We start from the raw sequence: 55,650 nt of genomic DNA, 5'->3' as shown, positions 1-55,650 counted from the left end.
CGGTCAACTGGGCATCCATGTCAGCAATCAAGCCACGACGATGGCTGAGCAGCAGCTTGAACGCCTCCAGCATCAATGCGTCCTTGCTTTCGAAGTGCGCGTAGAAGCCGCCGACCGTTAGGCCTGCCGCGCCCATCACTTCACCCACGCTCGGCTCGGCCGGGCCGCGCTGGATCAGCGCGGCACTGGCAGCCTTGAGGATGCGTTTGCGGGTTTGAGCTTTTTTATCGTTCATCGTTGCCTCCGAATATTACGACTAGAATATTATTCTCATAATAATTTTCCGCAAGTCGTGAATGTGACCGCTGGTCTGAAGAACAGTTTTGAGGAAAAAGGAGAGTTGGCCAAACGCCAGACAAACAAAAGGGCCATTCAATAATTGAATGACCCTTAAAAATCCCGCAGAGCGGGTAATCGTGGCGTCCCCTAGGGGACTCGAACCCCTGTTACCGCCGTGAAAGGGCGGTGTCCTAGGCCACTAGACGAAGGGGACACAAACCCTTCTATACAACTGATCAGTGCTGAGAGCTGATCGATTCAAGGCCGGTGTGGCCAGACCTTGAACTGTAAAATTGGTGGAGCTAGACGGGATCGAACCGTCGACCTCTTGCATGCCATGCAAGCGCTCTCCCAGCTGAGCTATAGCCCCGGATTTTTCGCCTCGCGGCGGAGCGACATCTTGCAACATCGCTTCTGTAAAACTGGCGTCCCCTAGGGGACTCGAACCCCTGTTACCGCCGTGAAAGGGCGGTGTCCTAGGCCACTAGACGAAGGGGACGCAAACCCTTCTATACAACTGATCAACGCTGAGTGTTGATCGCTTCAAGGCCGGTGTGGCCAGACCTTGAAGTGTAAATTGGTGGAGCTAGACGGGATCGAACCGTCGACCTCTTGCATGCCATGCAAGCGCTCTCCCAGCTGAGCTATAGCCCCTCATCGCTGAGGACGGGGCGAATCTTAATGGCGCATCGGAAGGCTGTCAAACTTATTTTTAACAATTTCCAAAATTTTTTGCCCACATAACAATCACTTACCGCCCTCCCCCCGAAAAACGGGGGTGGCGCCGAAGAGCAAGATCAAAAGATCGCAGCCTTCGGCAGCTCCTACACAAGGTTAAACAGCCTTAAGCGATAGCGCCCAGGAGTTTTTCCCACTCCTTGTTTTCCTTCTTCGACACGCCGCCCAGCAGGTCGATAGCCTGGCGCAGACGGAAACGGGTCAGGTCCGGACCGAGGATTTCCATCGCGTCGAGCACCGACACCGAGCTGGCCTGCCCCGTGATCGCGGCGAACATCAGCGGCATGGCATCACGCAGCTTCAACTCCAGGGATTCGACCACCGCCTGAATCGTTGCGGTGATGCTGTCCTTCTCCCACTGACGCAGGCTTTCCAGCTTCCACAGGATCAACTGCATCAACTGACGAACCTGATCGCCCGAGAGTTTCTTGGATTCGAACAGCTTGGCGTCCGGGTTCACGCCACCGGCGAAGAAGAAGCCGGCCAGCGGTGCGACCTGGCTAAAGGTTTCAACCCGACCCTGCACGTGCGGCGCGATCTTCATCATGTATTCAGGGTTCAGTGCCCACTTTTGCAGACGAGCGGCGAACTCTTCCACCGGCAGGTCACGCAACCATTGGCCGTTGAGCCACGACAGCTTCTCGATGTCGAAAATCGGCCCGCCGAGGGAGACGCGGCTCAGGTCGAAGTTATCGACCATTTCCTGCAGGGAGAACTTCTCGCGCTCGTCCGGCATCGACCAGCCCATGCGGCCCAGGTAGTTGAGCATTGCTTCCGGCATGAAGCCCATGCGCTCGTAGAAGGTCACCGAGGTCGGGTTCTTGCGCTTGGACAGCTTGCTCTTGTCCGGGTTACGCAGCAGCGGCATGTAGCACAGCTGCGGTTGTTCCCAGCCGAAGTATTCGTACAAGAGGATCAGTTTCGGCGCCGATGGCAGCCATTCTTCACCGCGCAGAACATGGGTGATACCCATCAGGTGGTCATCGACCACGTTGGCCAGGAAGTACGTCGGCAGGCCGTCGGTCTTCATCAGCACTTGCATGTCCATGCGATCCCACGGGATCTCGACGTCGCCACGCAGCATGTCAGGCACCACGCACACGCCTTCGGTCGGCACTTTCATGCGGATGACGTGTGGCTCGCCGGCAGCCAGGCGGCGCGCGACTTCTTCCTCGGACAGCAACAGCGCACGGCCGTCGTAACGCGGGGTTTCGCCGCGGGCCATTTGCTCGGCGCGCATCTGGTCCAGTTCTTCGGCGGTGCAGAAGCACGGGAAGGCATGACCCAAGTCGACCAATTGCTGGCAATACTTCTGATAGATATCGCCGCGCTCGCTTTGACGGTAAGGACCGTGCGGGCCGCCGACATCCGGGCCTTCGCTCCAGTCGATACCCAACCAGCGCAGGGCGTCGAAAATCTGCTGTTCGGACTCGCGGGTCGAACGCAGTTGGTCGGTGTCTTCGATCCGCAGGATGAACTCACCGCCATGCTGCTTGGCAAAGCAGTAGTTGAACAAAGCGATGTAAGCGGTACCTACGTGGGGGTCCCCGGTAGGCGATGGCGCGATGCGAGTGCGGACGGTGGTCATGGCATGTCTCGAAAAGAATAAAAGCGAAGATCAAACAAGAGGCGAATGGTAACAGGCGATAGCCGCCCGGCTCCAGTCAGCAGGGCATATAAGCAATATTGCATTGGGGGATCAGCTTAGTGGCTGTGTTACCTACCAGGGGTTGCAGGCAGGGCTGAAGGCCAGGGAAGCGCGCAATTGATATTTGTAGTGTTCCGACGGGCCTCATCGCGGGCAAGCCCGCTCCCACAGGGTCTGTAGGTGGCCACATATTGTGTGAATACCCTCAATCCTTGTGGGAGCGGGCTTGCCCGCGATGAGGCCCGCCCATTCACTGCACATCTCAAACCGCGATCAACCGCTCCCGCAACTTGCCGATTTCGTCGCGCAGCTGCGCCGCGGCTTCGAATTCCAGGTCGCGGGCGAGCTGGTACATCTTCTCTTCCAGCTGACGAATGCGTTTGCTGATCTCGCTCGGCGAGCGCAGTTCGGCCTCGTACTTGGCACTTTCCTCGGCAGCCTTGGCCATGCCTTTGCGCTTCTTGCTGCGCGAACCCGGCACGACCGCGCCTTCCATGATGTCGGCAACGTCCTTGAACACACCCTTCGGCGTGATGCCATTGGCCAGGTTGAAGGCGATCTGCTTGTCGCGACGACGCTCGGTTTCGCCGATCGCCCGCTCCATGGAGCCGGTGATGCGATCCGCATACAAAATCGCCCGCCCATTGAGGTTACGCGCCGCCCGGCCGATGGTCTGAATCAGCGAGCGCTCAGAACGCAGGAAGCCTTCCTTGTCGGCATCGAGAATCGCCACCAGCGAAACTTCCGGCATGTCCAGGCCTTCACGCAGCAGGTTGATCCCCACCAGCACATCGAAGACGCCGAGACGCAAGTCACGGATAATTTCGACCCGCTCCACGGTGTCGATGTCCGAGTGCAGATAACGCACGCGCACGCCATGGTCGGCCAGGTAATCAGTCAAGTCTTCGGACATGCGCTTGGTCAGCGTGGTGACCAGCACCCGCTCTTCCAGGGCTACGCGTTTGGTGATTTCCGAGAGCAAATCGTCGACCTGAGTCAACGCCGGACGGATTTCGATTTGCGGGTCCACCAGGCCAGTCGGTCGCACCAATTGCTCGACCACGCGGCCAGCATGTTCCGCCTCGTAATTGCCCGGCGTGGCCGAGACAAAAATCGTCTGCGGGCTGATGCTTTCGAACTCGTCGAAACGCATCGGCCGGTTGTCCAGCGCCGACGGCAGACGGAAGCCGTATTCGACCAGCGTCTCTTTACGCGAACGGTCACCTTTATACATGGCGCCGACTTGCGGCACGCTGACGTGGGATTCGTCGATCACCAGCAAGGCGTCAGCCGGTAGGTAGTCGAACAAAGTGGGCGGCGCCTGGCCGGATTCACGGCCCGAGAGGTAGCGCGAATAGTTTTCGATGCCGTTGCAATAGCCCAGCTCGAGGATCATCTCCAGGTCGAAACGGGTGCGTTGCTCCAGTCGCTGGGCTTCCACCAGTTTGTTATTGGAACGCAGGTATTCCAGGCGCTCCTGCAATTCGACCTTGATCCCTTCGGTGGCCTCCAGCAGGGTTTCCCGCGGCGTCACGTAGTGGCTCTTCGGATAGAAGGTGAAACGTGGCAGTTTGCGGATGACCTCACCGGTCAGCGGGTCGAAGGCGGACAGGCTCTCCACTTCGTCATCGAACAGCTCGATGCGGATCGCTTCGAAATCGGATTCCGCCGGGTGGATATCGATCACATCGCCACGCACCCGAAAGGTCGCCCGGGCGAAGTCCATATCGTTGCGGGTGTATTGCAGGTCGGCCAGGCGACGCAGCAGCGCGCGCTGGTCGAGCTTGTCGCCGCGATCGACGTGCAACACCATCTTCAAATAGGTTTCCGGACTGCCCAGACCGTAGATGCACGACACCGTGGTGACAATGATCGCGTCCTTGCGCTCCAGCAGCGCTTTGGTGGCGGACAGGCGCATCTGCTCGATGTGGTCGTTGATCGAGGCATCCTTCTCGATGAAGGTGTCGGACGACGGCACATAGGCTTCGGGCTGGTAGTAGTCGTAATAGGACACGAAGTATTCAACGGCGTTGTTGGGGAAGAACGCCTTGAATTCACCATACAACTGCGCGGCCAGGGTCTTGTTGGGCGCCAGCACCAGCGTCGGGCGCTGTATCTGGGCGATCACGTTGGCGATGCTGAAGGTCTTGCCCGAGCCGGTCACACCGAGCAATGTCTGGTGCGCCAGCCCGGCCTCAATGCCCTCGACCATCAGGCGGATGGCTTCCGGCTGATCGCCGGCGGGCTCGAAGCGGGTGACTAGCTGGAATTCAGACATAACTACCTCTGGGTTCGCATCTGCACGGCTGACCGGGCACGAACGAAAAAGACCACAAACGACCGATGTCGCCCGAGGAAAAAACTGGATTGTGCTCAATGTGGAGCCGATTGCCATCGCTTTCAAGGCAAACGTCCTACATCGGGTAAAACCTTTGGCGACACCACTCGACCCACGATCGAAAAATAATTCGAAAAACTTACCGTAAAAGCCGAATCGCCTGTCGCCATCAATCGCTGATGGCCTCTATACTAGCTCCCCGTTTGTGCACCGCTCTAGTGCATTCGGCTGGAGCGCGACACGTCCCTCCACACTCCATTCAGAGCCGCCGCAATAATGAGCCTGTTCTCCGCTGTCGAAATGGCACCACGCGATCCAATCCTGGGCCTCAACGAAGCATTCAATGCCGATACCCGTACCAACAAGGTCAACCTGGGGGTCGGTGTTTACTGCGACGAGGAGGGGCGAATTCCACTCCTGCGCGCCGTTGTCGAAGCCGAGACGATTCGCGCCGCTCAACACGTTTCCCGTGGCTACTTGCCGATCGACGGCATCGCCGCCTACGACCAGGCCGTGCAGAAACTGCTGTTCGGCAATGACTCGCCGCTGATCGCCGCTGGCCGGGTCATCACCACCCAAGCTGTCGGCGGTACTGGCGCGCTGAAGATCGGTGCTGACTTCCTCAAGCAACTGCTGCCGAACGCCGTCGTGGCGATCAGCGACCCGAGCTGGGAAAACCACCGCGCACTGTTCGAAACCGCCGGCTTCCCGGTGCAGAACTATCGCTACTACGACGCCGCCACCCACGACGTTAACCGTGCAGGCCTGCTCGAAGACCTGAACGCCCTGCCGTCCGGCTCCATCGTTGTGCTGCACGCTTGCTGCCACAACCCGACCGGCGTGGACTTGAGCCCGGCGGACTGGAAAAATGTGCTGGAAGTGGTCAAGGCCAAAGGTCACGTACCGTTCCTCGACATGGCCTACCAGGGCTTTGGCGACGGTATCGATGAAGACGCAGCTGCCGTGCGCCTGTTTGCTGAATCGGACCTGACCTTCTTCGTCTCGAGCTCGTTCTCCAAATCCTTCTCGCTGTACGGCGAGCGCGTTGGCGCCCTGTCGATCGTCAGCGAATCGAAAGAAGAAAGCGCGCGCGTGCTGTCGCAAGTCAAACGCGTGATCCGCACCAACTACTCCAACCCGCCGACCCACGGTGCAAGCATCGTCGCCGCTGTGCTGAACAGCCCGGTACTGCGTGCCCAGTGGGAAGAAGAACTGGCAGAAATGCGCCTGCGGATTCGCGGCATGCGCACCCAGATGGTCGATCTGCTGGCGAAAAACGCTCCACAGCGCGATTTCAGCTTCGTTGGTCGCCAGCGCGGCATGTTCTCCTACTCCGGCCTGACGGTTGAGCAGGTAACCCGTCTGCGCAGCGAGTTCGGCATCTACGCCCTGGACACCGGCCGTATCTGCGTTGCCGCGCTGAACCAGAGCAACATCGACGCCGTGACCAAGGCCATCGTTGCGGTGATCTGAGTGGTTGCGTGATATGAAAACGGGAAGCCATAGGGCTTCCCGTTTTTATTGGCCGCAGATAAATCTCAAAGCAGCAGCTGCGCCCTTTAAACTCCACACAAATTAAATGTGGGAGCGAGCCTGCTCGCGATAGCGGTCTTTCTGTCACATAGATACAAGATGTGCCGCCGCCATCGCGAGCAGGCTCGCTCCCACAGGTTTTATGTACACCCGAGAATTCTTGAGAACCCACATGAAAAACGATGACCTACGCGCCGACCGCGACGAGCTGGACCACTTCGTGCCCCGCTCTTCGGCCAAACGCGGTAATAACCTGGTGCTGCAAGTGGCTGCGGGCGTGTTCCTTGGCGGCCTGGCCTTGTGGCTGGTGCAACTGGCCGCCACGATGCTGTACGCCAAGCTGATGCTCGGCACCATTACCTTCGGCGGTTAAGCCAATTCGGTTGCACGCTGGCTGGCCGCGTCGTCATAGGCCACATAAAGCGACTCGGCCACCTGGCTTTTGATCGCCTTGGTGCTTTCCAGGCCCAAAACAAAACCTTCGGCCTTGCCGCCCGCCCGGTTCAATTCATCAGCGGTGCTGGCCTGAGTGATTGCGTCGAACAGTTTCTCGGCATGCGGGCCAACGCCTTTGGGCAGGCTGATCTGAGCGATGCTCATGCGAACACCCCGCTGTTTTGAGGTGTGAGGGTTGGGTGATTCATGACGCATACCTTTTCGGCTGAGGGCCGGCAGCGTGTGTCACCACTTCCGGGCGACCATGGTAGACCTCTACCGCGATTCTGGTAACCGTCAATGGCCGATAACCCCCCTCTGATCCGATGAAAACATCAAACTGCCAACAGAGGCTTGACTTCTCTTTTTGAATCAGTAACATAGGCGCCATTCCGCGATAGCTCAGTTGGTAGAGCAAGTGACTGTTAATCACTGGGTCCCTGGTTCGAGTCCAGGTCGTGGAGCCAGACAGCAAAATTGAAAAGCCCCTGAATCGAAAGGTTCAGGGGCTTTTTTGTGCCTAATGAAAAGACGAGACCCTTTGAATTTTGGCCTGACAGAGTAGGAAGTTTCCTGAATTTCCGTAGCCGAGTTTCAAGCCATCCTCTTACCCCTCGAAAACGTTGGGCTAGAGCGCCAGCAGCCACATCCATGATGGCCAAATGCGGACTGTGAGGCGACGAATTTGTGCGTTATGAATAGCGCCTTTCGCCTGCCGATAGCCTGGATTGTTCGCGTGTCAGAGTTACTCAAACTCAAGGAGAATGTCCTTGTCCCTCACCCCTCAGGCTCCTTGAGCTTTGGCACCCTGCCCACATGCCCAAGTTCGATTTACGGGGAGGTGAAATATTCCTGAGAGTTGGAATACACAAAGGAATAAACAGAGGGTTCGGTGTTAGACATGTATGGGAAGCCCACAAGCTTGATCTGGCAAAATATGGCTGCCACACCATCGATGATGTCGCCATTCACATAGCCAAAATGATCGTGCCTGGCGCTCCCATCTACTGCGAATTCAAAGATATGCGCGGAGACCACAGAGTTGCCGTCCTTAAGAATCCCACCGGCTCGCTCATTCTAGAACCAAGGAACGAGCGTCGAGGGTTCGGTTATTACGTCGTGACCTGGTACCCCAAAAGGCGCCGAAGGCACCTTGGTTGGCACCGTTGCCAAACCAGGCTCAAGAAAGTAAAAAGCAATGCAATAAAAAAGGCGCCCCAGAGGACGCCTTTTGAATATTTCGAGGAGTAGTCGCAGCGATTCTTTAGCTCCTGGCCACGAATGACCTTGGGTTCAGAATCCGACCGGCATGCCAGTCGTCACTACTTCAGAGGGAGCCAGCTTCTCTGCTGCCAACAAGATGGGGGGCCAATGCTGGAGGCCAAGCCCAAGGATGCGCAATTGCAGACCTCGAATTCAATTCTCAATCATGAGTGGAGCGAGTGTCAACCTGACTGACATCTGGATCGGTCACCCCCACTCAAACATGCTCACCGCTTTTCGCATGCGCCGCCCGCGGCTCGGCATGCCCATGCTCTGCCTCCACCACCGGAATCTCATTCCCGTCGCAGTCACGCAGCTTACCTTCGCTGAAGTAATCCCCTTCCCGCAATGCCGCCAGATCCTGATAACGCAGCACGCGCTCAGTACCGGCCGCGAATACCGATTGTTGATCCGAGTTGCCGGCGGTGAGGTGGTTGAAGGCCAGGTTCAGCACGATGGCCATGATCGCCGAGGAGCTGATGCCCGAGTGGAAGATCGTCGCGAACCAGCTAGGGAAGTGGTCGTAGAAGTTCGGTGCAGCGATGGGGATCATGCCGAAACCGATGGAGGTGGCGACGATGATCAGGTTGACGTTGTTGCGATAGTCAACCTTGGACAGCGTCCGAATGCCGCTGGCGGCGACAGTGCCGAACAGCACGATGCCGGCACCGCCGAGGACGGAGGTCGGCACGGCGGCGATGACCCGCCCCATGAACGGCAGCAATCCGAGCACCACCAGGAACACGCCGCCGGTGGCCACCACGAAACGGCTCTTGATCCCGGTTACCGCCACCAGCCCGACGTTCTGGGCGAAAGCGCTCTGGGTGAAAGAACCGAAGATCGGCGCGATCATGCTCGACAGCATGTCGGCGCGCAGGCCGTTGCCCAGGCGTTTGGAGTCGACTTTGGTGCCGATGATTTCACCGACCGCCAAGATATCGGCCGACGTTTCTACCAGGGTCACCATGATCACAATGCACATCGACAGGATCGCGGCGAAGTGGAAGGTCGGCATGCCGAAATGGAACGGTGCCGGGAAGCCGAACATCGGGCCTTGGGTGACGGACGAGAAATCCGCCATGCCGAGGAACACGGCGATGACTGTGCCGATGACCATGGCCAGCAGGATCGATAAACGGGAGATGGTCGCACTGCCGATCTTGCTGAGTAACAGCACCAGCACCAGCGTCACCGCCGCCAGGCCGATGTTTGCCATGCTGCCGAAGTCTGGGGCATGGCTGTTGCCGCCCATGGCCCAGCGTGCGGCCACCGGCATCAGCGTCAGGCCGATAGTGGTGATCACAATGCCCGTCACCAGCGGCGGAAAGAACTTGGTGATTCGTGAGAACACCGGCGTGATCAGCAAGCCGATCAGCGACGCGGCAATCACCGCCCCGAGAATCGACTGAAAGCCACCCTCCCCACCACTGCTGACAATCGCCACCATGGTCGCAACGCCAGAGAACGACACACCCTGTACCAGCGGCAACTGACAACCGAAAAACGGCAAACCCAGGGTTTGCAGCAACGTCGCCAACCCCCCTGCAAACAATGAAGCGGCAATCAACAATCCGATGTCCGCCGGCGAAAGCCCGGCCGCCTGGCCGATGATCAAAGGCACCGCGACGATACCGCCATACATGGTCAGAACGTGTTGCAGGCCGTAAGCCATATTCGCGCCGATCCCGAGATTCTCATCCTCAGGCCGTTGTTGTGAAACATGGGGCGTTTTCATGGTTGGGGGGTTCCCTGGTTTTTGTTGTGCGCACACTGTATTCAATAGTCAGAACAAATGTCTATAGAGTTGTATACAACTAACCAGTCAGATTATGGACAGATGTTCACGTTGCCCTTTATCCGTAGTGCCCCCAGCCTAAAAAACTCTTGAAATACATCCTCCCTCCCCTTTCCCTCCCCCACCGCTAATCTTTTGCTTTCCAAGCGACCGTCGGCACGGCCGCCTCTCGCTTATACATATAAAGTATGCATAATGAAGCCATTCGAAATTCAGTATCACAAGGCAAAGAACGCGGCCAACAAACTGAAGCATCAAGGTGTCGGTCTCGCCGAGACAGAACCTGTGTTTTATGACGAACGAGCCCTTACGTTTCAGGACAACCACCACGATGAGCAACGCTGGATCATCATGGGGCTGGATGCCAAAGGTCGCTTGCTGGTCGTTGCGTACACCTACCGCGACCCGAATTTCGTGCGAATCATTTCCGCGCGCATCGCCACCAAAAACGAGCGTCGCCACTATATGGAGGCTTGACCGATGAAAGATGAATACGACTTCAGCAACGCCAAGCGTGGAGCGATTGCCTCCAGCAAGGGCAAGACCCGAATCACCATCATGCTCGATGATGTCGTCATAGAGACCGCGCGCGCGCTGGCAGAAAGCGAGGGGTATGGCTATCAGACGGTGATCAACAACACCTTGCGCCAGGCATTGTTAAGCGATAAAGGCAAAGCGGCGAAGCCCGATCAGAACACTGCCGGTGTAAATGTCGGGCATTTGAAGAAAGGCATCACCGCCTCCGAGCTGAAAAGCCTGGAGAAAAAATTGTCAGAAGCCCTCAGCGAAATCCATCACGTGATGGAGCTTGAAGTTCGTTCCTAGGCACAAAACACCCATGCCTGGTCAGCAAAAGAAAAAGGGGCGAATTGATAAAATTCGCCCCTTTGCGTGGAGCTTAATTTGCCAGCGACACAGCCTCAATCAACCGCTCCAGCACCCGCTTCAACACTTCCTGCGCTGGCACTCGAATCCCGAATTCACTTTCCAGTAACCCGATCAACTCATCCACATCCGCCACCTGCCGCCGTTCGCTGTCGCTGCCCATGCGATGAATGGTAAAGCTGCCGTTAATCAATGTGCGTCGCCATCCCTCCCCCGTCCGCGCCACCATCAGTTGTTTCACGAAGGACGATTCGGGATGGGTCGAGACGTACCAGTTGCCGAGGGTGTAATCGATGTCTTCCTGACGTTGCAGATCGAAGATGTATATCGCCCGCCATTCACCGCCGACGTTGGCACGCAGGGTATAGCCGTCGGCGTGCGGTTCGATGCGATAGGGTTCGTGAGGGGTGAACTGCTCGGCTTCGGTATCCAGCATCAGCGGTGCGGTGGGCACCATGCCGCCGAAGCCGACGTCAGTGATGTAGCGCACGCCGTCGAGGGTTACCAGACTCAAGCGGTGCGTTCGGGCGGTCCATGCACCTTCGGGCTGACCCATGACCACGCGACCGGTGATCCCACGTGCGTCGAAACCCAATGTCTGAAGCAAGGCCAGGAACAGGTTGTTGAGTTCGTAGCAGTAACCACCGCGACCGTCGTGCAGGACTTTCTGCTCGATGGACGGCAGATCGATGAGCACCGGTTCGCCCAATAACGTGGTGAGGTTTTCAAACGGGAAGGCACCGGTGTGGCGCAGTTGCAGTTGGCGCAGGGTTTCCAGGGTCGGCGCCGGGGGCGCATCGAAACCCAGGCGTTGCAGGTACAGCGCAAGATTAGTCAGTCGTGTCTCACTCATCGCTCAATCCTTTATGCAGAGGTCCGCGGATCGCTCCGCCGATGGGCGCCATGTATAAGGGATAACGCGGTCGGACTGACAATTGATTTAGCCAATCGCCGCACACGCCAAGCCTATCGCCGCTTGCGCGAACCCAATCGAATCCATGTCGGCGCATGATCGCTGGCATGAGGTTCGTTGCGAACCCAGGCATCGACGCCCGCCTCTTGCAGGTAAGGGCTCAGTGCCGGGTTGAGCAACAGATGATCGATGCGCAACCCCGAGTTTTTCTGCCAGTGCTGCCGGAAATAATCCCAGAAGGTGTAGATCCGCTCCTCCGGATACAGATGACGCAGGGAATCGGTCCACCCCTGATCCAGCAACCGCTGAAAACACGCGCGACTCTCGGGTTGCAGCAGCGCATCCTTGAGCCAGGAGCGCGGGTTGTAGATGTCCAGATCGGTGGGCACCACGTTGTAATCGCCGGCCAGCACCACCGGATGGTCGCTGCTCTGGAGGTCCTTGGCGTGCGAGATCAGCCGCTCGAACCACGCTAGTTTGTAATCGAACTTCGGCCCTGGCTGCGGGTTGCCATTGGGCAGGTACAGACAACCCACCAGAACCCCGTGCACAGCAGCCTCGATGTAGCGGCTATGGGTATCGCTGTCATCACCCGGCAAACCGCGCCGGCTCTCCAACGGCTGCGCATCGCGCGCCAGAATCGCCACCCCGTTCCATGACACCTGGCCGCGCCAGACGGCGCCATACCCGGCCGCCTCCAGTTCGGCGACAGGGAATGCGCCGTCTACCGATTTGAGTTCTTGCAAACAGGCGATGTCTGGCTGCTCCCGCGCAAGCCAAGCCAGTAGATTCGGCAAGCGGGCGCACATGCCGTTGACGTTGAAGGTGGCGATTTTCAGGTTCTTCATGATCCGACGCTCGCAACGGATTGGGCGGTATCCAGTTGTGACCGGGGTGCGCCACGGCAGTTGCCGCGGCGAGCGAAACAGGCGACTAAAGGCGCGAGCTTACAGCGGGTGATCATCCCATGATGCTTTGAGCAACGGCAGCAGTGCATGCCTGTCCACCGGCCGACTGAGGTAAAACCCCTGCACTTCATGGCACTGGTCCGAGATCAGGAAGTCCAGTTGTTCCAGCGTCTCGACGCCCTCTGCGGTGACAGTCAGGCCCATGGCCTTGCCCAGGTTGATGATCGCCTGCACCACGGCGCGATCATTGCTGCCATTGCTCATGGACGCAATGAAGCGCTTGTCGATCTTGATCCCGTCGAACGGATACGTACGCAGATAACCCAGCGAAGAATAACCGGTGCCGAAGTCGTCCATGTTCAGCCGTACGCCCAATTCCTTGAGCGCATTCATGGTCGCCAGAGCGCCATCGACATCGATGAGCATTACGTTTTCCGTGATCTCCAGCTCCAGTCGACTGGCAGGCAAGCGGGTCTGGATCAACACCTCCCGTACGTCCTCGATCACATCGCTACGGGCAAATTGCACCGGCGACAGGTTGACCGACACCATCATCGCACCGGGCCAGGTCAAGGCCGTCTCGCACGCCTCGCGCAACACCCAGCGCCCTAATGGCACGATCAGATCGGTCTGCTCGGCCAATGGAATAAACGCGTCGGGGTTCAACAAGCCTTGCACTGGATGCTGCCAGCGCAACAGTGCTTCGACCGAGACGATCTGTTTGCCATCGACGTGATAACGCGGCTGGTAATGCATCACGAATTCGTTGTTCTTGATCGCCTGACGCAGGTCGCTTTCCAGTTGTCGGCGGTGCTGGATCTGCTCATTCATGTGCGGCGCAAAGTAGCACCAGGTCTTCTTGCCATTGGATTTGGCCTGATACAACGCGATATCGGCACAGCGAATCAGCTCTTCCGGAACATGCCCCTGGCGCCGACTCAGGGCGATACCGATGCTCGCGCCGATATGCAGCGTGTGGTGATCGTAATGAATCGGTTGATGCAGGCTGTCGAGCAAGCGCTCGCAAAAGCGGTCGATTTCCGCGTGGCTGTCCATGCCGTGGAGCACCAGCACGAACTCGTCGCCACCCAATCGGGCAACCAGATCGATGTCCCGCGTGCACTCGCGCAGACGAATGGCAACCTCCAGCAATACCGCATCGCCGGCCGGGTGGCCGAGGGAATCGTTGATCGGCTTGAAGTTATCCAGGTCGATCATCAACAGCGTCAACGCCGCCGACTGCTCTTTCAGTGCCAGCGCATCTTCGAGGTAACGCGCCAGTTTGTTGCGGTTCGGCAAGCCGGTCAGTGCGTCGTGCATCGACAAATGCTGGATCTGCGCATGGGCGGCGACTTCATCGGTGATGTCGCTGGCCGTCCCGCGAAAACCCAATAACGCGCCCTTGCGCTGGATCGGTCGCGCCGACACCCGACACACCCGTTGTTGCCCCGATTGATCACGGTAGGAACAGCGCAAGTGGCTGACGGCTTGCTCTTCATCGAGTTTGTTCAGCCACAGCGACAAGGGCGTTGTATCGCAATTGAGCAGTTGCCCGATGTTCTGCCCCAGCCATTGCTGATCGGAGAATCCGGTGACGGTGCTGAAGCGCCCCGACAGATACGTGAGGCAATGCTGCTCGTCGATTTCCCAGATCCAGTCGGACGCGGCTTCGGCCACCGCACGAAAACGTTCTTCACTGGCCTCAAGCGCCTGATTCGACAAATCGAGGCTGGTGTAACTGGCATCCACATGCCCGGACGTGCGCAGGACATATCGAAAGAAGTACGCCGTCAACAACGCCAGAATCAACAGCGCCCCGCCCAATGGCGGCAGCAACGACCAGAGCAATTGATGCCCCGGCCGCTCAAGCCGGGAAACCACGCTGTAACCGGTGCCAGCGAGGGCAACGGCCGGCTGGCCGGGTGCGATGGAGTCGTCGGGGGTCAGGTTCAAGTCATGCAAACCGTAATCGGCGCTCAAGGCGCTGAGCTTTTCAGGGGTCAACTGATCGACGTAGATCAGCACCGAAGTGCTTTGGGGATCGACCGCCGGGCGTTCATCATTGGGCACGATCGCGGCGGCCGTCAGCAGCGCCGGTTTACCCTCGAACAAGGTGTACCGACTGACAGGGCTGATCAGGCTTTCCTGGCTCTGGATCGCCTCGATGAGGGGCGCCATCGAGGTCGACAGATAGGCCGCTGCCTCTTGTTGCACCTGAAGCCCGCGCACTACGGCGTATTTGGTTCGCTGACGATCGATCACGAAAACGCCATCGTAGTGATCGATAGTGAACAGAGTTTTACCCACGTTCTGATCGACGTAGGCCCACTGCACATCGACCTTGTCGTTCAGGTGGTCGTAGGCGGTCGTCCAGTTGGCGTAGCTGGCGATGTAGTTTTTCGAGGCGGTGATGCGGTTATCAAGTGCGCGTTGCGTGTAGAACGTGGTTTTGCTCAGATCCTGGGCATCGAGCCGTGCGGCAATGCTGAACAGGGCCATCAGCGCGATCAACACCCCAACGACAAACAGCAGGCCGATGACGAACATCAGGTTGCGGGTAATCGGTGTATGACGCGCAGGTGCAGCGGTGGTAACGGCAATCAAATCCATGCACTTGTTCCTGTCAATCGATCGCCTTATCGGGTGAGACCGGCGGGGTCTGGTCTGTCGTCATGACAGCCAGGCTCTCCACTGACCATAGCAGCCCTGCCCGGTCACCGCCCCTGAATAACGCAAGTCATTGCCGCACTTGAAAAACCGAACACATCGCTATTGCCAATCGATGGACGCTGGCCTGTAATAGCACGCCTCACCCGCGCCTCTTTTCATGCAGAGAATGCCTGTCATGGACACACTGGAAGGTCAAAGAGTCAGCCTGCGCCCTTTGCAATTCAGCGATGCCGCCACGCTAGTCAATGCCGCGCGGGATGGCGAGTTGTGGAACCTGACGGTCACCGTAGTGCCCTCCTCGACAACCGTCGACAGCTACCTCAAAAAAGCCCTCGACGGCCGCGATACCGGTACCGTCCTGCCCTTTGTCATCGTGCTCAAGGATACCGGCGAAGTCATCGGCTCGACACGTTTCTGGAAAGTCGACCAGCTCAACCGCAAACTCGAAATCGGCAGCACCTGGATCTCGGCCAGTTGGCAGAAAACCTTCGTCAATACAGAAACCAAATACCTGATGCTGCGCTACGCCTTCGACGTGCTGGACTGCGTGCGGGTGCAATTCACCACCGACGAAAACAACCAGAAGTCACGCAACGCGATTCTCAGGCTGGGTGCGCAACAGGAAGGCATCGTGCGCCACGAACGGATCATGCCAGATGGACGCAAGCGCAACTCGGTACGGTTCAGCATCATTGATGACGAATGGCCGAAGGTGCGGGAGAGTCTCGAACAGAAGCTGACGGGTTATGGTCTTCGCTAATCACTGACGTATCGCCTCTTGACCAGGACCGGAAACTATCAGCCACTGGTCATCCACCCGGCACCAACCATCCTGCTCTCACACCAATATCAGGTAACGGCTCATTTTGTGGAGACGTACCCTGATGAACATCAGAATCACCTCACTGTTATTGGCAGGGCTGCTGGTCACGGCATCTGCCAACACCGTTGCGGCCGCTGAAGACGGCGCGGACGCCACCGGCACTAAGTTCGGCGGCATCAGCAGCTCGACGATGCCACCCGACAACACCCCCGGCTCGCCTGCGGGCGGGACAAGTTCGGACACCCATGGAAGCAGCGGCACAGGCACCGATGGCGGGGCCAGCGGTTCCGGCTCGGGTGCTGGAGGCGGCACGGGGTCTGCCGGTGGTGGCACCGGTGGCGCTGGCGGTGGGACGGGCAGTTCGACGCATAAAAGCAGGCCATGACATCAATATCGGACCTGTAGGAGCCAGGCTTGCCGGCGAAGGCGTCCTTGAGAGCGCCTTCGCCGGCAAGCCTGGCTCCTACGAAAAACGTTTATTCGCAGGAAAGTTTCAGCGGTCCGAGCGCATCAGCGCTTCGACGCCGCCTTCCATGGACAACACCGCCGAACGATTTCGCCCCGAATGCTTGGCCTGGTACAACGCTGCATCCGCGCGCTTGATCAACATTTCGGCACTGTCGTGCCCTGTCGGCACAAACGAATAACAGCCAAGGCTGACCGTCACGTAGCCCGTGGGTGAGCCGCTGTGGATGATGTTTTTGTCCATGACGCTGCGGCGGATTTGCTCGGCGATCGTCAGCGCACCATGGATGTCGGTGTCCGGCAGCAACACCGCAAACTCTTCACCACCGTAGCGCACCGCCAGATCGGCATTGCGGTGACAGCAACTCTTCAATGCTCGCGCCACTTCGGCCAGGCAATGGTCCCCCGCTACATGACCGTAGGTGTCGTTATAGCGCTTGAAATAATCGATATCGAGCATGATCAGGCTCAGCGGACTCGACCGCCGGGCGCCGCGCCCGAACTCGATCTCCAGCGCCCGTTCGAACAATCGACGGTTGGCCAACCCGGTCAGGCTGTCGTGGGTGGCGATCAATTCCAGGGTTTTCTGCGCCTCGCGCAAATCCGCCTCGATGCGCTCGCCCGCGCGCACCTGATGAACGAACACCCACCCGAACAATCCCACACCGAGGACGACCAGAGCGACGATCACACTGGATTGAATCGCCGTGTCGTACCAGTCCTTGAAGATCGCGCCCTCGGAAGATGCCGCCGCGACCACCACTGGATAGGCATCGAGCTGACGATAGCCATACAACCGGACGATGCCATCCACCACCGAGCCGATCATGGCGTTGCCCGATGTCGCGCTGGGCAAGAGTGTTTGAAAAATCTCGCCCTGAGCCAATGACGTGCCGATCTGCGATTCCACAAACGGCCGTCGCGCCAGCAGTGTCCCATCGGTCAACGCCAAAAACATCGAGCCGTTGTTATCGAGGCTGAAGCTTTTGAAGAACTGATCGAAGTACGACATCTTGATCCCGGCCAGCAACACCCCCTGGAAATTGCCGTCCTGGTCGTTTACCCGCCTGGACACCGGAATGATCCACTCGCCACTCTCCCGACTGCGAATCGCCGGGCCGATGTGTGCCAGGGACGACGTGTTTTGCTGGTGAAACCTGAAGTATTCGCGGTCTGCTGCACCTGGGCCATGGGGCAGGTTTTCGAACGACGTCACGACCCATTTCCCCTGCTTGTCGAACAGAAATATCCCGTGCAATTGATGCAGCGCCTGCACCCGCCGCGAGAAGGTTTTCTGCAAGCGTGGCGTCTGGGCAGCGTCGAAACCCTCAGCCTGAATCCAGTCCACCAGACTGGTCAGCACCAGATCGGCTTTCATGAACGTGTCTTCAGCCTGCTGCGCCATGGCCCGGGTCAGGTTCGACGAAGACACCTCGGCCAACGCCAGGTCGTGCCGACGCGACTGCTCCAGTTGCAGGTAAAGCAGCCCACAGAGGCACAGGCACACGGCCGCAATAAACAGCACCGCGGCTTTGAGCAGGGGCAGCCGCTTCAAGGCACCATCGGGCGCGTGGTGCGGATCGGGAATGGGGATAGGCAAAAGCGAGTCCTGAAAGGGTAAGGCATGGGCAGAGGCCCAAAACCCTTATTTTTTGTGAGCTTAGTCTACGGGGTTGTGCGGGGTAAATGCGCCTGACCGACAGAGATCGACTTCCCGACGAGTGAAATACGAAAACCGTCTCTGCTAGGATGAAAAACCTCAGGAGCCTGTCGAACGCATCGATATCGGCTGCCGTGCATGCCCCGGCCGTTTACCCAAGGAGGAAAAACATGAGCGCTGCGCACCACCCTGCCCCCATCGACACCGTTGTGTTCGATCTCGGCAATGTCCTTATCCGCTGGAACCCCAGAAACCTTTACCGAAAGTTGTTCGGTGAAGACCTGGAGGCCATGGAAACATTCCTGTCTGAGGTCTGCCACACCGCCTGGAACGAACAACAGGACCAAGGCAGAACCTGGCAGGAAGCGATTGAGGAAGCCATCGCCCGACATCCGTCCCAAGAGGCATTGATTCGCGCCTACCGCGAACGCTGGGAAGAAATGCTCGATGGTGCCATAGAAGAAACGGTGAACATCCTCGATGAACTGCATGCCAAAGGCGTGCGGTTATTGGCGCTGACCAACTGGTCTGCCGAAACCTTTCCGATTGCCCTTGAGCGCTTTGAGTTCTTGCAGCGATTCGAAGGCATCCTGGTGTCGGGTGCCGAGGGGATAATCAAGCCTTCGCCGGAGATTTTTCAGTTACTCCTATCGCGGTTTGGCGTTGATAGCCGCCGCGCAGTGTTCGTCGATGATCATGCGCCGAATATTGCAGGAGCACGCCGGGAGGGATTTCATGCGGTTCAGTTCTTCAGCCCGGAACAATTGCGCGAGGAACTGGTGGCGCTTGGGTTGCCCGTACAGTCAGCGAGATAACACTGAACGGCTACATTCCGTTGCGTAAACCGATTTTCGTAGGAGCCAGGCTTGCCGGCGAAGGCGCTCTTAAGGACGCCTTCGCCGGCAAGCCTGGCTCCTACTGGTCTGCAACAGTCAATCCATCACCGCGAAGGCGGAACCCGAATATCCCCAGCCCGGCACTGTGTCTTTACACCCGTTCCGCACACGCCAAACACCAGGTCCTTGCCCAAGCACACCCGCACTTCCGACAACTCCGGGCCATTGCAAATCACGGCAATGCCATTGGCCGGAATCCCGGGATTGCTTTGGCGAAACATCTGCGCGATTTCCTGGGCTTCGAAGTAATACGAGCTGCTGAACGGTTGCAGCTTCTGCGGGATCTTGACCGCACCGAGCGCCTTGTCGGACGCGTCCAGGTAACCCATGGCGCCGAGGCCGCTGCACGTGCCGTGCTTGGCCCATTCGTGATCGAGCAGCTTCTGGGTCGGGAACAAGGTCAGGCCCTTGGCATTTTCCGCTGGCGACAAGGTCACCCTCGGCGGGCAGGACTCCGGCCAGCCGCCCTTGGCGTATTGCGGCCAGAGACCGTGAAGCACGAAGCCGTAGCCTTTACCGGAGCATTGCGCATCGTCTTTGTGGGTCAGGCAGAAGGTCGGAGACCAGGAGAGCGTCAGCAGGTAGTAATCGAACACCCCCGCGACCGATTCCGCCTGGGCTTTACTGCTCTGGGTTTCGCGGGCGCTGCTCAGGCCGATGTTGCCGAAGGTCAGCGCGATCAACCCGACGATTGCGTAAAATTTCTTCATTACCCACTCCTTGGGATGATTGATTTGGCCGTAAAGGGCCGAAGAATGGTTTTGTCACGCGGGTGTTTCAATCGCATGACGCAAGGCAAAACCGCATGACCTTGAAGGAGCTACGATTAACTGACATCACGACAGGAAATCGAAATGAGTAAAGCAGACGAGCTCGCCGAGAAGCTGAAACAATCCCGGCAAACCAGTGCCGACGCGACCATCGCCGATCAAGCCATCGACAGCTGGCCCGCCCAGGTCTATGAGCTGTATCACCAGATCGAAGCCTGGCTGCAGCCACTGATCGAGGTGGGCCTGAAGCTGCGACGCAACTCCACGCACGTGTTCGAGAGTGCCCCGGACGGTGCGACCTACGACTACGCCATCGACCAACTGCTGATCGACGGTAACCACCACAGCATCACCTTCGACCCTGTCGCCCGCTTCACCACCGACGGTGCCGGGCGAGTCGAAATCCACTCGACAGACAAGGAACTCGCCCTCTTGCGAACCGTGGACGAACATGGCGAGACGCAGTGGTGGCTTCAGGCGATCGAACAGTCCGGACAACAACCGGATGCGATCGCACTGACGGAACACAACCTGCTTCTGGCGGTGCAAGAAGGGCTGGGGCTTTAAAGCTCGTTCTGCCCCACCGCCATCGAGGGAGGCGCCGCTCGCCTCCCGTCCAGCGTTGGCCGTTCCGAAGGCAGATTCAGCGCCCGCAACACCGGGTTATCGTACCCATACACATCGGGCTTGAACGTCACTCGCCCATCAAGGCTCAGGTCCACCGTCCAGTAAGCCAACAACACCGGCACTTTCACGGGGAGCCTGATGTTCTCTGTCTTGCCGTTGGCTAACTGTTTTTGAATCCCTTCGCTATTCCAGCGAACCGGGTCGTTGAACAACAGCTCCACCAATTGCAGCGGGTTTTCTACCCGAATACAGCCGGAACTGGTCGCGCGATTGGATTGCGCAAACAACTCGCGATGCGGTGTGTCGTGCAGGTAAATCGCATAGTCATTGGGAAAGCGAATCACCACCTGCCCCAGCGAGTTATCCGACCCTGCATCCTGACGCAACGTAAGGCCGCGCGGGTTGTCCCAATCGACGGTCAACGGGTCGAGCACGTTGCCTTCTCGATCGATCACGCGAATCCGGTTTGCATCGAGATAGCCAGGGTTGTTGCGAATCTTCGGCAGCATGTCCTTGACCAGAATGGTCGGCGGCACGGTCCAGGTCGGGTTGAACGTAACGTAGGTGATCTCGGATTGAAAAATCGGCGTGCTGCGATACGGTTTACCCACCTGCACCCGAGAGCGCCATATCAGCTTGCCATCGCGATAGAACGAAACCTTGTACCCGGCGATGTCGACGATGACAAAGGTGCCCTGAAGTTTGTACAGCAGCCACCGCGCGCGCTCCATGTTCACGCGGACCTGGTCGATTCGCGCCTCGACCGGCACGTTCAGCGCCGCGAGTGTCGCCGGCCCCGCCACACCATCCGCCCCGAGGTATTGCTCGGCCTGATACTTCTTCACCGCCGCCATGACAGTGTCGTCGTAGTCGGAGCGCGCGTTCATTTTCGCGGTCAGATAACCACCCGCCACCAAACGGGCGCGCAACTGCGCAACCGAGGCGTCGTCCATACCCGGCCTGAGGGTCTGCCCTCCCGGGACCTTTGGCCAGCCACCACTGTCGCGAACCCTGCGCAGTTGCGCCAGGCCCTGTCGCAACGTGCCATAAATCGCTTCTTGTGGCGGCGCTTGGGCGAACGCGCGCGCGACGTCATGGCTGTCGAGGGCGGCGAAGAACAGGTTGACGTCCTCCCGGGGGTCGATGCCGAGCGGGTCGAAATTCCAATGGATGTCCAGTCGCGAAGGGTCGACCTTGCCGCGCCGTAACTGCAGCAGCGCCGTGATGAACGTCTGGGTCGCCGAGATATCAAAAGCCGCCCGTTGCCCGGGGGTTGGCGCTGTTTTCTGCATCGAGTTTCTGGCCGTGACCAGTTCGGCAATTCGAAAATCCTCGGGGTCCAGGCCATCAACCACAGTGTCGCTCAGGCTTTTCAAAAGCTGGACAACATCGTCATCGTCCGTCCACGCGGCGCGATAGCCACGATGGCTATAAAAGTCCAGCACCGCTCGATTGACGTCGACCCGTTGATGGCCCGGTGACGTGAGCAACGGGGGAAACGCCGAACTCAATGGCGCCAATGCCGCCTGAATCGCCTGACCGACATAATCGCCAGGCGCGGCATCCGCGCCGACGCTAACGGGAGATGACGGCTCAATCGGCGAAGTTTCCGCAATTGCCATGCCGCTGATCAGAAAGCCCATAAAAAATATGCGGCTTATGACGAATAACCTTGTTAACTGCCCCATGGATAATCCTTAATCTCCCGTTTTCAACCGGCTAGCGTCGTGCGCGCTGCTAGACTCGAAACAATCAGATGAGACTTGCATATGGCCCTAGACCGCTTCGGCTTTTTAATGACGGCCCTGTTGCTGACCGCTTTTACCTTACCGGCAGCCTACGCCGATTCGCTTGAAGCCGCGCTGATCAAAGCGGCCCCCAATGCCAACGCCAAGGTAATTACCCTGGCCGTACGCGCCTCCCAATGCAGCCGGTCCCAAGGCGCGGTCCCGGCTCAAAGGCTAGCAGTCATCGATTACTCCCTGCCCTCCACCGAACAACGTCTTTGGGTATTCGACCTTAAGAAACGCAAACTGTTGTTCCACGAACTGGTCGCCCACGGTCGCAACAGCGGCGAAAACATGGCCCGCCAGTTCTCCAATCAGAATGCCAGTTACGCCACCAGCCTCGGTTTGTACCGCACCCAATCCAGCTATGTCGGGCAGAACGGCTATTCGTTGCGCATGGAAGGTCTGGAGCCGGGTTTCAACGACAATGCTTTCGAGCGGGCGATCGTCATTCATGGCGCACCGTATGTCAGTCCTGACCTGGCGCGGGCGAATGGCCGGATCGGCAGAAGCCTGGGTTGCCCGGCTGTGAGGCCTGCAATTGCACATCAGCTGATCGACTCGATGAAGGATGGGCAGCTGTTGTTTTCTTACTATCCGGATCAGCGCTGGTTGAAGTCTTCTTCGTACATCAATTGCGGTAACGCCACCGTGGCGAACAGAAGTCACTAAATACAGCGTGAAACTGTCAAAACTGTAATCTTCGCCTCAGCCTGCTGAAAGGCGCCGCCCGTTAGCCTCCACCTCATTAAGCTCTCCTCCCTCCGCTAAGGATGGATTTGAGGGCTTCATCAGGCTGACGGACGGGAAAAACGGCATGCATTCCAACACCTCAAGACGCACCTTCGTGAAGGGCCTTGCCGCAGGCGGGGTTCTTGCTGGCCTCGGGCTGTGGCGCACGCCGGTCTGGGCGGTCACCAGCCCCGGCGAACCGAACGTGCTGGCCGGTACCGACTTCGACCTGTTCATCGGCGAAACCCCGGTCAACATCACCGGCAACCCTCGAACGGCGATGACCATCAACGGCGGCATTCCCGGCCCCCTGCTGCGCTGGCGTGAAGGCGACACGGTCACGCTGCGAGTGAAGAACAAACTCAAGGACAGCACCTCGATTCACTGGCACGGCATCTTGCTGCCCGCCAACATGGACGGCGTGCCGGGGTTGAGCTTTCACGGCATCGAACCGGACGGGATGTACGTCTACCAGTTCAAGGTCCGGCAGAACGGCACTTACTGGTATCACAGCCATTCGGGCTTTCAGGAACAGTCCGGGGTTTACGGGCCATTGGTGATCGACGCCAGGGAGCCAGAGCCTTTCCAGTACGACCGCGACTATGTAGTGATGCTCACCGACTGGACCGACGAAGACGCGGTCGGCCTGATGAAAAAACTCAAAAAACAATCCGATTACTACAACTACCACAAGCGCACCGTGGGCGATTTCATCCACGACGTCAGCGAGAAAGGCTGGGGCTCGACAGTTGCCGATCGCAAGATGTGGGCCGAGATGAAAATGAACCCCACCGATCTGGCCGACGTCAGCGGTGCCACTTACACCTACTTGATGAACGGCCAGGCGCCGAACATGAACTGGACTGGGGTATTCCGCCCCGGCGAAAAGCTGCGGCTGCGTTTTATCAACGGCTCCGCCATGACGTACTTCGACGTGCGTATTCCGGGTTTGAAAATGACCGTGGTCGCCGCAGATGGCCTGCACGTCAAACCGGTGAGCGTCGACGAGTTCCGCATCGCAGTGGCGGAGACGTTCGATGTGATCGTCGAGCCGACCCAGGACGCCTACACCCTGTTCGCGCAGTCGATGGATCGAACGGGTTATGCGCGAGGCACCCTTGCGGCGAAGGCCGGTTTATCGGCACCGGTTCCTCCGCTGGATCCGCGACCGCTGGTGACCATGGATGACATGGGCATGGGCGGGATGGACCACGGCAGCATGAGCGGCGATATGGCGGGTATGGATCACAGCGCCATGCCAGGTATGTCGGGCATGGACGGCGGTGATATGCAGGGCATGGACAGCATGGCCGGTATGGATCACAGCAGCATGGCCATGGGCGCCATGGCCGGCATGCAATCCCATCCCGACACGGAAAAAGACAACCCGCTGGTGGACATGCAAGCCATGAGCACCTCACCGAAACTCGACGACCCGGGCCTTGGCTTGCGCGACAACGGCCGTCGCGTACTGACTTACTCCGACCTGCGCAGCACCTTCGAAGACCCGGACGGCCGCGAGCCCGGTCGCACCATCGAGCTGCACCTGACTGGCCACATGGAGAAATTCGCCTGGTCGTTCAACGGCGTGAAGTTCTCCGACGCCGAACCGCTGCGGCTCAAATACGGTGAGCGGGTTCGGGTGGTGCTGGTCAACGACACGATGATGACTCACCCCATTCATTTGCACGGCATGTGGAGCGACCTCGAAGACGAGAACGGCCAGTTCATGGTGCGCAAACACACCATCGACATGCCACCGGGATCAAAGCGCAGCTATCGGGTCACCGCCGACGCGCTCGGTCGCTGGGCCTATCACTGCCATCTCCTGTACCACATGGAAATGGGCATGTTCCGTGAAGTTCGCGTGGAAGAATGAGGCGCTACCCATGACCAGACTGAATCGCTCTACCCGCCTCGCTTTGGCACTCGCTGGCTTCACGGTTTCTTCGGCCATGGCCGCCACCGACGACATGCAGGGCATGGATCATAGCCAGATGCAGGGCATGGATCACAGCCAAATGCAGAGCATGGACGACGGCCAGATGCAGCCCGCCGCGCCAACCCAAAGCCGCACGCCGATCCCGGCATTGACCGACGCCGACCGCGCCGCCGTGTACGCCAGCCCCACCGGCCACAATGTGCATGACACCGCGCTCAACTATTACTTCCTCGCCGACAAGCTCGAATGGCAGGACGCCGACGACGGCAGTGCGTTGGCCTGGGATCTGTCCGGCTGGATCGGCGGCGACATCGATCGCCTGTGGCTGCGCTCCGAAGGTGAACGCGTCAATGGCAAGACCGAAGACGCGGAAGTCCAGGCTCTCTGGGGCCACGCCATCTCCCCCTGGTGGGACGTGGTGACCGGCGTGCGCCAGGATTTCAAACCCGGCGATCCGCAAACCTGGGCCGCGTTCGGCGTGCAAGGCATGGCGCTGTACAACTTCGAAACCGAAGCCACCGCCTTCATCGGCGAAAGTGGCCAGACCGCCGCACGACTGGAAGGCGACTACGACATCCTGCTCACCAACCGACTGATTTTGCAGCCAACCGCAGAGCTCAACGTCTACGGCAAAAACGACCCGCAACGGGGCATCGGCTCCGGGCTGTCCAACACCGAAGCCGGCCTGCGGCTGCGCTATGAAATCCGCCGGGAATTCGCGCCTTACATCGGGGTGACCTGGAACCGCACCTACGGCAAAACCGCCGACTACGCCAAGGACGAAGGCGAGGACCGCAGCGAAGCCCGCCTCGTGCTCGGCGTTCGGTTGTGGTTCTAAACGCTTTAACTCAAAAACCTAAAAACCAACCGCTTAAAGCGGTAAGAGGCCTTGCATGCGCACAATCAAAACCACCGCTGTTGCCATCGCACTTTCAACCGGGCTGCTCATGAGCGCACTGGCTCAAGCCCACCCGAAACTGCTCTCCTCCACCCCGGCAGAAGGCGCGGACGGCACAGCACCGAGCAACATCGAACTGCACTTCTCGGAAAACCTCATGACCCAATTCTCCGGCGCCAAACTGGTCATGACCGCAATGCCCGGCATGGCCCATTCGCCCATGCCGATGAAGGCCAAAGTTTCCGGCGGCAGCGACCCGAAAACCATGGTCATCACCCCGCTCTCGCCATTGCCCACCGGCAGCTACAAAGTTGAATGGCGCGCCGTGTCTTCGGACACTCACCCGATCACCGGCAACGTTACGTTCAAAGTGAAGTGATTGATGAGCGACTCGGTCAGCATTGCCCTGCGCTTTGCGTTGTATGTGGATTTGATGCTGTTGTTCGGGGTGGCGCTTTTTGGCTTGTACAGCCTTAAAGGGCAGGAACGGCTGTCTGGAGCGGTGTTGCCGTTTCGGTCGATGTTGGCGGGGACGGCAGTGCTGGGTGTGCTGCTGTCCGTCGCCAGCATGGTGATGATGGTGAGCGCCATGAGCGGGGAATCGGACTTCGCCGAGCTGCGTCCGCACATCGAGATGATGGTGCTTGAAACGGACGTGGGGCTCGCCTGGGTGGTTCGCATCGTTGCGCTGGTGATTGCTGGTTCAGCGGTGATGCTCCGTGCGCCTGGTTTCAGTTTGCTGATCGCGGCTTTCGCTGGCGGTGTCGCCCTCGCCAGCCTGGCCTGGAGCGGGCACGGGGCGATGGATGAAGGCAGTCGTCGTTATTGGCATTTCGTGGTGGATATTCTGCACTTGCTGGCGGCGGGGGCATGGCTGGGTGCGTTGGTGGCGTTTGCGTTGATGGCGAAGATTAATGCGCTGCAAACCGAAGCGCGCATCCGGTTGTTGGCCCGTGCTGTTAATCGATTTGAGGTGATTGGCGCGGTCATCGTGGTGCTCATCACGGTGACGGGGGTGGTGAATTATCTGTTCATCGTTGGGCCGAAACTGGATGAGGTGTTTCTCAGTACTTACGGGGTTTTGCTGTTTATCAAAGTGGTGCTGTTTGCCGGGATGCTTGTCCTTGCCGCGTTGAACCGGTTTCACCTTGGGCCGTTATTGGAGCGATCGTTGCGGGACGGGCAATACACGGTCGCCGCTAATGCGTTGCGGCGTAGCGTGGTGGTGGAGTTAGCGGCTGCGGTGGTGATTGTGGGTTTGGTGGCCTGGTTGGGGACGTTGAGTCCGCAGATGGACACTAATGAAGCATCCGATGACCGGCCAAGCAGTCAGTGGACAGGGTGAGAGTCCTTTACTAGCGTCTAACCACCAGATTTCAAGCCATAGGGTTCAACACCCAAGCGCCAAGGTGAAAATGCGGCGCAATTATCGAAAGGAGATCGAAAATGGCTGACGTACTGAAAGTGGTGGATGTCCAGTTAACGTTACTTAAATCCTTCCCACCGCAGCTACACATCCAGGCTTTTGGCCAGGTGGGTTCTGCTGGATGGACTAACCCAAGACTGTTGCCGCGGTTTTATATTCAGTTTCCGCCAGACGGCATTCAAGACTTTGATTTTGTTGCTGATCCGCCCCAAGGGATTGTTATACAGCCCGTCTGTCCCATCGCCGCATCAGAACTTTGGGAAAACCCGCCACTCAATATACTCAAGGGAGTAAGAGTCCACTCTGCTACCAACTGCATTGAAGCGTACCTTGAGACTTCAAGGTCTTTGTCGCTTTAACAATCAACTAATGTGGAGAGATACGTGTCGGGCCTTGCCTGGCACGTATCATGCGCTGGAGTGAATGGGGTATTGGGACAGTGGATGACAGCCGAGAAGCGCTTTCACTACACTGACTCCCGCTTGAACCCCACTCCATCACAAAAGCCCGATAACAATGAAAACCATAAAAAGCACCATGATGCTCTGTGGCCTGCTCGCGCTAGCCAGCGGCGTTCAGGCAGAGCAAAGCCCTTCCCATCTCGACACCGTCCTGCAACAAGGCCAACTTCGCGTTTGTACGACGGGCGACTACAAACCCTATACCTTCAAAGGTGAAGACGGCGAATACTCGGGGATCGACATCGCCATGGCCCGCTCGTTGGCCGACAGCCTGGGCGTGAAGGTTGAGTGGGTCCAGACCACCTGGAAAACCCTGATGCCCGACATGCTCGCAGGCAAATGCGACATCGGCGTCGGCGGCATCTCCGTCACGCTGGAACGCCAGAAAAAAGCCTTCTTCAGCACCACGCTGGATGTCGACGGCAAAATCCCGCTGGTGCGCTGCGAAGATCAGACGCAGTACCAGACCATCGAACAAATCAACCAACCTTCGGTTCGCTTGGTCGAACCGGCCGGCGGCACCAACGAGGCTTTCGTTCACGCCTTCCTGCCCAAGGCGCAATTGAAGCTTCACGACAACGTGACCATCTTCCAGGAGTTGCTGGACAAGAAGGCTGACGTGATGATTACCGATGCTTCGGAAGCGCTTTACCAGCAGAAACTCAAACCGGGTTTGTGCGCGGTTAACCCGACGCAATTTATGCAGTATGGGGAGAAGGCCTATCTACTGCCGCGTGACGACATTAGTTGGAAGTTGTATGTCGATCAGTGGCTGCACCTGGCCAAGGTGACGGGCAACCACCAAAAAATCCTGGGTCAATGGATAGCAACCCCAGAGGCCAAATAGCCCATTAGTGGCCGCTACCATGTAGCAGCTGGCGAAGCCTGCGTCCGGCTGCGCAGCAGTCGCAAAACCAGAACTCACGAAGCATCAGGCAAATCACGCAACGGCGAAAACACCTCAGCCGTTGCGTCATTCCTTAGTCGTGCAGCAACCCTGAGCTGTATTCATTAAAGCTGTTACCGATAGCGCTCCCACCGAAGTTCACCTTGTTGGTGCTATGGCCATCAAACTGTTGGCAATCTTCTGAGAAGCACGTGCTGGTGCTCACACCCGAACAGGCGCTCAAGAGCAGAGCACCGGCGATCAGCACGACTTTGAACAGGTTCAGGATCATTTTTCAGTTCCCTTGGGTACAAGCGTGGCAACACGACCTTAGGTCATCATCCTATGCCGAAAGCCCGTCAAACTTGATGAAACATTGCTGAGCGACAGCGTTGGTTCAGCTGCCATCATCGTTACGGTTGCTCATCGTCAATCGCGCTGCAGGGTCAATCCTTTTTGGGTCGTGACGGGTTGTCCTGACGATAGGTATGCTGGGGATTGACGACTAATTGCCTGACCTGGCTGTCCAACTCTTTGCTGTGATACAGGTCCAGGCATTTGAGCAGCTCAAAGCGAACGCCTTGGCGCTCTGATTCGACCAGTGGATTGTGATAATCACGCGCCAGAAACTGGTCAACCAGAGGTCTACCGGCTTGGGGTGCTTGCTCCAGATCGAAATAGGTCCAGTCCATAAGCGCACTGGCACTGCTTCCGGCGTCCTGGGCGGCTTTAGGTTCGCCCTTGTAGGCTGTAGCGATGCAGTCTGCCAGCACCATATCCTTGTAATTTTGCGCGTAGGTGCGCCCGCCCGCCTGTGGGGAGTTGGTCGGATCATCCCTGGACCAACTGTTGGAAGGCGCGGCTGCCCAAGCCAGTACCAAGACCGCAGTCAAATACTTCATCAAGACAAACTTCATCCTTGAGTTTAGGAAGCAGAAAATCTGCAGCAGTTTAATCCTTCATGCTTGAGGTGACATAGACCCGAATGACGGAGTCATAAAGGTGTGTTGCGCGGAAGGGTGTCTAGCAGCTCCGTCACGGAGCTGATGCGATAACGTCCTGCAGCTTATTTGGTACATGAACGCCACATTCACGACGGCTAACCATAAAAAGACGTCAGATATTTCCTTGTTTTCTTCGAAGAAACTCGCTCGTTTAAATGGGGTGTTTAAAGACACTCGCGGTTACTTCACAAAGGCTACAACGCCTTGCGTCGTTGCCTACGACTACGCCAGAATCGACCGGCTTGTGCGCTTAAGGTCCGGGCTTTATCGTTTCCCCGTCGCTGAAAAACAGCGATCGGGTTTGGTAGCCCGTACATGAGATTTGCACAGCACCACCATTCGCGGCGTTTTTCGTCTCGGCTTTATGGTGGTCATGCACAGGGCACCTTCGGGTGCGCCGGCTTCCTCATGTCCCGGTCTACCAACCTGCGCATGGCCGCCACCCATCGTTTGGTAGCGAGGTTGGATGGCTCCTTTATCTACGGCATGAGGAGTTTTATCTATGTTCAAACCAACACCCAATCCGCCGATCACAGATCCGGCATCCCCCTACGAATCGCTTGACTCCAGAAAACTCAACGAAGCCGCCGAACGCGCCCTCGACTACTATCTAAAACCGGCGGCTCAAATCATGGCTACACCATACCAACCCAATACGATGTTTTTCGCCAATCCAAAGTCCGACACCGAATCGCTGCTGGCCAACGCCAGCGAGACGCTGGGATCGGCCACGGTTATGCTCGGTGATTTTGCTGCGCTGCTGGAAGGAACACACCGCAAAACCCTGCTGGGCATCGCGCAAGTGGTCATGCTGGGTGAGCTGGCGGTGAACCAGGCGCTGGATAACGTCGAGCCATCTAAGTAATCAATGCTGAACATCGGCGTGGGGAGGCGTGAGCCCCTCACGCCACAGAACACTACTCCAAACACAGGCTACGACAGGACAGATGGAGACAGACACTCGCTCCGCTCTCCTGTCGCGTTTCTGTCGCCCCCATGATGGATTGGATGTAGCAAGACACCAATGCCCCGGCCCGCTTGGCCGGCCCGGTTTTATTTTTTCAGCTTTGTAGCAACTTTTAAGCAAGCCTTCACATAGGCCTGTCACGGGCACTACCGGTTCTTGATCTTTCGACTTGGGTAGTCCTCACTCGCTAGGGGAAAGGCGGCAGCAAGTCACCCGCTCATCATTCGACTGCTACGCTGAATGCTCCACGGAGGATTCGCGATGCCCAATTCAGACCTGCTCCCTTCCCTGCTTTACAAGATCAACGAAAACCAACTCGCCCTTGAAGCGGGCATTCTGGAGCTTTCAAATTGGGTGGAGCAGCGCGGCTCATCCGAAGTAGCCGAAAACGTCCGCAGCGCTTTGGCCGCTATCGACCGTAACGAAGAGTTTATAAAAAAGATGACGCTCGCCGTTCTGATGACTCCGGAATGAAAGCAAATCTGCATCTTTCGGCCCAGACTATGGGAATGCGATCACAAATCTTGAGACTGCGCTTTCACATGAAAGCTGGTCGCTAGGCAGGTCAACCGGATCCAAATTTCACGCAGAAGCGCGACATTTAAGCCAATATTTGGATTTTCCAATCGTTCAAAAACGTCTTTACACGGCCTGGGCCGATAGCTACCTGTCATGAAAGGCAGGTAATGAACCATAGATGCATCAGAACACTTATGCTACAGATCGGCTTCAGGCCACACGTGCCAAAGATTAATCAGGCGCAGAAACTATGTCTGAGCCCAGCTAGGGAGGTTACATCGATGGACGAACTGCTGAGCACATTGCGGTACAAAAGCGAAGGAACTGACATTGATTTCAAATCTGCGCAGTACCGATTTATAGGCGGCAGCGAGATCGACAAGGCCGAGATGCTCAAGGATATCCTCGCGATAGCCAATTCATGGCGCGATGGCCCTGGTTATATTCTCCTCGGATTCAAAGATCAGCGACCTCATCCAGCCGAAGTCGTGGGTATATCAGGAGGCATCGATGATGCAGCGGTGCAACAATTCGTCCACGGAAAGGTGAAACCAAAACTGACGTTTCGCTACGAAGAGCACCTATATGAAGGTAAGACTGTCGGGGTGATCACGATCCCGAAGCAAAAGCGCGCTTTCTACCTTTCTCATGCCTATGGAAAACTGAAGAGCAATGTCGTTTATGTGCGTCGGGGCAGTAGTACGGATGAGGCAGAGCCTCCAGAAATTACCGCGATGACGCTGGCTGATAGTGGTCGTGGAGAGATGAATGTGGATTTATCCTTGCTTACTCTTCATAACAAAGTTTTACCTAACAACTATACGCATCAATTTCTCCAGTTCACCGAAGAGTTCCCCGACTATAAACGTCGAGCCTTGGGTCCTGCTGAGTTTGAGACCCGCTCTTTTATGACTCGTGACAACGAAGACTTCTGGAGAGAGTATGCTGAGTACGTTCAAGTGAACGACGCACTCATCCAGATTCAATTCATATTACTCAATCGTTCAGAAGTACAACTTTCGAATGCCAAGCTTGAAGTGATCGTCGAACCACTGGATGGGCAATCCGTCGATCTGCTTGCGGGTTGCGACCTCCCGGAGAAGCCGGAAACCACATGGGATATCAGCAAAGGTTTGCGCACGTTGCCAGAGGTGATGGCGAATCAAAATGCGCGGCTAATTATCGATGAAAGCGCCATAGTCCCGGTCTGCCACATACGCTTCGGATCCCTATTGCCAGGAGAAGAAGCGAGATCATGCGACGCGCTTGCAATTGTTCCGTTAGCTTCAGGAAAACTGCGATTGCGCTGCCGTATCTTAGCAAGCGAGTTAGCTACGCCGATCGAGATGGACCGTATGATTCAAGTGACTGGATCAGTTGTGCAACTTGATTTTCAAGGCTTTAAGAGCTTAATGCGCGAACGGTGGGGGCAAACTGATTCAATAACTTAATAGGAAAAAGGGGAGAAAAAGGGGACTGATTTATTTACTCGTGCTATCTCGCTGAAGGGGGGTGTCAGAAATTTTGTGTTCGGGCATAACATGAGTAAGAGGTGCATGTATGCCAACCAAGAAGAAACCCGCGTTGCGAGAGCTGCCAAAAATCCCGAAAGAGCTGCTCGAGCAATTCACCGATGGACCGATGACCGCTGAAGCCATTGAGGACGCCTCTGCGGCGTTCAAGAAGGCTTTGATCGAGCGAGCCCTGAGTGCTGAGCTTGGCCACCACCTGGGCTATCCGCCGGGCGCGCAGCGCCCAGAGGATGAAACCAACCAGCGCAATGGCAAAAGCGGCAAGACGGTTCTAACCGGCGATGGCCCGCTCCGACTGGATATTCCTCGCGACCGGGACGGCAGTTTTTCGCCCATCCTGATTCCCAAGCACGAGCGCCGTTACACCGGATTCGACGACAAGATCATCGCCATGTATGCCCGTGGAATGACTGTCAGAGAGATTCGTGCGTTTCTTTCCGAGCAGTACGGTACGGACGTTTCTCCCGACTTCATCAACTCTGTAACCGATGAGGTCATGGCAGAGATCGGTGCCTGGCAACAGCGGCCTTTGGAGCCGATGTATCCGGTTATTTTCTTCGATGCTCTGCGGGTCAAAATCCGCGAAGAGGGGCTGGTTCGCAACAAGGCTATCTACCTGGCCTTGGGTGTTTTGCCTGACGGAACACGCGATATTCTCGGCATTTGGATCGAAACGACCGAGGGCGCCAAATTCTGGATGAAGGTGTTCAACGACCTCAAGACACGCGGCGTCGAAGACGTGTTGATTGCTGTGACCGACGGCCTTAAAGGCATGCCAGAAGCTCTCAGCGCCGTATTTCCAGACACGACGCTGCAAACATGCATTGTTCATCTGATCCGCAACAGTCTTGATTACGCGGCTTGGGATAAACGCCGCGAACTAGCCAAGGCGCTCAAACCGATCTATCAGGCAGTCACCGCCGAAGCGGCCGAGCAGGCGCTGGATGCGTTTGAAAGCGGGCCATGGGGCAAGCAGTATCCAACGGTAGTGGCTGCTTGGCGCCGCGCTTGGGATCGTGTGATTCCATTTTTCGTTTTTCCGCCAGCGATCCGAAAAGTGATCTACACGACCAACGCCATTGAGAGCATCAACGCTCAACTGCGCAAGATCATCAAAACCCGAGGTCACTTCCCGACCGACGATGCGGCGACCAAGCTGATCTGGCTTGGGCTGCGCAATATCACAGCAAACTGGGGCTCAGCGGCCCATGACTGGAAAAGTGCGATGAATCAATTCGCGATTCTGTACGGAGATCGATTTATCAGACCGACCTGGTAAAAGCATGGCCTGCCTAACGGCAGGCCGTTACCGGCCCGCACACAAAATATCTGACAGTCCCCGCTGAAGCTCTCCCATTCCTTTGCTCCACTTGTCCTGAACTACCGCAGCAAGACTCGCCCGAGCCCCGCACGCCCAATCCTGATAAACTCCCCACCTCCCAGCCTCACCCATTCCAGAAACGCCAATGCCCCCAATCACCGCCACACCCGCTCCGCTCTCCCGCCGCTTCTCCGTCGCCCCGATGATGGATTGGACAGACCGCCACTGCCGTTTCTTCCTACGCCTACTATCCAAACACGCCCTCCTCTACACCGAAATGGTCACCACCGGCGCGCTCCTCAACGGCGATCACGACCGCTTCCTGCGTCACAACGAAGCCGAACACCCGCTCGCCCTGCAACTCGGCGGCAGTGTCCCGCTCGACCTGGCCGCCTGCGCACGTATGGCCCAGGAGCACGGCTACGACGAGGTAAACCTGAACGTCGGCTGCCCGAGTGATCGGGTGCAGAACAATATGATCGGGGCGTGCCTGATGGGGCATCCGCAGTTGGTGGCTGATTGTGTGAAGGCGATGCGTGATGCGGTGTCGATTCCGGTGACGGTGAAGCATCGGATCGGGATTAATGGGCGGGACAGTTACGAGGAGTTGTGCGATTTCGTTGGCACGGTTCGGGATGCCGGGTGCACGAGTTTTACGGTGCATGCGCGGATTGCGATTCTGGAGGGGTTGTCGCCGAAGGAGAACCGCGACATTCCGCCTCTGCGCTATGACGTGGCGGCGCGGTTGAAGACGGACTTTCCGGAGCTGGAGATTATTCTCAACGGCGGGATCAAGACGCTGGAGGCTTGTCACGAGCATTTGCAGACGTTTGACGGCGTGATGCTGGGTCGTGAGGCGTATCACAACCCTTATGTGATGGCAGAGGTGGATCAGCAGCTGTTTGGCAGCAAGGCCCCAGTGATCAGCCGGGCCGAGGCGCTGGCGCAGTTGCGTCCTTATATCGCCGAGCATCTGCTGGCGGGTGGATCGATGCATCACATCACCCGGCACGTGCTGGGGCTGGGCACCGGGTTCCCGGGGGCGCGCAAGTTTCGGCAGTTGTTGTCGGTGGATATTCACAAGGCTAAAGAGCCTTTGGCGTTGCTGGATCAGGCGGCGGAGTTGTTGGAGGGGCGTTAACGGTCACCTGCGTTGAACCTGTCCCCTATTTCAGCATCGTATCTACCGATACCACGCCCCGCCTTTCAAACATCCGTTTTCAGGTTGTTGCCGCTGGGGCCATCGATACACGTACGCGCCCTTGAGTGGCTGCAAGCGCTCGGGTAATGTCATTAGACCCATAGGACAGAGCACGCCCATGACTTCCAAGCTGGAACAACTCAAACAAATGACCACCGTGGTTGCCGATACCGGCGACTTCGAAGCAATCGCTCGCGTTAAACCCGTGGACGCTACTACCAACCCTTCCCTGTTGCTCAAAGCGGCGGCCATTCCCGCTTATGCCGAGTTGCTGAACGCGTGCGTTCACGACTGCAAGGGCGATGTAGGCCTGGCCAGTGACCGTTTTGGCGTTGCGGTAGGGCAAGAAATTCTGAAGGTTGTACCGGGCCGTATTTCCACTGAGGTGGATGCGCGCCTGTCGTTCGACACTGACGCCGTATTGAAGCGTGCGCACCGTCTGATCGACCTGTACGACAAGGCCGGCGTTGGCCGTGACCGCGTGCTGATCAAGATCGCTTCGACCTGGGAAGGTATCCGCGCTGCCGAGAAGCTGGAAAAGGAAGGCATTCAGACCAACCTGACCTTGCTGTTCTCTTTCGCTCAGGCTGCGGCTTGTGCTGACGCTGGGGTGTTCCTGATTTCGCCGTTCGTTGGCCGTATCTACGACTGGTACAAGAAAGCCACTGGCAACGACTACACCGGCGCGGATGATCCGGGCGTGCAGTCGGTGACGCGTATCTACAACTACTACAAGGCCAATGACTACAAGACTGTGGTGATGGGTGCGAGCTTCCGTAATCTGAATCAGATCGAGCAGTTGGCCGGTTGTGATCGGTTGACCATCAGCCCGGATCTGCTGGAGAAGCTGGCGGCGGATACTGGCAAGCTGGAGCGCAAATTGGCGCCGGGGCATGCCGGTGAAGCGCGTCTGAGCTTGAATGAAGCGCAGTTCCGTTGGTTGTCCAACGAGGATGCGATGGCGACCGAGAAGCTGGCTGAGGGGATTCGTCAGTTTGCTCGGGATCAGGAGAAGCTTGAGGCGTTGTTGCAGGCCAAGCTGTGATCTAGTTCGAAGCGGTGCAAAAAGGGCGAACCTTAGCGGGTTCGCCCTTTTTTGTGCGTTGATGGTGGAGATTGAATGGGCTTCGCGCTGGGGGATGTGGTGATCGTTATGGCGCCTTCGCGGGCAAGCCTCGCTCCTACAGGGGATTCGTAGTGAGTCGGGATGGTGTGTTTACGCGGGGCTAGTGTGGGATCAGACCGACCCACACCGTTTCAGGGGAATCAATGCCGCTCCAGCGCATTCACCAGGTCATGGAACGCTTCACGATTGGAGTCGTTCAGGCCCATGAGGATTTTGTGTGCTTCGAGGACTTTGACCCGTACCACTTCTTCGGACTGGTCCTGGTCTGGCAGGTCGGTCAGGCATTCAGGGCATGGGATCGGGCGGTCAACGATGTTGAACACTTGCTCGAAGCCCATGGACTGCAACAGACGGGTGATGTCTTCGTGGGTGGTGACGACGGTCGGCAGCAGGCCGACCTTTTGCCGCGACAGGATCGACAGTTTGGCCAGCAGGCCCAGGGTGGTGCTGTCGATGCTGCGGGTTTCGGTCAGGTCGATCACGATGGCGTTGAAATTCAACGCAGTGAAGATCCGCTCAATAGTCGCATCCAACGCCGAACACAGGGTCAGGCGAACTTCACCGACGAACTTCAGGACGAAGGTGCCGTCCTGCTCGGCGAACTGGATTCTACCGGTACTCATTAAAGATTCCTGCTCAACACCAACAGGGCGATATCATCCGGCATCTCCCCTAGCGTGGCCAATCCAAAAACCTGGCGCAGACCATCCAGGCTGCCGCCCGCTGCCTTCACCCGTTGAGGTAAAGCAGCTTCTTTCTCTTTGAGTGTGGGTTCTGGCAAAAGGTCCAAAATGCCATCAGACATCAGCGTCAAGCTGAACACTGGCGGCAATTCCAGTACGTGGTCTTCGTAGGTGGCTTCATTGAAGAGGCCCACCGGCAGACCACGCCCTTCCAGGTAACGAACACTGTCTGGCGTGTACAACACAGGCAACGGCAGATGACCGCCGATGCTATAGGTCAACAAACCGGTCTCCTCGTCGATGACTCCACCGACCATTGTGACGTGTTTGCCCAGCTTACAACTGATCAGGCCCCGGTTGATATGACCAAGAACCTCTGAAGGCTTGAACTCCGGCAATGTGCCGTTGCGCTTGGATTCGAACAGCAAGCGCGTGGTCATGAACTTCAACAGCACGGTAACGAAGGCTGAAGAGGCGCCATGACCGGAAACGTCAGCCAGGTAGAACGCTACCCGACGCTCATCGACCCGAAAGTAGTCGACGAAATCGCCCGAAAGGTACAGCGACGGGATGATCTGATGCGCAAACTGGAACTCGTTGATGCTCCAGGGACTGACCGGCAGCATGTTCATCTGCACCTGGCGACCGGCGTTCTGGTCTTCCTGGAGCAGGTTCAGGCTGGCTTCGAGCTCGCGATTGGCCTTTTCCAGCTTCTCGCGATAGCGCTGGTTTTCCAGCAGCAGGCGCGCACGATCCAGGGCTCGGCGCACAGAGTGCTCGAGCACGGCCAGATCTTCGAGAGGCTTGATCAGGTAGTCCGCCGCGCCCAGGCGCAGGGCCTCGACCGCGTCGTTCATCACGCCGGCGCCCGACACCACGATTACCGGTGTTTGCGGCGACAGCTCGGTGACCTGGCGAATGAGTTCAAGTCCACCCATCTGCGGCATGCGCAGATCGCAGATGACCAAGTCGGGCTTGTCTTGCTCGAATACCTGAAGTCCCTGCTGGCCATTGCTGGCCTGCAGGACACTGAAACCACTGTCTTCCAAGTAGGCCGCGAGGCTCGCGCGCACTACTTCGTCATCATCGATTATCAGCAGCGTGGCACTGGTTTTTGGCATGTGGGCAAACGGCGCCAGAATTAGGTTGGCGTAGCAGGCTGGGCATTTGGCCCTGCTCACACTACTGGATTCGCTTTCTAGCCTCTCTGGCTGCACCGTTTTCGAGCGTTTGCCCTACTCACAGGTCCACCAAAGGTGCCCTTCTAAGGCGCAGACGGTACTCCCATCCGCGAGGCGTTTCAAGCTCACGCCGATGGTCGCTTGACGTCTTTACTTGTCAAATCACCGAGAGTTATAAGAACAGGCAAAACCGTAACCCAAAGGAAGGATCGAGCCCATGAGCCAAACTGATCGGGACTACAGCGAAAAGCGCGATTTCATCCGCATGCGGGTCGATGCCGATGTGGCGCTGATTCATGAGGGCGACGAGGTGCCAGCCGTCTGCATCGACCTTTCCAGCAGCGGCATGCAGGTTGAGGCGCCCCGTTTATTCAAGGTCGGTGACCGGCTTAGCGTGCGGATTGACTCCGATCACGCAGCGCTAAAAGGCCTTGAGGCCGATACCGAGGTGGTGTGGGTGAAAGCACAGGACGGTGGCAATCAGAAACTCGGGCTTACAATCCTGAAGATGAAATAACCCCGATTTAACCCGCAAGCCAAACGAAAGAAGGCGGCCAAATGGCCGCCTTCTTCGTTTTACCGGTCGAGATTAAAAATCGTCTTCGACCTGGCCGTCCTTGACCTTGAATTCGCGGTTTTGCAGGTACGCATTGCGAATAAAGGTGTATTTGTCGCCGCTGACCAGTTTCTCGGCCGACAGCAGGTTGGCGCGGGTGTCGACGATGTTCAGGCCGAAGATCGAATTACGCACCGGCACGTCGTTGATGTAGCGGTACGGGCCGGTATAGCCGTCGACATACTTGGACGGCGCATCACGCAAGGTGCTTGGGCCCAGCAGCGGCAGCATCAAGTATGGGCCGCTGCCCACGCCCCAGTAACCGAGGGTCTGGCCGAAGTCTTCATCATTGCGATGCAGGCCCATCTGGGTGCCCACGTCGAAGAAGCCCAGCAGGCCGAAGGTGGTGTTGAAGATCAAACGCGCGGTGTCGACGCCTGCCGCGGCGGGCTTGGCCTGCAACACGTCGTTGGCAAGGTTGGTCACGTCACCAACGTTGCGGAACATGTTGTGGATACCATCTTCCAGAAACTGCGGCGTGACGAATTGATAGCCCTGGGCCAATGGCTTCAGTGCGTAGGTGTCGACAAAATCGTTGAACTTGTAGATCGGGCGGTTAATGCTTTCCCAAGGATCTTCTTCCGTGGCAGCCTGAGCCGCAAACGGAACCAGCAATACACTGGCACACATACAAAGCTGAGCGAGTCGATTGCTCCAGCGCATAGAGAAACTCCTTGGATTGTACTGACGCGGACGCTTGGCCCAGTCGCAAAGACCACTAGTATATGACGGATAAGCCGGTTTAGGCAGCATCGTGCGCGATCGCTCCCGGATGATTCCTCCTGGCTGGGAGCGATTCACATCAGTGTCACTCAACTGTCACCGTCCACGAATAGCCTTGTTACTATTTCAAGGACGTTGATATGCCACGCGCCGAAGCCTCGCCTCTCATCGCACCCAGCCTGACCGCTGTACTGTTCGGCCTCAGTGGATGTCTGGTGGATTTCGGCGCACGCACTCGCCAGCCCGGCACACTGACTCCCGAGCACACCGAAGTCACGCTTGGCGCTCTGGATAGCCTGTCCAGCTTGCAGCGCCAACAGATTCCTTGCGCCTGGCTCGATGAACTGCCCCCCGCCCTCAGCCACTCTCTGGCCGCGGCACTCCCGGACTGGATCAAACCTTCGCAACACCCGGCAACAATCAATCCATGGCCGGCTCCGAACGCCTGTTGGCAAGCCTTGATGGCGTTGAATGTCGAACGTCTGGACGGTTGCGTGCTGGTCAGCGGCGAGCCGCGACTTCTGCAATCAGGCCTGAATGCCGGGTTGTGGACCATTGGCCTGGCGTCCTGCGGCTCGCTGTGCGGGCTGGCTCCAAGCGAATGGCAGGCCTTGAGTCAAAAGGAACGGGAACACCTGCGCGGCAAGGCGACAATGCAGTTGTTTGGCCTGGGCGTGCATTCGGTGATCGATCATCTGGGCGAACTCGACACCTGCCTGGCCGATATCAGTCTGCGCCGGCTCAAGGGCGAGAAGCCCTGATCGCCGCCTCACACCTATGAAGGCATGCAGGTTGCCCGGGAGTGGATTAATCTAAAGGTCAGCCATAGACCTTTGGCGCGCCGCTGCGGTCTATGCCAGTGCCTATCGATAAAAGGAAGAACGCCATGCCTGCCCGCGAACTGCAAGAACAGCTCAACAAACTGCGCGAGCAATTGGAACAGAATCCACCGCTTTCCGAAGAAGAGCGCGCTGACCTGCACGCGCTGATGCAACAGATCGAACTTGAGCTTGAACTGGAAACCAAAACCCAGGACACCAACCTCGCCGACAATGTGAACCTGGCCGTCGAGCGCTTCGAACTCGAACACCCGACCCTTGCTGGCACCTTGCGCAACATCGTGCAAGCCTTGGGCAACATGGGGATCTGAACCCGCCAGATGCAAAAAAGCCCCGCTATCGATAGCGGGGCTTTTTCATATCCGGGATTTGCAAATGCAATCCCCTGTGGGAGCGAGCCTGCTCGCGATGGCGGAGTATCAGCCAACATTAATGTTGGATGTGCCGCCCTCATCGCGAGCAGGCTCGCTCCCACATTGGTTCTTCATTGACGAACCAGGCGGTGGTTCGGCAGTTGCACGTCTTCGGTGCTGCGATACGGGTTGATGTCCAACCCGCCGCGACGCACATACCGTGCATACACCGTCAGTTTCTCTGGCTTCAGCAATCGTTGCAGGTCGAGGAAAATCCGCTCCACGCACTGCTCATGGAAGTCCGAGTGCTGTCGGAAGCTCACGATATATTCCAGTAAACTCGCGTGATCCAGCGCCGCGCCGCGATACTCCACCGCCACGCTGCCCCAATCCGGCTGGCTGGTAACCGGGCAATTGGACTTGAGCAAATGGCTGTGCACGCACTCTTCAACAATGAGCGACTCATCGCACCGCAGCAGTTCCGGACGCGGATGCTCATAGTTACTGACGCTGATGTCCAGGTCATCGATGCACACACCCGGCAACGCCACGACGCCTTCTGCCTCAACCTCTTTCAGGCTGCGAATCCGCACGCCCACCGGTTTGCCGGCAGCGGCCGAAAGGTCTTTTGCCAGCGTCGCTTCAAGGCTTGCGGTATCGGCAAACGCTGTTTGGTTCAGCGAGTTGAGGTACAGCTTGAACGACTTCGATTCGATGATGTTCGGCGAATCCGCCGGAATGCTGAATTCGCCAATCGCCACCACGGGCTTGCCGGACGGCAACAGCCACGACAGCTCGAAGCAGTTCCAGAAGTCCACGCCCTTGTACGGCAGGGTTTCAGCCGTCAGGCCCAGCTCGGCCCATTTCGCGGTGCGCGGGATCGGGAACAGCAGGGACGGCGTGTAGGTGGCGATGTATTCGCTGGATTTGCCCAGCGGCGAATGTTCGGCTGCGGGATGCATGGCGGAAACCTGACTGAAGAATCAGCGGATTCTACCAGCCTTTGCTCCCGCCTTTGAGTGCTTACTGACTGACTGTCAGTTTGCCGACCATACCGGCCTGATAGTGGCCGGGGATATTGCAGGCAAATTCCAGGTTGGTGGCCTTGGTGAAGGTCCAGGTCAGCTCGGTGGTTTTGCCCGGCTCCACCAGCACACTGTTCGGGTCATCGTGTTTCATCCCATGCCCTTCGGAGGAATGGTCCATAGTGGCCATGGAACCGTGGTCCATGGCCTTCATGCCTGTAGGCATAAGCATGCCGCTTTGCTGCATCTGCAACATTTCCTGCTGATGCTGGGCATGCATCGCCGCGTCGCCGAGGTTGAATTCGTGCAGCAACTGGCCTTTATTCACCAGTACAAAGCGAACGGTCTCACCAGCCTTGATCTCGATGGCTTTCGGATCGAACGACATATCGCCCATTACCACTTCAACGCTACGGGTAGCCCGGGCGGCCGTGGCCGGTTGACCGAAGTCGTAGGTCTGCGCTGGCGAGGCCGCAAGCCCTAAACTCAGTGTCAGCAAGCAAGCGGCCAACACCAGACGCTTTCGCAAAAACATAGTCGCACTCCAACAAGATGAGGTTCAGCTTGTGGGAAACTCTAACCCGCGGGCTCTGCCAGCCACCTGACAGGCAGATTACAACTTTGTCAGGTTGGCCCGTATCGCCGCCGCCCACGGTATAACGCACCTGTTCCAACTGCCCGAGTCGCCCATGAAACTGCTGATTGTCGAAGACCAACCGAAAACTGGCCATTACCTGCGTCAGGGCCTGACCGAGGCAGGCTTCACCACCGAATTGGTGGCCGATGGCAGCACCGGCCAGCAACTGGCGTTGAGCGGCGATTACGCCTTGTTGATCCTCGATGTGATGCTGCCCGGTCGCGATGGCTGGCAGATTCTGCAAGCGGTGCGCGGCGCGGGCCTCGACACACCGGTACTGTTTCTTACAGCCCGAGACGCGGTGGAGGACAGGGTGCACGGCCTGGAGCTAGGTGCCGACGACTATCTGGTAAAACCTTTCGCCTTCTCCGAACTGCTGGCCAGGGTTCGCAGCCTGCTGCGGCGCGGTAGCGCAACTCCTCAGGAAACCAGCCTGCAACTGGCCGACTTGCGCCTGGACCTGATCCGCCGTCGGGTCGAGCGCAACGGCCAGCGCATCGACCTGACCGCCAAGGAATTCGCTCTGCTGGAAATGCTCCTACGGCGCCAAGGCGAAGTGCTGCCCAAATCGCTGATCGCTTCCCAGGTGTGGGACATGAATTTCGACAGCGACACCAATGTTATCGAAGTGGCGATCCGCCGTTTGCGCCTGAAGATCGACGATGACTTCCCGAACAAGTTGATCCACACCGTGCGCGGCATGGGCTACGTCCTTGAAGAGCGCCCTGCCTGATGCGCCGACTTTCACTAAGCAATCGCCTCGCGCTGCTGTTTGCGGCCTGCACCGCGGTGGTGTCGTTGTTCGCCGGGGTGTTGTTCAGCCGCGCCAGCGAGGCGCATTTTGTCGAACTGGACCAGCAGTTGCTGGATGGCAAGCTGATTGGCTTGCGCCGGGCGCTGGATGACATTCAGTCCAGCGAAAGCGAGACCAAACTGGCCGATGAATTGAGCCGACAAGCCGATCTTTCGCTGCGCATCATCGGCAGCGACGGCCAACGTTTGTACGACAGCTCAGCCCGCTTACCCAACGACTTGCCGCGCCAGTTGGGGCTATCGACGGTGAGCGATGACGGCACCGACTATCGCGTCCTGAATGCGCCGCTGTTCCTCGACAAACCCGACTCACCGCAACTGACCCTGCTGCTGGACATCACCCATCACCAGCACTTTCTGCAGCGCATGCAGCACCTGATCTGGCTGACGGTCGGTTTGTCGGCGCTGGCCACCGCCCTGCTCGGTGCCTGGGCGGCGCGCAGTGGCTTGCGCCCGCTGCGACGCATGAGTGCGGTCGCCAGTGGTGTTTCAGCGCAATCGCTCAACGCGCGCCTGCCGGAAGCAGACATGCCGCCAGAACTCGCGGAAATGGCCCACAGTTTCAACGCCATGCTCGGACGCCTTGACGACTCTTTTCAGCGTCTCTCGGCGTTTTCCGCCGACATCGCCCATGAACTGCGCACGCCGCTGTCGAACCTGCTGACTCACACCCAGGTCACCCTCACTCGCCCTCGCCCCCTTGAGGATTACCGCGAAGCGCTGCACAGCAACCTCGAAGAACTGCAATGGATGGCGCAACTGGTCAACGACATGTTGTACCTGGCCAAGGCTGACCATGGCTTGCTGATGCCCAAGCGCGAACCGCTGGAACTGGCGGAAGAAGCCGATGTGCTGCTGGAGTTCTTTGCGCCGCTGGCCGAGGACGCTCAGGTGAAATTGAGTCGTGACGGCAGTGCGCGCATACAGGGCGACCGCAGCATGCTGCGCCGGGCGCTGTCCAATTTGCTGGACAATGCGTTGCGATTTACCCCGGCCAATGGCGAGGTGCGGGTGAAGATTATCGAGCAGCCGACGGGCTTGAGCCTGACCGTTGAAAACAGCGGTGAAGGGATTTCTGAAGACTTGTTGCCGCGCTTGTTTGACCGCTTCTACCGGGCAGACCCCGCGCGTCGTGAAGGCAGCAGTGAGCATGCGGGGTTGGGGTTGGCGATTACCCAGTCGATCATCCGCGCCCATGGCGGGCAGATTCGTTGCGAATCGGATAACGGATGGACGCGGTTTGTGATTGAGTTACCGAAGGGGGATTGAGGGCAGCAGGTCTGGCCCCATCGCGAGCAGGCTCGCTCCCACATTGGACCTGAGTCGACTCGGAAAATGTGGGAGCGAGCCTGCTCGCGATGGCGGTGTAACGGCTTACGAATACCGCAATGCGGTAGCAGGCTCGACTTTCGCCGCCCGCCACGCCGGATACACCGTCGCCAAAAAGCTCATGATGAAACCGGCGGAACAGATCAACAACACATCCGCGCCCTGCAGTTCCGACGGCAAGTTACTGACAAAGTACACATCGGAACTGAAGATGTGCTGCCCGCTGACCCGCTCCATCCAGCCCACCAGCTCGCTGACGTTCAACGCTGCAATCACGCCCAGCACGCCGCCAATCAAGGTACCGACAACCCCGATCACCGTGCCCTGCACCATGAAAATCGCCATGATCTGCCGAGGCGTCGCGCCGATGGTGCGCAGGATTGCGATGTCCGCGCCCTTGTCGTTCACCACCATGATCAGGGTGGCGATGATGTTGAACGCCGCCACCGCGACGATCATCAGCAACAGCAGGCCGATCATGGTTTTTTCCATTTTCATCGCGCTGAACAGACTGCCCTGGGTGTGGGTCCAGTCGTCAGCCTTGTAGGCAGCGCCCAGGCCTGTCGCAATGTCGCTCGACACTTGCGGCGCGGCGTACAGATCCTTCACCGCCAGGCGCACGCTCTGCACTTGATTGGGCTGCCAGTGCTGCATCTGCGCGGCGTCGGCGACGTGGATCAGCGCCATGGAGCCGTCCAGCTCAGCGCCAACCTTGAACACGCCCACCACGTTCAGGCGCTGCATGCGCGGGGTAATCCCGCCCGGTGCGGTGCTGATTTCCGGCACGATCAGGGTGATCTTGTCGCCCACGTTCAAGCGAAAGCGTCTTGCGGTGATCTCGCCGATCACCACGCCAAACTCGCCTGGCTTCAAGGCATCGAGACGTCCCTGAACAATGTGCTTGGCAACGATCGACACCTTGCCTTCCAGCGCCGGGTCGACACCGCTGACCTGGATCGGCTGCATCGCCCCCTTGTAGGACAGCATGCCTTCCATCTCGGTAAACGGCACCGCCGCCGTCACTTCAGGATTTTTCATCGCCGCGGCGGCCACCGGCTGCCAATCGTCGATAGGGTTCACGCCGACGATGGTCGCGTGGGGCACCATGCCGAGGATGCGCGAGCTCATTTCGCGCTGGAACCCATTCATCACCGACAGCACCACGATCATCGCCAGCACGCCCAGGGCGAGGCCGATCATCGAGGTCATCGAGATGAAGGAAACAAAGCGATTGCGGCGCTTGGCGCGGGTATAGCGCGCGCCGATAAAGATCGATAACGGTCTGAACATTCGCTGGGCACCGTATAAAAATAAAAGACCCGACGCACTGCTCAGTACGTCGGGTTTCGGTCAATCAGATGGGTGTCAGGTAACCTTCCTGCAAATGCAGGACGCGATCCATCTGGCGGGCCAGGTTCATGTCATGGGTCACCACCAAGAACGCGGTGCGCATCGAGGTGCTGAGTTCCAGCATCAAATCCTGAATGCCCTGGGCGGTGTGGGAGTCGAGGTTGCCGGTCGGCTCGTCGAGCATCACCAGGCCTGGCTTGTTCACCAGGGCACGGGCAATGGCCACGCGTTGGCGTTCGCCACCGGACAATTCCGCCGGTTTGTGCTCCAGACGATGGCCCAGCCCTACCCGCTCCAGCAACGCCGTTGCACGCTGACGCGCTTCGGGGATCGCGGTTTTACCGATCAGCAACGGCATGCAGACGTTTTCCAGCGCGGTGAACTCAGGCAGCAAGTGGTGGAACTGGTAAACGAAACCCAGCGACCGATTGCGCAGCAGGCCCCGGGCCTTTTCGTTCAGCGCCGAGAGCTCTTCACCGGCCAGCCAGACGCTGCCCTTGGTCGGCGTATCGAGGCCGCCCAGCAGGTTGAGCAAGGTACTTTTGCCCGAACCCGACGTACCGACGATCGCCACGCGCTCACCAGGGTGCAGCTCCAGTTGCAGACCGGCCAGAACTTCTACCGATTCCGGACCTTCCACGTAGGATTTGCCCAGGTTGCGGCAGCTCAAGATTGCTTTATCACTCATGCCCGACTCACTCATAACGTAGCGCCTCCGCAGGCTGGGTGCGCGCGGCACGCCAGGCTGGATACAGGGTGGCGAGGAAACTCAGAACCAACGCGGCTGCGCAGACCATCAACACGTCCTGGCTCTGCACTTGCGACGGCAGGTAATCGATGAAATACACGTCAGCGTTCAGGAATTTATGACCGATCAGCCCTTCAAGGGCCGAGATCGCGGCGCTGACGTTCAGCGCGGCGAAGATCCCGACCACAGCGCCGATCAGCGTACCGACCACACCAATGACCGTGCCCTGGACCATGAAGATCGCCATGATCTGCCCCGGCGTGGAGCCAAGGGTGCGCAAAATCGCGATGTCGCCCTTCTTGTCATTCACCACCATCACCAGCGTGGAAATGATGTTGAACGCCGCAACGGCGACGATCAGCAGCAACAGCAGGCCGATCATGGCCTTTTCCATGCGGATCGCTTGATACAGATTGCCGTGGGTGCGGGTCCAGTCGCGGGCGTAGTACTTGTCTTCGCCGAGTTGCTGAGCGATGGTCCACGCCATGCGTGGTGCCTGGAACAGATCGTCGAACTTCAAGCGCAAGCCCTGGACCTGATCCGGCTTCCAGCGGTGCAGCTTCGCCAGATCCTGCAAATTGGTGATGCCCAGATAGCCGTCGATCTCACCGGCGCCGACATGAAAGATGCCGACCACGGTAAAGCGTTTCATGCGCGGGAACATCCCGGCCGGGGTCACGGTGACTTCTGGCGCGACAAACGTCAGCTTGTCGCCGACCGCCACGCCAAGCTTGGCCGCGGCCTTGTCGCCGATGACGATGCCGAAACTGCCCGGCGCCAGGTCATCGAGTTTGCCCTGCTGCATGAAGTTATCAATGATCGACACCTGCCGTTCCTGCACCGGGTCGATGGCATTGAGCAGCACTTTGGAGACCTTGCCGTTGTTGGTCAGCAGGCCCTGCATCTGGACGAAGGGCGCAACCGCCGCCACCTGCGGGTTCTGCTTGACCTTGGCGGCCAGGCTTTGCCAGTCGCTGATCGGCTCACCGGACTCGATGGTCGCGTGGGGCACCATGCCCAGCACGCGGGTGCGCATCTCATGATCGAAGCCGTTCATGACCGACAACACGACGATCATCACGACCACGCCAAGGGCGAGTCCGATCATCGAGGTCAGGGAAATGAACGACACAAAATGATTGCGACGCTTTGCACGGGTATAACGCGTGCCAATAAATACGAAGAGAGGTCTGAACATGTCGGGGCTTGTTCGGAGGGAAAAGGAACGTCCTTGTGGCGGGGGTCGATAACCAGCTTTACACTCAGACCACCGCCGCTACCATGGGTTCGCCATGTCGACATTAGATGAAGAAGATCGCCGCGAATACTACCGTATCGAGGACACGATCGCACTGGAAATTCGGCCCCTGTCTGCTCCCGAAGCCGCAGGCCAGGAAGTGTTGCAGGATGCTTCCCCACTATTCAACCTGCTCAGCGAATTGCACCTGAGCGAATTCGAGTCGCAACACCTGCTGCGACAGATCAGCGAACGCGACCGGACCATCGCCGCGTTCCTGAAATCCCAGAACAAACGCATCGATCTGCTGAGCCAGGTGGTCGCCCTGACCGTGCTCGGACAAATCGGCGAACCGCAACCGGTAATCCTCTCCGAAGGAGGTATCGACTTCCAGCATCCGACGCCCATCGCCACTGGCGCGCACCTGTCGGTCAAGCTGGTACTCATGCCGCAAGCCCTTGGCCTGTTGCTGCGGGCCCGCGTCACCCATTGCGACCGCAAGGGCGACGGCTACGACATTGGCACCGAGTTCGAATACCCGTCCGATGCCCAGCGGCAATTGCTGGCCCGTTACATCTTGCAGCGACAGGCACAAGAACGACGCCTGGCCCGCGAACAAAACGAATCAGGCATTTAACTTAAGGAAGAACCGTGACCCTTATCTACGGCCATCGCGGCGCCAAGGGCGAAGCACCGGAAAACACCCTGACCAGCTTTCAGGAATGCCTCAAGCACGGCGTACGGCGCTGTGAACTGGACCTGCACCTGTCCAGGGACGGCGAGTTGATGGTGATCCACGACCCGACCCTCAAACGCACCACCGAGCGCCGCGGCAAAGTAGTCGAACATACCGCCGCGGAGCTGGTGACCTACGACGCGCGCAAGGGTGGCCCGGGCTGGATCAAACCCTGCACGATTCCAACGCTGGAAGAATTGTTCGAGAAATGTGATTTCGATCACTGGCAGCTAGAGGTCAAAAGCGCTTCACGCACCCGTGCCGCGACCACCGTGCTGGCGATTCGCGAAATGGCGCAGCGTTTCGGCATGCGGGACAAGATCACGATTACGTCGAGTTCACGCGAAGTGTTGAAAGCCGCGCTGGACCTGGTGCCGGACGTGTCTCGCGGATTGGTGGCCGAATACGCCTGGCTCGACCCGTTGAAGGTCGCGCAAAACTATGGCTGTGAGATTCTGGCGCTGAACTGGACCCTGTGTACGCCGGAACGCCTGCAGAAGGCGCAGCGTCAGGGGCTGCATGTGTCGGTGTGGACAGTCAACGAGCCCGCGCTGATGCGCAGACTCGCCGACTTCGGCGTTGACAGCCTGATTACAGACTTTCCCGGTTTGGCCACTGCCACGCTCGAGAATTGCTGAAATCGGTCTCCCCGGCCGGCTCAGGCCACCGGCCGGAGCCGCTCAAAAAAGCCGGTTGAGGCCATCGTACGCCGCTACCCGATAGGCTTCGGCCATGGTCGGGTAGTTGAACGTCGTGTTGACGAAGTACTTCAGGGTGTTCAGTTCGCCCGGCTGGCTCATGATCGCCTGACCGATGTGAACGATCTCCGACGCCTGATAACCGAAGCAGTGAACGCCCAGCACTTCCAGGGTTTCACGGTGGAACAGGATCTTCAGCATGCCCTGCGGCTCGCCGGCAATCTGCGCACGCGCCATGCTCTTGAAGAATGCCTTGCCGACTTCGTACGGCACCTTGGCCTGCGTCAGTTCCTGCTCGTTCTTGCCGATCGAGCTGATCTCCGGAATGGTGTAGATACCGGTCGGCACGTCGTTGACGAAGCGCCAGCTGTTGTTATCGACGATGCTGCCAGCGGCCGAGCGGCCCTGGTCGTGCGCGGCACTGGCCAGGCTCGGCCAGCCGATCACGTCACCGGCACCGTAAATGTTCGGTACGCAGGTGCGGTAGGCTTCGTCGACTTCGATCTGGCCACGGCTGTTGACCTTCACGCCGATATTTTCCAGACCCAGCTGATCGGTGTTGCCGGTACGACCGTTGCACCAGAGCAAGGCATCGGCCTTGATCTTCTTGCCGGACTTGAGGTGCAGGATCACGCCGTTGTCCACGCCTTCGACGCGGTCGTAGTCTTCGTTGTGGCGAACCGTGATGTTGTTGTTGCTGAAGTGATAGCTCAGGGCCTGGGAAATTTCCGAGTCGAGGAAGCTCAGCAACTGACCGCGGTTGTCCACCAGCTCGACCAGCACACCCAGACCACTGAAGATCGAGGCGTATTCGCAACCAATCACGCCGGCGCCGTAAACGATGAGTTTGCGCGGGGTGTGGCCGAGGCTGAGGATGGTGTCGCTATCGTAGATACGCGGGTGATGGAAATCGATGTCCGCCGGGCGATAAGGGCGCGAACCGGTGGCGATGATGATGTGCTTGGCCACCAGCTTCTCGACCACACCGTTGGCGCAGACCACTTCGATGGTTTGCTCGTCGGCGAAGCTGCCGGTGCCGAAGAACACGTCGACACGGTTACGGGCGTAGTAGCCGGTGCGCGAGGCGACTTGTTTGGAGATGACTTTTTCGGCGCTTTTCAAAACGTCCGGGAACGAGAACCAGCGCGGCTCACCAATCGCCCGGAACATCGGGTTGGTGTTGAACTGCATGATCTGCCGGACCGAGTGACGCAAAGCCTTGGACGGGATGGTGCCCAGGTGGGTGCAGTTGCCGCCGACCTGGCGACGACTATCGACCATCGCCACCTTGCGCCCTGCCTTGGCGGCATTCATTGCCGCGCCTTCTCCCGCCGGGCCGGAACCCAACACCACCACGTCGTAGTTGTAGACAGCCATGCATACTCCTCAGAACAGGCCGCGGCGCCCTCGGCACCTGCGGCTAAATCACGCCGATCTGCGGCGTGAAGGAACAATTTGGGGCCAGTGCAGAACCCGGACACAGTCTATAGAAGCGTCAACGCCGGGCACATTAACCCTTGGTCGCGTCGTAGGCTAGTTTTGCCTGCACTACAACGCCATCAAAAATGCTTTTGATGCCGCAATCACTTGGTTTTCTCACCCACCAGGCGCTCAAAAGCCTGATTGGTGCGGGTGACAAAACCTGTATCGGCACGAATCACAAAGAATGCACCTATGTCATGAGTTTGGGCATAGTCCCAACCCCGTTCAGGACCGAGAATCAGCAACAGCGTCGATAGGCCATCGGCCATCAACGCTGAAGGATGAATCACTGTGACTGACGCCAGGGTGTGTAGGACCGGCGCACCGGTGCGGGCATCGAAGGTGTGGGAATAGCGCTGGCCGTTCTGCTGAAAATAATTGCGGTAGTCGCCGGACGTGGACACGCCGTAGCCGTCGATGGCGATGACTCTTTGCGCGACTTGCTGATCGTCTCGGGGTTCTTCCAGCGCAATGCGCCAAGTCGAGCCATCGAGTTTTTTGCCGGCGGCCTTGAGTTCACCAGTGACTTCAGCCAGGTAACTGTGGATGCCCATTCCCTCAAGTTTCGCGGCAATCGTATCGACCGCGTAACCGGCAGCGATGCTGTTGAAGTCGAGCTCGACTGCAACGTCTTTGCACAGCTGATCACCGTCGATTCGCAGATGGGTATGACCGACGAGTTGCCTCACTTCGGCCAGCGCTTCGGCGGTCGGGACTTTTTCCTCCCGTGCCTGCGGGCCGAATCCCCATAGGTTGAGCAGCGGCTCCACCGTCAGGTCGAAGGCGCCTTCGCTTTGCGAAGACAATCGCTCGCCCACACGGATCAATTCGAGTACCGGGCCAGGCATGACCTGACAGCGACCGGCCGGCAGTGCGTTAAAGCGCACGGTGTCCGAGTCGCTGCGATAGGTCGAGAATTGTCGATCCACTTCGGCGAGGATATTTTCTACTTCAGCCTGCACTGCTTTCGGCCCGGGCGTGGAGGAATGTCTTACGTATTGAATGGAATAACGACTGCCCATGGTCGGGCCGTCGAAGCGCTCCAGTCTGTCACCGTTGCCGCAACCGGCCAAAACGCCGGCCAGCACCACAAGTCCACCCCACCGTCCAGTTAACAAATCTTCATCTCCCCTCAAAACCGCGCCCGCCATTATGGGCCTCAGAGCGTATGGGAGCGAGGTCTGCCAGCGCCCGTCAGTCAGACGCAAAACCTGTGTGAGCGAGCCTGTGTGGCGAGGGGGCTTGCCCCCGTCCGATTGCGAAGCAATCGTAAATCCGGTCACCGCTATCGCGAGCAGGCTCCCACAGGCGCAGCGTTTTCAAACAAGATTTACCAGCGTGAGTACTTACAAATGTCTTCCAATACGAGCAACGGCAAAGCAATTTTTCGCGTCGTCAGCGGAAACTTCCTGGAGATGTTCGACTTCATGGTCTACGGCTTCTACGCCACGGCCATTGCTAAAACCTTCTTCCCTGCCGACAGCGCTTTCGCTTCCCTGATGCTGTCTTTGGCCACTTTCGGGGCCGGCTTCCTGATGCGTCCGTTGGGGGCGATTTTCCTCGGGGCTTACATCGACCGTCACGGCCGCCGCAAAGGCCTGATCATAACATTGGCAATGATGGCCGCCGGCACACTATTGATTGCCTGCGTGCCGGGTTACGCGACACTGGGTGTCGCGGCGCCGCTGATCGTATTGCTCGGTCGCCTGTTGCAAGGCTTCTCGGCGGGCGTGGAACTGGGCGGTGTGTCGGTGTACCTCGCCGAGATCTCCACACCAGGGCGCAAAGGCTTCTTTGTCAGTTGGCAGTCCGCCAGTCAGCAAGCCGCGGTGGTATTCGCCGGCCTGCTCGGCGTGGGTTTGAACCATTGGCTCAGCCCGCAAGAAATGGGTGAATGGGGCTGGCGCGTGCCGTTCCTGATCGGCTGCATGATCGTGCCGGCGATCTTCGTGATCCGCCGTTCGCTGGAAGAAACCCCGGAGTTCCAGGCGCGCAAGCACCGCCCTACCCTGCAAGACATTGTCCGCTCGATTGGTCAGAACTTCGGCATCGTCCTCGCCGGCATGGCGCTGGTGGTGATGACCACTGTGTCGTTCTACCTGATCACCGCCTACACCCCGACCTTCGGCAAAGCCGAACTGCATCTGTCGGATCTGGATACGTTGCTGGTGACCGTGTGCATTGGTCTGTCGAATTTCTTCTGGCTGCCGGTGATGGGTTCTGTGTCTGACAGGATCGGGCGCAAACCCCTGCTGTTGGCGGCGACGATTCTGGCGATCCTCACGGCTTATCCAGCGCTGTCATGGCTGGTTGCAAACCCGAGCTTCAGCCATCTGCTGATCGTCGAGTTGTGGCTGTCGTTCCTGTATGGCTCGTACAACGGTGCCATGGTGGTGGCCCTGACCGAGATCATGCCGGTGGAAGTTCGCACGACCGGCTTCTCCCTTGCCTACAGCCTGGCGACCGCGACCTTTGGTGGCTTCACACCGGCGGCCTGCACGTATCTGATCCATGTGCTGGACAACAAGGCGGCACCGGGGATCTGGCTCAGTGGCGCGGCGGTGCTGGGGTTGATTGCGACGCTGGTGCTATTCAAAGGCAATCGGCATGAACTGCGGACCGCGCAGGCAGCAGTAGTGGGTGACGCCTGATCGATAGCCTTCGCGGGCAAGCCTCGCTCCTACAGGGCTTGTGCGACCCGTAGGAGCGAGGCTTGCCCGCGAAGAGGCCTGCACATTCAACACACTTGCCACTGACAAACTGCACAAACAAAAACGCCCCGACCAAAGTCGGGGCGCTTTCATGTGCGGCTAGGGCTTAGCGCGGGAATGCTGGCGGGTTTACACCGGCCATGTCTTCCATCACGCGAACCACCTGGCAGCTGTAACCGAACTCGTTGTCGTACCAAACGTACAGAACAACGCGGTTGTCCTGAACGATGGTCGCTTCAGCGTCCACAACGCCTGCGTGGCGCGAGCCAACGAAGTCGGTGGAAACCACTTCCTGCGAATTGACGTAGTCGATTTGCTTGTGCAGATCGGAGTGCAGCGCCATGTAGCGCAGGTACTCGTTCATCTCTTCACGGGTGGCGGCTTTCTCAAGGTTCAGGTTGAGAATGGCCATCGACACGTTCGGTGTCGGAACACGGATCGCGTTACCGGTCAGCTTGCCGGCCAGCTCAGGCAGCGCCTTGGCGGCAGCAGTGGCAGCACCAGTCTCGGTGATGACCATGTTCAACGCGGCGCTACGGCCACGACGATCACCCTTGTGGAAGTTGTCGATCAGGTTCTGGTCGTTGGTGTACGAGTGAACGGTTTCGACGTGACCGTTGATGATGCCGAACTTGTCGTTGACAGCTTTCAGCACCGGCACGATGGCGTTGGTGGTGCAGGAAGCGGCGGAAACGATCTTGTCGTCAGCGGTGATTTCACCGTGGTTGATGCCGTGAACGATGTTCTTCAGCTTGCCTTTGCCAGGCGCGGTCAGGACAACGCGGTCGATACCCGGGCAGGCCAGGTGCTGGCCCAGGCCGTCGGCGTCACGCCATACACCGGTGTTGTCCACCAGCAACGCGTCTTTGATGCCGTACTGGGTGTAGTCCACTTCAGTCGGGTTCTTCGCGTAGATAACCTGGATCAGGTTGCCGTTGGCGGTGATGGTGTTGTTGGCTTCATCAATGGTGATGGTGCCATTGAACGAACCGTGTACCGAATCGCGGCGCAGCAGGCTGGCGCGTTTGACCAGATCGTTTTCAGCGCCCTTGCGGACAACGATGGCGCGCAGACGCAGACCGTCGCCACCACCGGTTTTCTCGATCAGGATGCGCGCCAGCAGACGGCCGATACGACCGAAACCGTACAGGACAACGTCGGTGCCGGTACGACCGGAACCATTCTGCTTGCCGACCACATCGGCCAGTTCGTCACGGACGAACTCTTCGGCGGTACGGCCATTGCCTTCGGCCTTGAACTTGATGGCCAGTTTGCCCAGGTCTACCGAAGCAGCGCCGAGCTTGAGCTCGCTCATCGCTTTGAGCAGAGGGAATGTTTCGTGGACGGACAATTCGCTGTCATCGGACTGGCGATGGCGAGCAAAGCGGTGAGCTTTGAGAATCGCGATGACAGACTGGTTGATCAGACTGCGGCCATAGATCGAGCTCACCACGTTGTTATTGCGGTAGAGCTGACCGATAAGCGGAATCATCGCTTCTGCGAGTGCTTCACGGTCGATCCATTCACCAAGACACTGGTCGGGCTTCTGAGTCACGGGAACCTTCCACATGTAGGGGCAGAAAAAAGGGGCTACATTATGCCGCCGAGTGCCTCCCGTAGCAATGCGCGCCTGTCGCACAAGCGGTAACAAAATCCTGTTCAAAAAAATTACGCCCCGCGCCAGCCCAGTAAAACCGGGGCTTTCAGCACAGTCAATTTTTCGACGATAACGCTACCGTGTCCGTAACCCTCCGTAACACCGAGCGGTTTTGGCACTACATTTTCAGTATCAAACCGCCAGTTTTTGTCATTACCACTACATTTCACCCAACCTGTGCATATAGACACAGTCTGCAACTGACAGCCGGCACCAGAGGCCGTTACAATTGTCGACTTTGTCGCAACGCTTGGAGCTCAACCTTCCGTGCCCGTTCTGCGTCTACCGCTTCTCCCTGCCGCGGCAGGTAAACAGCACTGGGGCAACCTGCCCGGTGCCGCCCTGAGCCTGGCCATCGCCGAGGCCGCCAGCGCTGCCAAGCGC

At 58.2% G+C, this 55,650-nt stretch carries 54 protein-coding genes and 5 tRNA genes (2 of these 59 only partly in view); 31 read left to right on the top strand and 28 right to left on the bottom strand.

All coding sequences use genetic code 11. From position 1 onward, the window contains the following. From PMI30_RS23200 to uvrB, 7 genes are all read right to left on the bottom strand, one after another. Positions 1–235 carry the start of a TetR/AcrR family transcriptional regulator gene (locus PMI30_RS23200; protein WP_008007191.1) on the bottom strand. Its footprint begins 305 nt before the window's first position, so only the first 235 of its 540 coding nucleotides appear in the window; its start codon is at positions 233–235; its stop codon lies beyond the left edge, outside the window. 182 nt (positions 236–417) lie between these two features. Further along, a tRNA-Glu gene (locus PMI30_RS23205) sits at positions 418–493 on the bottom strand. An 80-nt stretch (positions 494–573) separates the two neighbouring features. Next, positions 574–649: transfer RNA gene (locus tag PMI30_RS23210), tRNA-Ala, on the bottom strand. A gap of 53 nt (positions 650–702) precedes the next feature. Then, positions 703–778, bottom strand: a tRNA-Glu gene (locus PMI30_RS23215). A 79-nt stretch (positions 779–857) separates the two neighbouring features. Next, positions 858–933, bottom strand: a tRNA-Ala gene (locus tag PMI30_RS23220). Between the two features lie 190 nt (positions 934–1,123). Beyond that, positions 1,124–2,605 carry a glutamate--tRNA ligase gene (gene gltX, locus PMI30_RS23225; RefSeq protein ID WP_008007190.1) on the bottom strand — a complete coding sequence of 494 codons (1,482 nt, stop codon included), beginning with the start codon at positions 2,603–2,605 and terminating at the stop codon, positions 1,124–1,126. Between the two features lie 322 nt (positions 2,606–2,927). After that, positions 2,928–4,943, bottom strand: a complete 2,016-nt coding sequence (gene uvrB, locus PMI30_RS23230; protein ID WP_008007189.1) for an excinuclease ABC subunit UvrB — start codon at positions 4,941–4,943, stop codon at positions 2,928–2,930. A 336-nt stretch (positions 4,944–5,279) separates the two neighbouring features. On the opposite strand from uvrB, the gene PMI30_RS23235 reads away from it, so the two are divergent. Together PMI30_RS23235 and PMI30_RS23240 are read left to right on the top strand one after the other, a co-directional pair. Further along, entirely contained in the window at positions 5,280–6,476 is a 1,197-nt protein-coding gene (locus tag PMI30_RS23235) for an amino acid aminotransferase (protein WP_008007188.1), read from the top strand. Positions 6,477–6,708: 232 nt separating this feature from the next. Next, positions 6,709–6,909 carry a hypothetical protein gene (locus tag PMI30_RS23240; RefSeq protein ID WP_007935214.1) on the top strand — a complete coding sequence of 67 codons (201 nt, stop codon included), beginning with the start codon at positions 6,709–6,711 and terminating at the stop codon, positions 6,907–6,909. Here PMI30_RS23240 and PMI30_RS23245 read toward each other — a convergent pair. Next, positions 6,906–7,136, bottom strand: coding sequence for a hypothetical protein (locus PMI30_RS23245; protein WP_008007186.1), 231 nt, complete (start codon positions 7,134–7,136; stop codon positions 6,906–6,908). The genes PMI30_RS23240 and PMI30_RS23245 overlap by 4 nt on opposite strands. A gap of 226 nt (positions 7,137–7,362) precedes the next feature. On the opposite strand from PMI30_RS23245, the gene PMI30_RS23250 reads away from it, so the two are divergent. Beyond that, a tRNA-Asn gene (locus PMI30_RS23250) sits at positions 7,363–7,438 on the top strand. Positions 7,439–8,451: 1,013 nt separating this feature from the next. On the opposite strand, the gene PMI30_RS23255 is transcribed toward PMI30_RS23250, so the two are convergent. Continuing rightward, a complete protein-coding gene (locus tag PMI30_RS23255) occupies positions 8,452–9,969 on the bottom strand; it encodes a nucleobase:cation symporter-2 family protein (protein WP_008007182.1) in 1,518 nt (505 codons plus the stop codon). Between the two features lie 255 nt (positions 9,970–10,224). Here PMI30_RS23255 and PMI30_RS23260 point away from each other — a divergent pair, with 255 nt between their 5' ends. After that, positions 10,225–10,506 (top strand): BrnT family toxin, encoded by a 282-nt coding sequence (locus tag PMI30_RS23260; RefSeq protein WP_008007179.1) that lies wholly within the window; start codon positions 10,225–10,227, stop codon positions 10,504–10,506. A 3-nt stretch (positions 10,507–10,509) separates the two neighbouring features. Further along, entirely contained in the window at positions 10,510–10,854 is a 345-nt protein-coding gene (locus PMI30_RS23265) for a BrnA antitoxin family protein (RefSeq protein WP_008007177.1), read from the top strand. A 73-nt stretch (positions 10,855–10,927) separates the two neighbouring features. Here PMI30_RS23265 and PMI30_RS23270 read toward each other — a convergent pair whose 3' ends face one another. The 3 genes from PMI30_RS23270 to PMI30_RS23280 all read right to left on the bottom strand — a co-directional run bounded on the left by PMI30_RS23270 (position 10,928) and on the right by PMI30_RS23280 (position 15,345). After that, the gene (locus PMI30_RS23270) at positions 10,928–11,767 is read right to left on the bottom strand and encodes an arylamine N-acetyltransferase family protein (protein WP_008007175.1); all 840 of its coding nucleotides are present in this window, start codon (positions 11,765–11,767) and stop codon (positions 10,928–10,930) included. A gap of 113 nt (positions 11,768–11,880) precedes the next feature. Then, the gene (locus PMI30_RS23275) at positions 11,881–12,675 is read right to left on the bottom strand and encodes an exodeoxyribonuclease III (RefSeq protein WP_008007173.1); all 795 of its coding nucleotides are present in this window, start codon (positions 12,673–12,675) and stop codon (positions 11,881–11,883) included. Positions 12,676–12,774: 99 nt separating this feature from the next. Continuing rightward, positions 12,775–15,345 (bottom strand): bifunctional diguanylate cyclase/phosphodiesterase, encoded by a 2,571-nt coding sequence (locus PMI30_RS23280; protein WP_008007171.1) that lies wholly within the window; start codon positions 15,343–15,345, stop codon positions 12,775–12,777. Positions 15,346–15,580: 235 nt separating this feature from the next. Here PMI30_RS23280 and PMI30_RS23285 point away from each other — a divergent pair, with 235 nt between their 5' ends. Both PMI30_RS23285 and PMI30_RS30350 read left to right on the top strand, forming a co-directional pair. Further along, positions 15,581–16,165 carry a GNAT family N-acetyltransferase gene (locus PMI30_RS23285; protein ID WP_008007168.1) on the top strand — a complete coding sequence of 195 codons (585 nt, stop codon included), beginning with the start codon at positions 15,581–15,583 and terminating at the stop codon, positions 16,163–16,165. Positions 16,166–16,289: 124 nt separating this feature from the next. Continuing rightward, positions 16,290–16,613 (top strand): hypothetical protein, encoded by a 324-nt coding sequence (locus PMI30_RS30350; protein WP_008007166.1) that lies wholly within the window; start codon positions 16,290–16,292, stop codon positions 16,611–16,613. A gap of 108 nt (positions 16,614–16,721) precedes the next feature. Here PMI30_RS30350 and PMI30_RS23290 read toward each other — a convergent pair whose 3' ends face one another. Further along, positions 16,722–18,293, bottom strand: coding sequence for a sensor domain-containing diguanylate cyclase (locus tag PMI30_RS23290; RefSeq protein ID WP_008007164.1), 1,572 nt, complete (start codon positions 18,291–18,293; stop codon positions 16,722–16,724). Positions 18,294–18,562: 269 nt separating this feature from the next. Between PMI30_RS23290 and PMI30_RS23295 the strand changes: the two genes are divergently transcribed. Next, complete coding sequence (locus PMI30_RS23295; RefSeq protein ID WP_238541973.1) at positions 18,563–19,168, top strand: HAD family hydrolase; 606 nt, start codon at positions 18,563–18,565, stop codon at positions 19,166–19,168. Between the two features lie 125 nt (positions 19,169–19,293). Here the strand turns inward: PMI30_RS23295 and PMI30_RS23300 are convergent, their stop codons facing one another. Next, positions 19,294–19,959 carry a ribonuclease T2 gene (locus PMI30_RS23300; RefSeq protein ID WP_008007159.1) on the bottom strand — a complete coding sequence of 222 codons (666 nt, stop codon included), beginning with the start codon at positions 19,957–19,959 and terminating at the stop codon, positions 19,294–19,296. 144 nt (positions 19,960–20,103) lie between these two features. Between PMI30_RS23300 and PMI30_RS23305 the strand changes: the two genes are divergently transcribed. Then, positions 20,104–20,586, top strand: coding sequence for a hypothetical protein (locus tag PMI30_RS23305; protein WP_008007157.1), 483 nt, complete (start codon positions 20,104–20,106; stop codon positions 20,584–20,586). Here the strand turns inward: PMI30_RS23305 and PMI30_RS23310 are convergent. Beyond that, the gene (locus PMI30_RS23310) at positions 20,583–22,334 is read right to left on the bottom strand and encodes a L,D-transpeptidase family protein (protein WP_008007155.1); all 1,752 of its coding nucleotides are present in this window, start codon (positions 22,332–22,334) and stop codon (positions 20,583–20,585) included. The two genes, PMI30_RS23305 and PMI30_RS23310, sit on opposite strands and share 4 nt — an antisense overlap. A gap of 81 nt (positions 22,335–22,415) precedes the next feature. Here PMI30_RS23310 and PMI30_RS23315 point away from each other — a divergent pair, with 81 nt between their 5' ends. The 7 genes from PMI30_RS23315 (at position 22,416) to PMI30_RS23345 (ending at position 28,739) form a co-directional block, all read left to right on the top strand. Next, positions 22,416–23,105, top strand: a complete 690-nt coding sequence (locus tag PMI30_RS23315) for a murein L,D-transpeptidase catalytic domain family protein (protein WP_008007153.1) — start codon at positions 22,416–22,418, stop codon at positions 23,103–23,105. A gap of 145 nt (positions 23,106–23,250) precedes the next feature. Further along, a complete protein-coding gene (locus tag PMI30_RS23320) occupies positions 23,251–25,044 on the top strand; it encodes a copper resistance system multicopper oxidase (RefSeq protein WP_008007151.1) in 1,794 nt (597 codons plus the stop codon). A 10-nt stretch (positions 25,045–25,054) separates the two neighbouring features. Continuing rightward, positions 25,055–25,945, top strand: a complete 891-nt coding sequence (locus PMI30_RS23325; protein WP_008007149.1) for a copper resistance protein B — start codon at positions 25,055–25,057, stop codon at positions 25,943–25,945. Positions 25,946–26,000: 55 nt separating this feature from the next. Next, positions 26,001–26,384: a copper homeostasis periplasmic binding protein CopC gene (gene copC / locus PMI30_RS23330; protein ID WP_008007147.1), complete on the top strand. Its 384-nt coding sequence runs from the start codon at positions 26,001–26,003 to the stop codon at positions 26,382–26,384. Positions 26,385–26,387: 3 nt separating this feature from the next. Then, a complete protein-coding gene (gene copD, locus PMI30_RS23335; protein ID WP_008007145.1) occupies positions 26,388–27,350 on the top strand; it encodes a copper homeostasis membrane protein CopD in 963 nt (320 codons plus the stop codon). A 101-nt stretch (positions 27,351–27,451) separates the two neighbouring features. Beyond that, positions 27,452–27,790: a hypothetical protein gene (locus PMI30_RS23340; protein WP_008007143.1), complete on the top strand. Its 339-nt coding sequence runs from the start codon at positions 27,452–27,454 to the stop codon at positions 27,788–27,790. A gap of 157 nt (positions 27,791–27,947) precedes the next feature. Next, positions 27,948–28,739, top strand: a complete 792-nt coding sequence (locus PMI30_RS23345) for a transporter substrate-binding domain-containing protein (protein WP_008007142.1) — start codon at positions 27,948–27,950, stop codon at positions 28,737–28,739. A 133-nt stretch (positions 28,740–28,872) separates the two neighbouring features. On the opposite strand, the gene PMI30_RS23350 is transcribed toward PMI30_RS23345, so the two are convergent. Continuing rightward, complete coding sequence (locus tag PMI30_RS23350) at positions 28,873–29,070, bottom strand: hypothetical protein (protein WP_008007139.1); 198 nt, start codon at positions 29,068–29,070, stop codon at positions 28,873–28,875. Positions 29,071–29,224: 154 nt separating this feature from the next. Beyond that, entirely contained in the window at positions 29,225–29,680 is a 456-nt protein-coding gene (locus PMI30_RS23355; protein WP_008007137.1) for a type VI secretion system amidase immunity protein Tai4, read from the bottom strand. 604 nt (positions 29,681–30,284) lie between these two features. On the opposite strand from PMI30_RS23355, the gene PMI30_RS23360 reads away from it, so the two are divergent. The 6 genes from PMI30_RS23360 (at position 30,285) to tal (ending at position 36,367) form a co-directional block, all read left to right on the top strand. After that, positions 30,285–30,647 (top strand): DUF6124 family protein, encoded by a 363-nt coding sequence (locus PMI30_RS23360; RefSeq protein WP_008007136.1) that lies wholly within the window; start codon positions 30,285–30,287, stop codon positions 30,645–30,647. Positions 30,648–31,010: 363 nt separating this feature from the next. Continuing rightward, positions 31,011–31,223, top strand: coding sequence for a hypothetical protein (locus tag PMI30_RS23365; RefSeq protein ID WP_008007134.1), 213 nt, complete (start codon positions 31,011–31,013; stop codon positions 31,221–31,223). A 326-nt stretch (positions 31,224–31,549) separates the two neighbouring features. Continuing rightward, the gene (locus PMI30_RS23370; RefSeq protein WP_008007132.1) at positions 31,550–32,719 is read left to right on the top strand and encodes an ATP-binding protein; all 1,170 of its coding nucleotides are present in this window, start codon (positions 31,550–31,552) and stop codon (positions 32,717–32,719) included. 109 nt (positions 32,720–32,828) lie between these two features. Further along, on the top strand, positions 32,829–34,079 hold the full coding sequence (locus PMI30_RS23375) for an IS256 family transposase (protein WP_008007131.1): 1,251 nt from the start codon (positions 32,829–32,831) through the stop codon (positions 34,077–34,079). A 187-nt stretch (positions 34,080–34,266) separates the two neighbouring features. After that, positions 34,267–35,262, top strand: coding sequence for a tRNA dihydrouridine(20/20a) synthase DusA (dusA, locus tag PMI30_RS23380; protein WP_008007129.1), 996 nt, complete (start codon positions 34,267–34,269; stop codon positions 35,260–35,262). A gap of 178 nt (positions 35,263–35,440) precedes the next feature. Continuing rightward, a complete protein-coding gene (gene tal / locus PMI30_RS23385) occupies positions 35,441–36,367 on the top strand; it encodes a transaldolase (protein WP_008007128.1) in 927 nt (308 codons plus the stop codon). A gap of 221 nt (positions 36,368–36,588) precedes the next feature. On the opposite strand, the gene rssC is transcribed toward tal, so the two are convergent. Both rssC and rssB read right to left on the bottom strand, forming a co-directional pair. Further along, complete coding sequence (gene rssC / locus PMI30_RS23390; RefSeq protein WP_007897104.1) at positions 36,589–37,071, bottom strand: anti-sigma factor antagonist RssC; 483 nt, start codon at positions 37,069–37,071, stop codon at positions 36,589–36,591. Beyond that, positions 37,071–38,252, bottom strand: a complete 1,182-nt coding sequence (gene rssB / locus PMI30_RS23395; RefSeq protein WP_008007125.1) for a two-component system response regulator RssB — start codon at positions 38,250–38,252, stop codon at positions 37,071–37,073. Before rssB ends, rssC begins: the two co-directional genes overlap by 1 nt. Before the next feature lie 277 nt (positions 38,253–38,529). On the opposite strand from rssB, the gene PMI30_RS23400 reads away from it, so the two are divergent. Continuing rightward, a complete protein-coding gene (locus tag PMI30_RS23400) occupies positions 38,530–38,829 on the top strand; it encodes a PilZ domain-containing protein (protein ID WP_007897106.1) in 300 nt (99 codons plus the stop codon). 72 nt (positions 38,830–38,901) lie between these two features. On the opposite strand, the gene PMI30_RS23405 is transcribed toward PMI30_RS23400, so the two are convergent. Beyond that, positions 38,902–39,591: an MlaA family lipoprotein gene (locus PMI30_RS23405; protein ID WP_008007123.1), complete on the bottom strand. Its 690-nt coding sequence runs from the start codon at positions 39,589–39,591 to the stop codon at positions 38,902–38,904. 200 nt (positions 39,592–39,791) lie between these two features. Between PMI30_RS23405 and PMI30_RS23410 the strand changes: the two genes are divergently transcribed. Together PMI30_RS23410 and PMI30_RS23415 are read left to right on the top strand one after the other, a co-directional pair. Then, the gene (locus tag PMI30_RS23410) at positions 39,792–40,412 is read left to right on the top strand and encodes a hypothetical protein (protein ID WP_008007121.1); all 621 of its coding nucleotides are present in this window, start codon (positions 39,792–39,794) and stop codon (positions 40,410–40,412) included. Between the two features lie 125 nt (positions 40,413–40,537). Continuing rightward, positions 40,538–40,801, top strand: coding sequence for a DUF4404 family protein (locus PMI30_RS23415; protein WP_007897109.1), 264 nt, complete (start codon positions 40,538–40,540; stop codon positions 40,799–40,801). A gap of 173 nt (positions 40,802–40,974) precedes the next feature. Here PMI30_RS23415 and queF read toward each other — a convergent pair whose 3' ends face one another. Further along, positions 40,975–41,805, bottom strand: a complete 831-nt coding sequence (gene queF, locus PMI30_RS23420) for an NADPH-dependent 7-cyano-7-deazaguanine reductase QueF (RefSeq protein WP_008007118.1) — start codon at positions 41,803–41,805, stop codon at positions 40,975–40,977. 61 nt (positions 41,806–41,866) lie between these two features. Beyond that, positions 41,867–42,403, bottom strand: coding sequence for a copper-resistant cuproprotein CopI (copI, locus tag PMI30_RS23425; RefSeq protein ID WP_008007116.1), 537 nt, complete (start codon positions 42,401–42,403; stop codon positions 41,867–41,869). A gap of 154 nt (positions 42,404–42,557) precedes the next feature. Here copI and PMI30_RS23430 point away from each other — a divergent pair, with 154 nt between their 5' ends. Together PMI30_RS23430 and PMI30_RS23435 are read left to right on the top strand one after the other, a co-directional pair. Beyond that, positions 42,558–43,238, top strand: a complete 681-nt coding sequence (locus PMI30_RS23430) for a heavy metal response regulator transcription factor (RefSeq protein ID WP_008007114.1) — start codon at positions 42,558–42,560, stop codon at positions 43,236–43,238. Continuing rightward, positions 43,238–44,587: a heavy metal sensor histidine kinase gene (locus PMI30_RS23435; protein ID WP_008007112.1), complete on the top strand. Its 1,350-nt coding sequence runs from the start codon at positions 43,238–43,240 to the stop codon at positions 44,585–44,587. Before PMI30_RS23430 ends, PMI30_RS23435 begins: the two co-directional genes overlap by 1 nt. A 105-nt stretch (positions 44,588–44,692) precedes the next feature. Here the strand turns inward: PMI30_RS23435 and PMI30_RS23440 are convergent, their stop codons facing one another. The 3 genes from PMI30_RS23440 to PMI30_RS23450 form a co-directional block, all read right to left on the bottom strand. Further along, positions 44,693–45,937, bottom strand: coding sequence for a lipoprotein-releasing ABC transporter permease subunit (locus tag PMI30_RS23440; RefSeq protein WP_008007110.1), 1,245 nt, complete (start codon positions 45,935–45,937; stop codon positions 44,693–44,695). Between the two features lie 64 nt (positions 45,938–46,001). Further along, positions 46,002–46,685 (bottom strand): lipoprotein-releasing ABC transporter ATP-binding protein LolD, encoded by a 684-nt coding sequence (gene lolD, locus PMI30_RS23445; RefSeq protein ID WP_020700644.1) that lies wholly within the window; start codon positions 46,683–46,685, stop codon positions 46,002–46,004. Between the two features lie 7 nt (positions 46,686–46,692). Then, entirely contained in the window at positions 46,693–47,943 is a 1,251-nt protein-coding gene (locus tag PMI30_RS23450; protein WP_008007106.1) for a lipoprotein-releasing ABC transporter permease subunit, read from the bottom strand. 94 nt (positions 47,944–48,037) lie between these two features. Between PMI30_RS23450 and PMI30_RS23455 the strand changes: the two genes are divergently transcribed. Further along, positions 48,038–48,619, top strand: a complete 582-nt coding sequence (locus PMI30_RS23455; protein ID WP_008007104.1) for a PilZ domain-containing protein — start codon at positions 48,038–48,040, stop codon at positions 48,617–48,619. 14 nt (positions 48,620–48,633) lie between these two features. Further along, positions 48,634–49,356 (top strand): glycerophosphodiester phosphodiesterase, encoded by a 723-nt coding sequence (locus PMI30_RS23460; RefSeq protein ID WP_008007102.1) that lies wholly within the window; start codon positions 48,634–48,636, stop codon positions 49,354–49,356. A 42-nt stretch (positions 49,357–49,398) separates the two neighbouring features. Here the strand turns inward: PMI30_RS23460 and sthA are convergent, their stop codons facing one another. Together sthA and PMI30_RS23470 are read right to left on the bottom strand one after the other, a co-directional pair. Continuing rightward, positions 49,399–50,793, bottom strand: coding sequence for a Si-specific NAD(P)(+) transhydrogenase (gene sthA, locus PMI30_RS23465; protein ID WP_007907752.1), 1,395 nt, complete (start codon positions 50,791–50,793; stop codon positions 49,399–49,401). Between the two features lie 206 nt (positions 50,794–50,999). Further along, positions 51,000–52,049, bottom strand: coding sequence for an FAD:protein FMN transferase (locus tag PMI30_RS23470; RefSeq protein WP_008007099.1), 1,050 nt, complete (start codon positions 52,047–52,049; stop codon positions 51,000–51,002). A 201-nt stretch (positions 52,050–52,250) separates the two neighbouring features. Here PMI30_RS23470 and PMI30_RS23475 point away from each other — a divergent pair, with 201 nt between their 5' ends. Next, positions 52,251–53,549, top strand: a complete 1,299-nt coding sequence (locus tag PMI30_RS23475; protein ID WP_008007098.1) for an MFS transporter — start codon at positions 52,251–52,253, stop codon at positions 53,547–53,549. Positions 53,550–53,715: 166 nt separating this feature from the next. On the opposite strand, the gene PMI30_RS23480 is transcribed toward PMI30_RS23475, so the two are convergent. Continuing rightward, a complete protein-coding gene (locus PMI30_RS23480; RefSeq protein ID WP_008007096.1) occupies positions 53,716–55,179 on the bottom strand; it encodes a glyceraldehyde-3-phosphate dehydrogenase in 1,464 nt (487 codons plus the stop codon). Positions 55,180–55,533: 354 nt separating this feature from the next. Here PMI30_RS23480 and mfd point away from each other — a divergent pair, with 354 nt between their 5' ends. Continuing rightward, on the top strand, positions 55,534–55,650 hold the start of the coding sequence (gene mfd / locus PMI30_RS23485) for a transcription-repair coupling factor (RefSeq protein ID WP_007907758.1). The gene runs 3,333 nt beyond the window's last position; the window shows 117 of its 3,450 coding nt (coding positions 1–117); the start codon lies at positions 55,534–55,536; its stop codon lies off the right edge, out of view.

It is taken from the genome of Pseudomonas sp. GM50 (genome assembly GCF_000282375.1).
Classification (GTDB): Bacteria; Pseudomonadota; Gammaproteobacteria; order Pseudomonadales; family Pseudomonadaceae; genus Aquipseudomonas.
This window is presented reverse-complemented; position numbering and strand designations above follow the sequence as displayed.

Excerpts from the sequence above, each read along its gene's own strand:
- copI (WP_008007116.1), bottom strand. The coding sequence starts at position 42,403 with ATGTTTTTGCGAAAGCGTCTGGTGTTGGCCGCTTGCTTGCTGACACTG.
- PMI30_RS23405 (WP_008007123.1), bottom strand. The coding sequence starts at position 39,591 with ATGCGCTGGAGCAATCGACTCGCTCAGCTTTGTATGTGTGCCAGTGTA.
- PMI30_RS23360 (WP_008007136.1), top strand. The coding sequence starts at position 30,285 with ATGTTCAAACCAACACCCAATCCGCCGATCACAGATCCGGCATCCCCC.
- sthA (WP_007907752.1), bottom strand. The coding sequence starts at position 50,793 with ATGGCTGTCTACAACTACGACGTGGTGGTGTTGGGTTCCGGCCCGGCG.
- PMI30_RS23415 (WP_007897109.1), top strand. The coding sequence starts at position 40,538 with ATGCCTGCCCGCGAACTGCAAGAACAGCTCAACAAACTGCGCGAGCAA.
- queF (WP_008007118.1), bottom strand. The coding sequence starts at position 41,805 with ATGCATCCCGCAGCCGAACATTCGCCGCTGGGCAAATCCAGCGAATAC.
- PMI30_RS23235 (WP_008007188.1), top strand. The coding sequence starts at position 5,280 with ATGAGCCTGTTCTCCGCTGTCGAAATGGCACCACGCGATCCAATCCTG.
- PMI30_RS23270 (WP_008007175.1), bottom strand. The coding sequence starts at position 11,767 with ATGAGTGAGACACGACTGACTAATCTTGCGCTGTACCTGCAACGCCTG.
- PMI30_RS23480 (WP_008007096.1), bottom strand. The coding sequence starts at position 55,179 with ATGTGGAAGGTTCCCGTGACTCAGAAGCCCGACCAGTGTCTTGGTGAA.
- PMI30_RS23355 (WP_008007137.1), bottom strand. The coding sequence starts at position 29,680 with ATGAAGTATTTGACTGCGGTCTTGGTACTGGCTTGGGCAGCCGCGCCT.
- PMI30_RS23315 (WP_008007153.1), top strand. The coding sequence starts at position 22,416 with ATGGCCCTAGACCGCTTCGGCTTTTTAATGACGGCCCTGTTGCTGACC.
- PMI30_RS23255 (WP_008007182.1), bottom strand. The coding sequence starts at position 9,969 with ATGAAAACGCCCCATGTTTCACAACAACGGCCTGAGGATGAGAATCTC.
- tal (WP_008007128.1), top strand. The coding sequence starts at position 35,441 with ATGACTTCCAAGCTGGAACAACTCAAACAAATGACCACCGTGGTTGCC.
- PMI30_RS23375 (WP_008007131.1), top strand. The coding sequence starts at position 32,829 with ATGCCAACCAAGAAGAAACCCGCGTTGCGAGAGCTGCCAAAAATCCCG.
- PMI30_RS23440 (WP_008007110.1), bottom strand. The coding sequence starts at position 45,937 with ATGTTCAGACCGTTATCGATCTTTATCGGCGCGCGCTATACCCGCGCC.
- PMI30_RS23245 (WP_008007186.1), bottom strand. The coding sequence starts at position 7,136 with ATGAGCATCGCTCAGATCAGCCTGCCCAAAGGCGTTGGCCCGCATGCC.
- PMI30_RS23400 (WP_007897106.1), top strand. The coding sequence starts at position 38,530 with ATGAGCCAAACTGATCGGGACTACAGCGAAAAGCGCGATTTCATCCGC.
- PMI30_RS23275 (WP_008007173.1), bottom strand. The coding sequence starts at position 12,675 with ATGAAGAACCTGAAAATCGCCACCTTCAACGTCAACGGCATGTGCGCC.
- copC (WP_008007147.1), top strand. The coding sequence starts at position 26,001 with ATGCGCACAATCAAAACCACCGCTGTTGCCATCGCACTTTCAACCGGG.
- copD (WP_008007145.1), top strand. The coding sequence starts at position 26,388 with ATGAGCGACTCGGTCAGCATTGCCCTGCGCTTTGCGTTGTATGTGGAT.
- PMI30_RS23300 (WP_008007159.1), bottom strand. The coding sequence starts at position 19,959 with ATGAAGAAATTTTACGCAATCGTCGGGTTGATCGCGCTGACCTTCGGC.
- PMI30_RS23340 (WP_008007143.1), top strand. The coding sequence starts at position 27,452 with ATGGCTGACGTACTGAAAGTGGTGGATGTCCAGTTAACGTTACTTAAA.
- PMI30_RS23470 (WP_008007099.1), bottom strand. The coding sequence starts at position 52,049 with ATGGCGGGCGCGGTTTTGAGGGGAGATGAAGATTTGTTAACTGGACGG.
- PMI30_RS23305 (WP_008007157.1), top strand. The coding sequence starts at position 20,104 with ATGAGTAAAGCAGACGAGCTCGCCGAGAAGCTGAAACAATCCCGGCAA.
- PMI30_RS23475 (WP_008007098.1), top strand. The coding sequence starts at position 52,251 with ATGTCTTCCAATACGAGCAACGGCAAAGCAATTTTTCGCGTCGTCAGC.
- PMI30_RS23320 (WP_008007151.1), top strand. The coding sequence starts at position 23,251 with ATGCATTCCAACACCTCAAGACGCACCTTCGTGAAGGGCCTTGCCGCA.
- PMI30_RS23260 (WP_008007179.1), top strand. The coding sequence starts at position 10,225 with ATGAAGCCATTCGAAATTCAGTATCACAAGGCAAAGAACGCGGCCAAC.
- PMI30_RS23310 (WP_008007155.1), bottom strand. The coding sequence starts at position 22,334 with ATGGGGCAGTTAACAAGGTTATTCGTCATAAGCCGCATATTTTTTATG.
- PMI30_RS23450 (WP_008007106.1), bottom strand. The coding sequence starts at position 47,943 with ATGTTCAGACCTCTCTTCGTATTTATTGGCACGCGTTATACCCGTGCA.
- PMI30_RS23325 (WP_008007149.1), top strand. The coding sequence starts at position 25,055 with ATGACCAGACTGAATCGCTCTACCCGCCTCGCTTTGGCACTCGCTGGC.
- rssB (WP_008007125.1), bottom strand. The coding sequence starts at position 38,252 with ATGCCAAAAACCAGTGCCACGCTGCTGATAATCGATGATGACGAAGTA.
- PMI30_RS23435 (WP_008007112.1), top strand. The coding sequence starts at position 43,238 with ATGCGCCGACTTTCACTAAGCAATCGCCTCGCGCTGCTGTTTGCGGCC.
- uvrB (WP_008007189.1), bottom strand. The coding sequence starts at position 4,943 with ATGTCTGAATTCCAGCTAGTCACCCGCTTCGAGCCCGCCGGCGATCAG.
- dusA (WP_008007129.1), top strand. The coding sequence starts at position 34,267 with ATGCCCCCAATCACCGCCACACCCGCTCCGCTCTCCCGCCGCTTCTCC.
- PMI30_RS23285 (WP_008007168.1), top strand. The coding sequence starts at position 15,581 with ATGGACACACTGGAAGGTCAAAGAGTCAGCCTGCGCCCTTTGCAATTC.
- PMI30_RS23265 (WP_008007177.1), top strand. The coding sequence starts at position 10,510 with ATGAAAGATGAATACGACTTCAGCAACGCCAAGCGTGGAGCGATTGCC.
- PMI30_RS23365 (WP_008007134.1), top strand. The coding sequence starts at position 31,011 with ATGCCCAATTCAGACCTGCTCCCTTCCCTGCTTTACAAGATCAACGAA.
- lolD (WP_020700644.1), bottom strand. The coding sequence starts at position 46,685 with ATGAGTGATAAAGCAATCTTGAGCTGCCGCAACCTGGGCAAATCCTAC.
- PMI30_RS23455 (WP_008007104.1), top strand. The coding sequence starts at position 48,038 with ATGTCGACATTAGATGAAGAAGATCGCCGCGAATACTACCGTATCGAG.
- PMI30_RS23350 (WP_008007139.1), bottom strand. The coding sequence starts at position 29,070 with ATGATCCTGAACCTGTTCAAAGTCGTGCTGATCGCCGGTGCTCTGCTC.
- PMI30_RS23240 (WP_007935214.1), top strand. The coding sequence starts at position 6,709 with ATGAAAAACGATGACCTACGCGCCGACCGCGACGAGCTGGACCACTTC.
- PMI30_RS30350 (WP_008007166.1), top strand. The coding sequence starts at position 16,290 with ATGAACATCAGAATCACCTCACTGTTATTGGCAGGGCTGCTGGTCACG.
- PMI30_RS23280 (WP_008007171.1), bottom strand. The coding sequence starts at position 15,345 with ATGGATTTGATTGCCGTTACCACCGCTGCACCTGCGCGTCATACACCG.
- rssC (WP_007897104.1), bottom strand. The coding sequence starts at position 37,071 with ATGAGTACCGGTAGAATCCAGTTCGCCGAGCAGGACGGCACCTTCGTC.
- PMI30_RS23370 (WP_008007132.1), top strand. The coding sequence starts at position 31,550 with ATGGACGAACTGCTGAGCACATTGCGGTACAAAAGCGAAGGAACTGAC.
- PMI30_RS23410 (WP_008007121.1), top strand. The coding sequence starts at position 39,792 with ATGCCACGCGCCGAAGCCTCGCCTCTCATCGCACCCAGCCTGACCGCT.
- PMI30_RS23430 (WP_008007114.1), top strand. The coding sequence starts at position 42,558 with ATGAAACTGCTGATTGTCGAAGACCAACCGAAAACTGGCCATTACCTG.
- PMI30_RS23345 (WP_008007142.1), top strand. The coding sequence starts at position 27,948 with ATGAAAACCATAAAAAGCACCATGATGCTCTGTGGCCTGCTCGCGCTA.
- gltX (WP_008007190.1), bottom strand. The coding sequence starts at position 2,605 with ATGACCACCGTCCGCACTCGCATCGCGCCATCGCCTACCGGGGACCCC.